Annotated in this window: 52 protein-coding genes and 2 pseudogenes (2 of these 54 only partly in view); 31 read left to right on the top strand and 23 right to left on the bottom strand. The window is 62.5% G+C overall.

From position 1 onward, the window contains the following. Positions 1 to 302: the 3' portion of an ArdC-like ssDNA-binding domain-containing protein gene (locus LI337_RS15920; RefSeq protein WP_227230871.1), read on the top strand. It extends 649 nt beyond the left edge of the window; only the last 302 of its 951 coding nucleotides appear in the window; the start codon falls outside the window, past its left edge; the stop codon is at positions 300 to 302. A 408-nt stretch (positions 303 to 710) separates the two neighbouring features. On the opposite strand, the gene LI337_RS15915 is transcribed toward LI337_RS15920, so the two are convergent. Then, on the bottom strand, positions 711 to 1,073 hold the full coding sequence (locus LI337_RS15915; protein WP_227230870.1) for a MarR family transcriptional regulator: 363 nt from the start codon (positions 1,071 to 1,073) through the stop codon (positions 711 to 713). A gap of 248 nt (positions 1,074 to 1,321) precedes the next feature. Here LI337_RS15915 and LI337_RS15910 point away from each other — a divergent pair, with 248 nt between their 5' ends. The 14 genes from LI337_RS15910 (at position 1,322) to LI337_RS15845 (ending at position 13,657) form a co-directional block, all read left to right on the top strand. Continuing rightward, positions 1,322 to 1,603 (top strand): helix-turn-helix domain-containing protein, encoded by a 282-nt coding sequence (locus tag LI337_RS15910; protein WP_227230869.1) that lies wholly within the window; start codon positions 1,322 to 1,324, stop codon positions 1,601 to 1,603. A gap of 49 nt (positions 1,604 to 1,652) precedes the next feature. Beyond that, complete coding sequence (locus tag LI337_RS15905) at positions 1,653 to 2,015, top strand: MarR family transcriptional regulator (RefSeq protein WP_227230868.1); 363 nt, start codon at positions 1,653 to 1,655, stop codon at positions 2,013 to 2,015. 211 nt (positions 2,016 to 2,226) lie between these two features. Beyond that, positions 2,227 to 6,879, top strand: a complete 4,653-nt coding sequence (locus LI337_RS15900) for a hypothetical protein (RefSeq protein ID WP_227230867.1) — start codon at positions 2,227 to 2,229, stop codon at positions 6,877 to 6,879. Position 6,880: 1 nt separating this feature from the next. Continuing rightward, a complete protein-coding gene (locus LI337_RS15895) occupies positions 6,881 to 7,345 on the top strand; it encodes a hypothetical protein (RefSeq protein ID WP_227230866.1) in 465 nt (154 codons plus the stop codon). Between the two features lie 331 nt (positions 7,346 to 7,676). After that, entirely contained in the window at positions 7,677 to 8,093 is a 417-nt protein-coding gene (locus LI337_RS15890; RefSeq protein WP_227230865.1) for a hypothetical protein, read from the top strand. Next, complete coding sequence (locus LI337_RS15885; RefSeq protein WP_227230864.1) at positions 8,086 to 9,498, top strand: hypothetical protein; 1,413 nt, start codon at positions 8,086 to 8,088, stop codon at positions 9,496 to 9,498. Before LI337_RS15890 ends, LI337_RS15885 begins: the two co-directional genes overlap by 8 nt. A gap of 127 nt (positions 9,499 to 9,625) precedes the next feature. Continuing rightward, on the top strand, positions 9,626 to 9,937 hold the full coding sequence (locus tag LI337_RS15880; RefSeq protein WP_227230863.1) for a hypothetical protein: 312 nt from the start codon (positions 9,626 to 9,628) through the stop codon (positions 9,935 to 9,937). Between the two features lie 77 nt (positions 9,938 to 10,014). Continuing rightward, a complete protein-coding gene (locus LI337_RS15875) occupies positions 10,015 to 10,311 on the top strand; it encodes a hypothetical protein (protein WP_227230862.1) in 297 nt (98 codons plus the stop codon). After that, entirely contained in the window at positions 10,304 to 10,627 is a 324-nt protein-coding gene (locus LI337_RS15870) for a hypothetical protein (RefSeq protein ID WP_227230861.1), read from the top strand. Before LI337_RS15875 ends, LI337_RS15870 begins: the two co-directional genes overlap by 8 nt. Positions 10,628 to 10,714: 87 nt before the next feature. Beyond that, on the top strand, positions 10,715 to 10,951 hold the full coding sequence (locus tag LI337_RS15865) for a HalOD1 output domain-containing protein (protein WP_227230860.1): 237 nt from the start codon (positions 10,715 to 10,717) through the stop codon (positions 10,949 to 10,951). A 527-nt stretch (positions 10,952 to 11,478) separates the two neighbouring features. After that, positions 11,479 to 11,868 carry a DUF6166 domain-containing protein gene (locus LI337_RS15860; protein WP_227230859.1) on the top strand — a complete coding sequence of 130 codons (390 nt, stop codon included), beginning with the start codon at positions 11,479 to 11,481 and terminating at the stop codon, positions 11,866 to 11,868. After that, complete coding sequence (locus LI337_RS15855) at positions 11,861 to 12,151, top strand: hypothetical protein (RefSeq protein WP_227230858.1); 291 nt, start codon at positions 11,861 to 11,863, stop codon at positions 12,149 to 12,151. The genes LI337_RS15860 and LI337_RS15855 overlap by 8 nt, the downstream gene beginning before the upstream one ends. 331 nt (positions 12,152 to 12,482) lie before the next feature. Next, a complete protein-coding gene (locus LI337_RS15850) occupies positions 12,483 to 12,674 on the top strand; it encodes a hypothetical protein (protein ID WP_227230857.1) in 192 nt (63 codons plus the stop codon). Positions 12,675 to 12,721: 47 nt separating this feature from the next. Beyond that, positions 12,722 to 13,657, top strand: a complete 936-nt coding sequence (locus LI337_RS15845; RefSeq protein WP_227230856.1) for a phage NrS-1 polymerase family protein — start codon at positions 12,722 to 12,724, stop codon at positions 13,655 to 13,657. Positions 13,658 to 13,713: 56 nt separating this feature from the next. Here the strand turns inward: LI337_RS15845 and LI337_RS20225 are convergent. Further along, positions 13,714 to 13,827: pseudogene (locus tag LI337_RS20225) on the bottom strand (UDP-glucose/GDP-mannose dehydrogenase family protein); the annotation flags it as partial. An 87-nt stretch (positions 13,828 to 13,914) separates the two neighbouring features. On the opposite strand from LI337_RS20225, the gene LI337_RS15840 reads away from it, so the two are divergent. Together LI337_RS15840 and LI337_RS15835 are read left to right on the top strand one after the other, a co-directional pair. Then, a complete protein-coding gene (locus LI337_RS15840) occupies positions 13,915 to 14,205 on the top strand; it encodes a ribbon-helix-helix domain-containing protein (protein WP_227230855.1) in 291 nt (96 codons plus the stop codon). Then, positions 14,195 to 14,479, top strand: a pseudogene (locus LI337_RS15835) (type II toxin-antitoxin system RelE family toxin). The gene LI337_RS15840 and the pseudogene LI337_RS15835 overlap by 11 nt, the downstream one beginning before the upstream one ends. A 33-nt stretch (positions 14,480 to 14,512) precedes the next feature. On the opposite strand, the gene aglM reads toward LI337_RS15835, so the two are convergent. Next, positions 14,513 to 15,823: a UDP-glucose 6-dehydrogenase AglM gene (gene aglM, locus LI337_RS15830; protein ID WP_227230854.1), complete on the bottom strand. Its 1,311-nt coding sequence runs from the start codon at positions 15,821 to 15,823 to the stop codon at positions 14,513 to 14,515. A gap of 276 nt (positions 15,824 to 16,099) precedes the next feature. Here aglM and LI337_RS15825 point away from each other — a divergent pair, with 276 nt between their 5' ends. Together LI337_RS15825 and LI337_RS15820 are read left to right on the top strand one after the other, a co-directional pair. Continuing rightward, positions 16,100 to 17,623: a lipopolysaccharide biosynthesis protein gene (locus LI337_RS15825; RefSeq protein WP_227230853.1), complete on the top strand. Its 1,524-nt coding sequence runs from the start codon at positions 16,100 to 16,102 to the stop codon at positions 17,621 to 17,623. Positions 17,624 to 17,720: 97 nt separating this feature from the next. Beyond that, complete coding sequence (locus LI337_RS15820; RefSeq protein WP_227230852.1) at positions 17,721 to 19,364, top strand: glycosyltransferase family 39 protein; 1,644 nt, start codon at positions 17,721 to 17,723, stop codon at positions 19,362 to 19,364. A 39-nt stretch (positions 19,365 to 19,403) separates the two neighbouring features. Here LI337_RS15820 and LI337_RS15815 read toward each other — a convergent pair whose 3' ends face one another. Beyond that, on the bottom strand, positions 19,404 to 20,516 hold the full coding sequence (locus tag LI337_RS15815; protein WP_227230851.1) for a glycosyltransferase family 4 protein: 1,113 nt from the start codon (positions 20,514 to 20,516) through the stop codon (positions 19,404 to 19,406). 2 nt (positions 20,517 to 20,518) lie between these two features. Further along, the gene (locus LI337_RS15810) at positions 20,519 to 22,093 is read right to left on the bottom strand and encodes a hypothetical protein (protein ID WP_227230850.1); all 1,575 of its coding nucleotides are present in this window, start codon (positions 22,091 to 22,093) and stop codon (positions 20,519 to 20,521) included. Between the two features lie 290 nt (positions 22,094 to 22,383). Here LI337_RS15810 and LI337_RS15805 point away from each other — a divergent pair, with 290 nt between their 5' ends. The 3 genes from LI337_RS15805 to LI337_RS20220 all read left to right on the top strand — a co-directional run bounded on the left by LI337_RS15805 (position 22,384) and on the right by LI337_RS20220 (position 25,925). Then, positions 22,384 to 23,820: a lipopolysaccharide biosynthesis protein gene (locus LI337_RS15805; protein WP_227230849.1), complete on the top strand. Its 1,437-nt coding sequence runs from the start codon at positions 22,384 to 22,386 to the stop codon at positions 23,818 to 23,820. A gap of 84 nt (positions 23,821 to 23,904) precedes the next feature. After that, the gene (locus LI337_RS15800; protein ID WP_227230848.1) at positions 23,905 to 24,711 is read left to right on the top strand and encodes an FkbM family methyltransferase; all 807 of its coding nucleotides are present in this window, start codon (positions 23,905 to 23,907) and stop codon (positions 24,709 to 24,711) included. A gap of 56 nt (positions 24,712 to 24,767) precedes the next feature. Then, positions 24,768 to 25,925 (top strand): glycosyltransferase family 4 protein, encoded by a 1,158-nt coding sequence (locus LI337_RS20220; protein ID WP_227230847.1) that lies wholly within the window; start codon positions 24,768 to 24,770, stop codon positions 25,923 to 25,925. 8 nt (positions 25,926 to 25,933) lie between these two features. On the opposite strand, the gene LI337_RS15790 is transcribed toward LI337_RS20220, so the two are convergent. The 3 genes from LI337_RS15790 to LI337_RS15780 are packed head-to-tail and all read right to left on the bottom strand — an operon-like array spanning position 25,934 to position 29,218. Next, positions 25,934 to 27,034, bottom strand: a complete 1,101-nt coding sequence (locus LI337_RS15790; protein ID WP_227230846.1) for a glycosyltransferase family 4 protein — start codon at positions 27,032 to 27,034, stop codon at positions 25,934 to 25,936. After that, complete coding sequence (locus LI337_RS15785) at positions 27,031 to 28,179, bottom strand: glycosyltransferase family 4 protein (protein WP_227230845.1); 1,149 nt, start codon at positions 28,177 to 28,179, stop codon at positions 27,031 to 27,033. Before LI337_RS15785 ends, LI337_RS15790 begins: the two co-directional genes overlap by 4 nt. Before the next feature lie 43 nt (positions 28,180 to 28,222). After that, positions 28,223 to 29,218: a glycosyltransferase family 2 protein gene (locus LI337_RS15780; protein ID WP_227230844.1), complete on the bottom strand. Its 996-nt coding sequence runs from the start codon at positions 29,216 to 29,218 to the stop codon at positions 28,223 to 28,225. A 306-nt stretch (positions 29,219 to 29,524) separates the two neighbouring features. On the opposite strand from LI337_RS15780, the gene LI337_RS15775 reads away from it, so the two are divergent. Both LI337_RS15775 and LI337_RS15770 read left to right on the top strand, forming a co-directional pair. Then, positions 29,525 to 30,211, top strand: coding sequence for a class I SAM-dependent methyltransferase (locus tag LI337_RS15775; RefSeq protein WP_227230843.1), 687 nt, complete (start codon positions 29,525 to 29,527; stop codon positions 30,209 to 30,211). Between the two features lie 102 nt (positions 30,212 to 30,313). Beyond that, complete coding sequence (locus LI337_RS15770) at positions 30,314 to 31,507, top strand: glycosyltransferase family 2 protein (protein ID WP_227230842.1); 1,194 nt, start codon at positions 30,314 to 30,316, stop codon at positions 31,505 to 31,507. 116 nt (positions 31,508 to 31,623) lie between these two features. Here the strand turns inward: LI337_RS15770 and LI337_RS15765 are convergent, their stop codons facing one another. Beyond that, positions 31,624 to 32,781 (bottom strand): glycosyltransferase family 4 protein, encoded by a 1,158-nt coding sequence (locus LI337_RS15765; protein ID WP_227230841.1) that lies wholly within the window; start codon positions 32,779 to 32,781, stop codon positions 31,624 to 31,626. Positions 32,782 to 32,806: 25 nt separating this feature from the next. Beyond that, complete coding sequence (locus tag LI337_RS15760; protein ID WP_227230840.1) at positions 32,807 to 33,919, bottom strand: glycosyltransferase; 1,113 nt, start codon at positions 33,917 to 33,919, stop codon at positions 32,807 to 32,809. A 95-nt stretch (positions 33,920 to 34,014) separates the two neighbouring features. Here LI337_RS15760 and LI337_RS15755 point away from each other — a divergent pair, with 95 nt between their 5' ends. Then, complete coding sequence (locus LI337_RS15755; protein ID WP_227230839.1) at positions 34,015 to 35,199, top strand: glycosyltransferase family 4 protein; 1,185 nt, start codon at positions 34,015 to 34,017, stop codon at positions 35,197 to 35,199. An 18-nt stretch (positions 35,200 to 35,217) separates the two neighbouring features. On the opposite strand, the gene LI337_RS15750 is transcribed toward LI337_RS15755, so the two are convergent. Further along, a complete protein-coding gene (locus tag LI337_RS15750; protein WP_227230838.1) occupies positions 35,218 to 37,650 on the bottom strand; it encodes an STT3 domain-containing protein in 2,433 nt (810 codons plus the stop codon). Positions 37,651 to 37,778: 128 nt separating this feature from the next. Between LI337_RS15750 and aglF the strand changes: the two genes are divergently transcribed. The 4 genes from aglF to LI337_RS15730 all read left to right on the top strand — a co-directional run bounded on the left by aglF (position 37,779) and on the right by LI337_RS15730 (position 41,978). Then, positions 37,779 to 38,552 carry a UTP--glucose-1-phosphate uridylyltransferase AglF gene (gene aglF / locus LI337_RS15745; protein WP_227230837.1) on the top strand — a complete coding sequence of 258 codons (774 nt, stop codon included), beginning with the start codon at positions 37,779 to 37,781 and terminating at the stop codon, positions 38,550 to 38,552. A 40-nt stretch (positions 38,553 to 38,592) separates the two neighbouring features. Further along, positions 38,593 to 39,579, top strand: a complete 987-nt coding sequence (locus LI337_RS15740) for an NAD-dependent epimerase/dehydratase family protein (RefSeq protein ID WP_227230836.1) — start codon at positions 38,593 to 38,595, stop codon at positions 39,577 to 39,579. A 68-nt stretch (positions 39,580 to 39,647) separates the two neighbouring features. Continuing rightward, positions 39,648 to 40,487 (top strand): DUF7847 domain-containing protein, encoded by an 840-nt coding sequence (locus LI337_RS15735; protein WP_227230835.1) that lies wholly within the window; start codon positions 39,648 to 39,650, stop codon positions 40,485 to 40,487. 237 nt (positions 40,488 to 40,724) lie between these two features. Beyond that, positions 40,725 to 41,978 (top strand): RNA-guided endonuclease InsQ/TnpB family protein, encoded by a 1,254-nt coding sequence (locus tag LI337_RS15730; RefSeq protein WP_227230834.1) that lies wholly within the window; start codon positions 40,725 to 40,727, stop codon positions 41,976 to 41,978. Here the strand turns inward: LI337_RS15730 and LI337_RS15725 are convergent. The 4 genes from LI337_RS15725 to LI337_RS15710 all read right to left on the bottom strand — a co-directional run bounded on the left by LI337_RS15725 (position 41,961) and on the right by LI337_RS15710 (position 47,586). Next, complete coding sequence (locus LI337_RS15725; RefSeq protein WP_227230833.1) at positions 41,961 to 42,575, bottom strand: hypothetical protein; 615 nt, start codon at positions 42,573 to 42,575, stop codon at positions 41,961 to 41,963. The genes LI337_RS15730 and LI337_RS15725 overlap by 18 nt on opposite strands. 47 nt (positions 42,576 to 42,622) lie before the next feature. Beyond that, positions 42,623 to 45,820, bottom strand: a complete 3,198-nt coding sequence (locus LI337_RS15720; protein ID WP_227230832.1) for a hybrid sensor histidine kinase/response regulator — start codon at positions 45,818 to 45,820, stop codon at positions 42,623 to 42,625. A gap of 172 nt (positions 45,821 to 45,992) precedes the next feature. Then, positions 45,993 to 46,871 (bottom strand): DUF7351 domain-containing protein, encoded by an 879-nt coding sequence (locus LI337_RS15715; protein WP_227230831.1) that lies wholly within the window; start codon positions 46,869 to 46,871, stop codon positions 45,993 to 45,995. 427 nt (positions 46,872 to 47,298) lie between these two features. Further along, positions 47,299 to 47,586 (bottom strand): hypothetical protein, encoded by a 288-nt coding sequence (locus tag LI337_RS15710; RefSeq protein ID WP_227230830.1) that lies wholly within the window; start codon positions 47,584 to 47,586, stop codon positions 47,299 to 47,301. Here LI337_RS15710 and LI337_RS20315 point away from each other — a divergent pair. After that, the gene (locus LI337_RS20315; RefSeq protein ID WP_425600778.1) at positions 47,573 to 47,830 is read left to right on the top strand and encodes a type II toxin-antitoxin system HicB family antitoxin; all 258 of its coding nucleotides are present in this window, start codon (positions 47,573 to 47,575) and stop codon (positions 47,828 to 47,830) included. The genes LI337_RS15710 and LI337_RS20315 overlap by 14 nt on opposite strands. A gap of 289 nt (positions 47,831 to 48,119) precedes the next feature. Here the strand turns inward: LI337_RS20315 and LI337_RS15705 are convergent, their stop codons facing one another. From LI337_RS15705 to LI337_RS15675, 7 genes are all read right to left on the bottom strand, one after another. Beyond that, entirely contained in the window at positions 48,120 to 48,506 is a 387-nt protein-coding gene (locus tag LI337_RS15705; protein WP_227230829.1) for a PIN domain-containing protein, read from the bottom strand. Continuing rightward, positions 48,503 to 48,799, bottom strand: a complete 297-nt coding sequence (locus LI337_RS15700; RefSeq protein ID WP_227230828.1) for an antitoxin VapB family protein — start codon at positions 48,797 to 48,799, stop codon at positions 48,503 to 48,505. Before LI337_RS15700 ends, LI337_RS15705 begins: the two co-directional genes overlap by 4 nt. A gap of 78 nt (positions 48,800 to 48,877) precedes the next feature. After that, positions 48,878 to 49,921: a siroheme decarboxylase subunit beta gene (ahbB, locus tag LI337_RS15695; RefSeq protein WP_227230827.1), complete on the bottom strand. Its 1,044-nt coding sequence runs from the start codon at positions 49,919 to 49,921 to the stop codon at positions 48,878 to 48,880. A gap of 108 nt (positions 49,922 to 50,029) precedes the next feature. Then, positions 50,030 to 51,448, bottom strand: coding sequence for a DUF6498-containing protein (locus LI337_RS15690; protein WP_227230826.1), 1,419 nt, complete (start codon positions 51,446 to 51,448; stop codon positions 50,030 to 50,032). A 171-nt stretch (positions 51,449 to 51,619) separates the two neighbouring features. Then, positions 51,620 to 52,378: a universal stress protein gene (locus tag LI337_RS15685; protein WP_227230825.1), complete on the bottom strand. Its 759-nt coding sequence runs from the start codon at positions 52,376 to 52,378 to the stop codon at positions 51,620 to 51,622. Position 52,379: 1 nt separating this feature from the next. Further along, on the bottom strand, positions 52,380 to 53,807 hold the full coding sequence (locus LI337_RS15680; protein WP_227230824.1) for an APC family permease: 1,428 nt from the start codon (positions 53,805 to 53,807) through the stop codon (positions 52,380 to 52,382). 77 nt (positions 53,808 to 53,884) lie between these two features. Beyond that, positions 53,885 to 54,370: an Lrp/AsnC family transcriptional regulator gene (locus LI337_RS15675; protein ID WP_227230823.1), complete on the bottom strand. Its 486-nt coding sequence runs from the start codon at positions 54,368 to 54,370 to the stop codon at positions 53,885 to 53,887. Positions 54,371 to 54,704: 334 nt separating this feature from the next. Here LI337_RS15675 and LI337_RS15670 point away from each other — a divergent pair, with 334 nt between their 5' ends. After that, the gene (locus LI337_RS15670) at positions 54,705 to 56,882 is read left to right on the top strand and encodes a universal stress protein (RefSeq protein ID WP_227230822.1); all 2,178 of its coding nucleotides are present in this window, start codon (positions 54,705 to 54,707) and stop codon (positions 56,880 to 56,882) included. 102 nt (positions 56,883 to 56,984) lie between these two features. Here the strand turns inward: LI337_RS15670 and LI337_RS20215 are convergent, their stop codons facing one another. Beyond that, on the bottom strand, positions 56,985 to 57,671 hold the 3' portion of the coding sequence (locus LI337_RS20215) for a CPBP family intramembrane glutamic endopeptidase (protein WP_227230821.1). The gene runs 96 nt beyond the window's last position; 687 of the gene's 783 nt are visible here — the last part of the coding sequence; its start codon lies off the right edge, out of view; it ends in the stop codon at positions 56,985 to 56,987.

Here is a 57,671-nt window from a genome sequence, read left to right as displayed (position 1 = left end):
ACATACGGGATCGAGAGAACACGGCCGACCTCGCCCGGACGTTCCTGCACGAACTCGCACACGCCCGGTTGCATCCCGAGACGCCTGCTGATTCGAAGCAAGCGGCCGCCTTCGAACTCGACGCCGAGGCAACGGCGGCTATCGTCGGGCGACACGTCGGTCTCGATACGAGTGGATCGCAGTGGTATCTCTCTGCGTGGGGTCACGAGGAGGACGTCTCACTCGCCGACCGCTGTGAGGCGATTGCTATGACGGCGCGGGAACTGATCGAACGGATCGACGAGAAGGCTGGCGGCCAGTAGAGGAGAGAAGTATGGCACCGAGACCAATCGTAATACTGACGCGACTGTATCAGCATCGACGCCGGTCCAGACGCTACGTATCGACCGGGGCGTAGCCAACGAATCGAGCGAGTCGTTCGGCCACGTCTCTCGCCAGTCGTTCGTCGGCGATTGCGACCGCCCGGTCGATATCGGACTGACGGAGCGAGACGACAGCCCATGGAGAGACGAATGATCGTTCCGAGAGACCGCCTTCGACGAACCGTCCGTCCAACGGAATCGACGGAGGCTATTCTTTTGTCGTAATCCCGGCGGCGATGTACTGTTCACCCGCAAACGGGTGCGACTCGTCGCTCAGTACGAGGTACGGTCGCCGGGGAGTATTCCCGTACGGATCAGCAGCGACGACGACACTTCCACGCTGGAGCATCACTCGTCACTCGCTTCTACATCGACATCCGAGAGCCCAGCATCCCAGTCGGGGTTCGTATCGTAATGGTCGCCTTCGAACTGCTCAGCAACTGCCCGAAGGCCGATCTCGCTGGCTGTCTGGGCATCGTACGCCTCGATGTTGATCGCCCAGTAGTCTCCTTTGTGTCGAACGAGTCCGCGCTCTTCGAGACGACCCAGTGTCGTTCCGACACTCCCTCGGGGAATCTCGAGTTCGTCGGCAAGTTCACTCGGCGTGAAGCCGAGTTCGGGATTCTGTGCGAGGTGTTCGAGGATCTGCCGTCCGTTCGTCCCTTCGTTCGGAAGGGTACTCGGATGGTAACTCTCGAAATCTACGGGCATTGTAATCTACTGTAACCGTATGCTAACTAGTGTAATCAGTCCTCCGCTCACGGAGTCAGTTCGTCACTCCGCCAAGCGTACCAGCTGTTTTTCGCCCCTTCTGGGGTGCGGGGGAACTCCCGTGAAACCATGCCGACGACACCACCAAGCAACGGACCAAGAGATGCAGTCCGAGCGACTGGACTCGACTCTACGGAGTCACGCACCGACCGAGCGCTGATCGAGCGGATGGACAGGGAGGTCAACGAATGACGACCGCGAAGACGCTCTCGGCGCTGTTCACCTCACGCGGGCGGTGTCGGGTGACGATTCTCGTCGTCGAGACCGCCGGTGAGACGTACACGCTGACCGAACTTGCTACCGAGGCAGGTGTGACGAAAGGGACGGTGTTCCGTGCCCTGCCGGGGTATCTCCAGTGTGGGTTGCTCGAACAGCTTCCCGACGAGAAGGTGTATCGAGCCGATCCGGATGCGCCACTCGTCGAGGCGTTAGGCCAGTTGATCGAGAGTATCGACTCCCGTGATCCGTGACCTACAAACGTACAAACGCGCCAAACAAAGGGACGAATACACAGAGCCGATGCCAATCGGCATCGATACCTTCGAGCGAGAATCGGCCTTCGAGTCAGGAGACACCTACGCAGAGCGTATCCTCCAGTTTCTCGGAGCCAACGACGAGCAGGCGTTCGAGCGCGGTGAGATCGCCGAGGCGACGGGGATCGATCCGAACGTCGTGTGCGCCGTCCTCTCCCGGCTGAAAGACAGAGCCCTCGTGCGACACAAAGCACCCTACTGGGCAATTGGCACTCAGGACCGACTCGCGTCGGCATCGAACCTCTCGGTAAGTCTCGAGAGTGTGAACGAGACGCTCGGGCCAGAACAGATGGACGACTGGGAACAGGCCGGCTCGGAGAATCCCCATCCGAGTGATCGCTCGAAGTGACGACCGACCAGCGTGGGGACAGCGTCGAAGCGAGCGGTCGGTTCAGGAATTCACCCCTCCGTGGGTCGATGGGTTCACCCCCCAACTTCTGCCTCCCGTCAGAGTGGTAGACTGGACTCTCTCGTGAGCCCAGATCACTCTCCGAATCTGTATTTATTCATCTAATTTACCTACCAAATACTTTTATAATATTGACTTAGTTGTATTGTCAATGCAGTCATCCCTCCGACAACTCACTGCGTTGACGTTCGCCGTCCTGCTCGTCGGGGCGTCCGTCGGTCCCGTCGCGTTCAGTGGTCCCGCACTCGCCGGTAACGACGCCGGTAATACCGGAACGAGTGTTGGCAATCAAGAGACGTTCGACCCACCCACGCGAGATGGCCCGAGTGCAGTCGAATTAAAATACGACGCAACCGTCGAACTGGCGACAGTCACAGCCGAGCAGAACGCGACGACCGATCCGGAAGAATCTCCTCGGGTGACAAGTATCTGCGCTGGTCTCTGGCGTGTCTCAAACCCGAACGGCCAACCGGTCTCGTTCTCGTGGGACATCTACGGAACAGCGGAGGGGGGAAGTGGTGTCGTGCCCGCGATCGGCGAGGCGTACTTCGAGAGTTCCGAGGACGTGACCGTGCGCCTGTTCGTCGGCGGTCAACAGGTGGACGTGAAAGCCTCGAACCCCGACGACTGCTCGGAGTCGGAGCGTGCGCTGTTGAACGACTCAAGCTCGGAGAGTGAGACGTCACTCGATCCGGATCGGGCACAGTCGCTTGCAGATCGGCTGAACGGGACGTTCAGCTCCTTCACCGGCCCGAACCGACTGACGAACGCGAGTGCTGTCGCCACCGAGCGGGAGATCGTCGAGACGACGAACACCTCTGCACGCGGTGTTGCAGAGTCGGTCACGCGCGCTGAGGGTGTACTCGCTAAAACTGCCGTTTCGGACGTGCGCCGGACACGGGCGGTCCTCCGAAACCGGAGTCTCGACTCGACGTACGACGCCGGAGCTGTCGATGCATCACTGACGAAGGCCGAAATCGCACTCCAAGCCGGTGATGCGGCGTTTCGTGCAGGTGAGTTCGACCAAGCCGTCGGGTCGTACGAGACTGCGTGGTCACACGCACGAGACGCGCTCAACCGGATGGACGCTGGTGTCGGCCCGCGAGTGACTCTCTCGACGCCTGCAGACCCCCGACTCGATGCGAACGAGACCCGGCAACTCGCCGTCGAAGGGGAGATCTTCGCGGTCGAACAGTCGGCTGTGAACGTCACCGCGAGCATCGACGGTGAGGCGGTTCCGGTTCGGATCGAACCGGTCCAGAAACCGGGTGTGGACAGACGCTTTGCGGTCGTGTTCAACCGGAGCGGTACGGACGCTCCCGAGACGGTAACTCTCACCGTCTCCTCCGCGAACCGGTCGGTGACGAAGCAGGTGCGATTCGACGGTGACCGCCTGCCGGATCGCACCGAACGACGCCTCGGGACCGATCCGCTCGATCCCGACTCTGATTCGGTGAACACGACCGTAGACGAGGCCGATGACGGCGTCCCGGACGATCAGACCGACCTCGACGGGGACGAACTCTCGACGTACGGTGAGTTCAGACTCGGCACCGACCCGCTCGTCACGGACACCGACGGCGACGGACTCGACGACGGCACCGAGGCGCGGAGCATGACCGACCCGCTCGTCGCCGATACGGACGGTGACGGCGTACTCGACGGGGCCGAAGACGAAGACGGCGACGGCCTGAACGCGTCTCAGGAGGCCGCGAACGGCACGCTTCCCGGACTCGCCGACTCGGACGCGGACGGACTCTCCGATCCCGTCGAGTTGCAAGGAGCGACCGATCCGGTCGTCGCGGACACGGACGCGGACGGGCTGTCGGACGGCGCAGAACGCGATCTCCCGACCGACCCGACCGATCCGGACACGGACGGTGACGGCACGCTCGACGGCAACGAGACGTTCACGACGAGTGCGGACAACGACTCGCTCGGCACGAGCGTCTCGGTGACGGGAGCCGGGGCAGTCGCCGAGTCGGTCGAGATCGAACGGGCGACACGCGCCGGCTTCGAATCCGGTGGGGTCGCTACGGCGACCGCGTCACCGGTCGTGGATATCACGGCCGACGCTGAGTTCGAGACGGCGACGCTTTCGTTCAGCTACGACGACACTGCACTGCCCGGCCGTTCGGAAGCGAACCTCACGGTCTACCGGTACAACGAATCGCTTGGTACGTTCGAGCCGCTCGACTCGACGGTCGATCCGACGAGTAACACGGTCACCGCCGAGACGGGCCACTTCTCCGTGTACACGGTGATGGACCAGTGGCTCTGGGAAGAGGCGATCTCGTACGATCAAGAGCTGATCGAGGCCTCCGACCGAACCGTTCGGGTTGAACAACCCAGGTTCAACCGGAGTGTCGTCCCACTAGCGACTACACAGACGGTTTCAGAGTTCTACGACTACGAGAACCTCCAGTCGGACAGTCTGACCGACTTAGAGCGGTCGGACACTTCCATCACGTTCCTGTACGAAGGTCCGGAACGGTTGAGCTTCGTGACGATCCACGACAAGGCCTCGGACGGCACCGACGGGAAAGTGAGCTTCGAGTTCACGGGACTGCCCGAGAACGGCGAGTGGGTCGTCCAAGACGGATCGGGAGATTTCGACTCGAAGACGGAGACGATTCCGAACTGGTCGTGGGCACCGAACAAGAACGACGGCGGGGCGTTCGGCCCGCTCGGGGAGAACTTCTCGGTGACGGTCACGCCGCGATTCAACGAGGATGCCTACCGAGACACGGACAAGACGGGTGAGATCAGCGAGTGGCAACTACTCTCCTCGAACGCGTCGGACCCGGACCGATACACGCTGGACATGGACGAACCGCTGGTGATTCGAAGTACGAACACGAGCAACGACCCGGACGGTGACGGCATCCCGACGACAATCGAGTTGACGGGCATCCCGGTCGGCAACGGCCAACAGATCGTCACCGATCCGAACAGCGCAGACACGGACGGTGACGGCCTCCTCGACAGCGAGGAAATTCTGTACAACGAGTCCGCGCAGGTGCACCCGCGAACCGGTGACGTGTTCTACGAGATGGTCGCCGATCCGACCGATCCGGACACCGACGGCGACGGTCTCCGTGACGACACGGAAGTCGAAGGGTGGACACTGAACGTGAGCGAGACGAGCGGAAAGCCCGACTCGTGGGACCCCGACGGCGAGCCGATAGCGGTCTCTTCGGACGCCCGAGTGCCCGACTCGGACGGTGACGGGCTGTCGGATGCAGTCGAGAAGAACCGGACCCACACCGATCCGACCCAGCAGGTGACGTATGCAGTGACCGAACGGCATCAAGAACGGATCGTCGAGACGGCAGAAAACCGGTGGGAGAGTACCGTGTTCAAATCCGGCGTGCAGAACTCCTTGCAGGCACTCGGTCTGCTCGGTCCCGAGGAGTCGCCTGCGAAGTTAGAGGAGATGGAACTCACGGATCGGACGGACGACTTCGACTTCGTGACCGCCGAACAGTCCACACGAAGTGGCATCTACGAGAACGTCTCCTTCACAGCACTGGACGGGACGACGCGGACGGACACGTGGGTAGCGAACGCCGAGGAAGCACGCGCCGAGACCGATCCGTGGGACCCTGATACGGACGACGACGGACTGACCGACGGACAAGAACTGAAGTGGGTGACGACCGCAGAGCAACCTGTGGGGAGTATTCAGCAGATCGAACGATCCTCACTGGGTGACCGTGGCACACTCGGAACGAGCCCGACGAGTCCGGACTCGGACGGTGATGGCTACTGGGACGGCTGGATCGGCGTCTACGGCGTCGAGCGGACCGAGAACGTCGTACTGTACCGGGAGCATCTCCGGGATGACGACGATGGTGACGGGCTAACGGTCGCCGATGGAGACGACGACGGCGGAATCAAGGCTGGGGAAATCGTTCAAGAGCAGACCGGCGTTCACGACGTGACTGAACGATCAGCCACTGGAACTGCTCTTCCTGCACTGTCCGGTTCGTATCACTCGAACACTCACATCGGAGAGCTTCACTGGAAGACCTACGACCCCAGCCAGCCCGGTGATCCAAGCGATCCTGACATCACGCCGTCTCCATCGCTTGACGTGGAGGTTGACTACTACGAATCGATCAACGAGGCGGAACTCGATTGGTTCGAGACGGTCGAAAGATCGTATGCCCTCTACGGCATCGATGTCGAATTCTCCATCGACGACGAACTTACTCGCTCCGAGCTTCGATGTAGATCGAGCACCTGCCTCGATGAAGACGACCTCCCGCCGACATCGCTTCAGGACGCACGAGCTATCGAGAGTCGATTCCATGATAATACGTCGAAACTCTATCTGTTCGTCTCTCCCGACGGAGACGACAATCCGGGGCCGATTCCGGACTACGCGCCTGATGTTGAGGGTGTTGCTTCTACTCAAGGTTCCGACGTTGCCGGTCTCGGATTCGGTACGATGGTGTTCCTCAACGACCACAATGCCTCGATCACGGGGAATTTTGAGGGACCACGACGGATTCACCTCGCAAAGACGACGACACACGAGGTCGGGCACATACTCGGTGCTGGCCGTGGAGATGACGAATCACAGTTCGTCATCCTCCCAGCAGAGGTCTACAGCGGTTCCGGTGCAGACAGCACTCCAGAAGAAGTCGGTTACTCCGGGGTAGGTAGTGATAGATGGAGCGTGATGAGTGCTGGATGGAACGATCCGGTGGATTCACCACCGATGGATGGTCGATACGTCGTGTTCAGTATCGAAGAGCTAAGCACAATCGAAGTCAACAATATAGCAACGGTGGAATAGTATGCGTCGTCTCACCACTGGAATACTCGCTGGTGTAATCGTACTCACGCTCATCGGAGGTGGGCTGGTGTACGCGGCAACGAGCTGTGCCACCACGATGTCGTGGGACTTGGAAGTCGGCGTAGACGAGACAACAGTCACTGAAAACGGCTCGGTAGCGTTTCGCGGTGAAGCCGGTATCACAGGCAGTACCGGACAGCCCCGTGTGCAGGGCGTCGAAGTCGTGTTCATCGGTGAGAACGGAACTGAACTCACTGCGATTCCGCTCGGAGATTTCGGTGTGAACGCACAGAAGACACGCAACATCACGGTGACGCTTCCTGAACGTCCTGTCCGTGTCGAACTCCGAGCAGAGCAAATCGACGCGGACCCCGACTCGGAGTGGTCTCTCCTCGGCCTCGAGTGGACCGGTGAGATGTACCGGAGCATCACAGTCCGGTCGTCTCCTGAACCGTGGTACTGCTGAAAGAGACGGCGGGAAGAGTGGACGTGAAGACGAACGGCGAGAGAGACGAATAGACATCTGCACACTCGGAACCAGGCATCGAAAACAGCCGAGGTGGACAGAGGTTTGCTTCTTCAGTGGGCGGGAGTCACGCTGGCGGGAACGACCGGTTGTGTCCCGACGGAACCCAGAACTGTTCGCTCGTCGTTCGGAGTCACATCTGGAGAACGGAACTCGTTTTTGGCATTTAATTGTCATTATTGTACGAGGTTATACACACCGGACACCTTTGTGTGAGGAGTGTGACAGAGAAACTGAGTGAATGACGAGTCGAACTGTGACTGCGGTGGCAATGGTCGAGCTCGTCGTTCTTTCGGGGTGTGCGACGTATCCATCGGCGCACGATCACGTGATCGTATTTAACGGTGAAATGACACGCACCGAGGGTGAGTTCAGAATGAACGGCACGCTGAATTTCTACCTTGGAACGGCAGGAAACCGGACGATTTCGAACCTCACAGTGACGCTCTACGATGAGAATCGACAGCAGATTTCGGGTTTCGATGTCGGGACCATCTCGGTGAACGGTACGCGAGGGCCGGTACAACAGCGTGTCACAATCGAGAGCGAGACTGCTCCGACGTACGTCGTCATCGAATCTCCCGACGTTTGGCGGGCACGGGACGTCCAGACCTCTGGGTATGTTTGGAACGGCGACAGATACGAGGAGTACACCGTCGCCTCGCTTGAGAATCGATTCGGTGAGTGAAGCATCAGCTCACCCCAGTTTGGAGTATAGCGGCGATGATCTGAAATATGAATCTGCAACAGAGATCAAACTGGTGACCGCCTCATTGGACGACTTCGACTTCGTGACGGCCGAGCAGTCCACACGAAGTGGAATCTACGAAAACGTCTCCTTTAGCGCGCTGGACGGAACCAATCGGACGGATACGTGGTTGGCGAACGCCGAGGAAGCACGCGCCGAGACCGACGTGTGGGACCCTGACACGGACGACGATGGATTGACGGACGGACAAGAGCTGAAGTGGATCACGACGGCAGAGCAACCTGTGAGATCGGTCCAGCAGATCAGGCGAGCCTCGGTCGGTGACCGTGGCGCAGTCGGAACCAGCGCGACGAGTCCCGATTCGGACGGTGACGGCTACTGGGACGGCTGGATCGGTGTCTACGGCGTTGAGCGGACCGACAACGTCGTGTTGTATCAAGAACATCTGCGGGATGATGACGACGGCGACGGTGATACGGCTGATGAGGGGGTCAAAGATGAGGAAACAGTCCCCGAACAAGCCGGTGTCCACCGGACAGATCAGTCGATTCCATCACCAGAAGGGGTGGTGTTTGAAGAGGGTGAACCGCCGGTCCACTCGAATCTTCATATCGGCGAACTACAGTGGGGTAGTGACCCTACCAGTTCAGACGACTCGCCAGCTCCTTCGCTCACCATCGAAGTGGACTACTACGAGGCAGACTCGACTGCCGCACTCAACACCGAAGCCTGGGAGCGCGGTATCGAGCGCAACTTCCGATTGTACGGGATAGATGTCGACATCGTGCGTGACGACGTGATCTCAGACGAGCAATTCATCCCCTGCCTTCCGCCGACTGCTGGTCCGCTGTGTGTCGACCCGGAGAACGGCTTCGGCATCCGGGAGATTATCGCAGCCGGAACCACGTTCTCATCGACCGGTTCGGATGAGTACGTGATCGTCGGGACGAAAGCGGGCGGAACTGTCCCAGGAGGTCAAGACCAGTCAGGCATCAATCTCTATGGGGTTCCGTATCAGGGAATCTTTGTGCAGGGGAATGCAGAAGATACCACAGACGTCAGTAACCGTGATCTTGAGCGGTCTCCGTATTCGACTAAGGTAGCGATGGTCTCTGCAAAAACTGAGATACACGAAATCGGCCACTCGTTCGGTGTTGGACGAGCCGACGACCGATACAGGCCTCGTACGGTATTCCGGAACGGTGAAATCTACAGCGGGAGCATCAGTCCAAATTCCAGAGATTGGACACCAGAGAATCTTGACGGGACAGCCACTTGGAGCATAATGTCCTCAGGCTATAATGAGGACCTCGCCAATACTCCGATGAATGGGCGGTTCTTTGCGTTCAGCATAGAAGAAACCTCCACAGCAGATGATGAGTAAGAGTACATTGGTAGCAAGCCTGATGGTAGTGTTCGTGGTTACTAGTGGGTGTGCGACGTATCCATCGGAGCCTAATCACTTAATCCACTTTGATGGAGAGTTCACGCGATCCGATGGTGATTTCAGCATGAACGGGACGGTGAACTTCTACTTGGGGTCGGCAGGGAACCGAACCGTCTCGAATCTCAGCGTGGTTCTCTACGACGCAGAGCAACAGCGGATTTCGAGTGTCGATCTCGGTAATATCTCGGTGAACGGCACACGAGGACCGTTCCGCCGGCCAGTCACTATCAAAACCGAAACGCTACCGAAGTACGTCATCATCGAATCACCCGACGCGTGGGAGATGGACGACGTTTATACCGCGGGGTACGCGTGGGACGGCACTAGTTACGCGGAATACGCAGTCACCTCGAGAGACAACCGCTTTCAGGACTGAGGACGACGGTGTGTGTCTCTCGACACTGACAGAGGTTTTTATGCCCCCATGGGGTGCGGGGCTCTTCCCGCGAGACCATGTCGACGACGACACCACACCGACGAGACAGAACGGATGCGGTTCGGGCGGTCGGCCTCGATCCGACCGATCCACGCACCGACCGTGCATTGACCGAACAGATGACCGTCCGGGCCTGCGGGCGGTTCGCCTACGAGGTGTACGCAGAGAGCGGTAACACCTACTTCGTGCATCTCGGTGCAGAGGCGTGTACCTGCCCGGACTGGCGACAGCGCCATCCCGAAGACGGCTGTAAACACCTGCGGCGCGTGCGACTCGAACGGGCACGTCTCGGGGTGGAGGCCGGCGATGAGTGAGGAGACTGACGAGGAGTCCGGATCGAAGCGGATCGAAATCCAACGACAGGCGACGTTCGGACAGACGGGTGAACTGGAAGTCTCTGAGGAGCCGGTCGAGACCTCACTCGTGGATTTCGGCGCGGAAGTGGACCACCGCGAGCGAACACCGCGTGTGGACCAGCCCGAAGCCGCGACCTTCGGCCGTGACGACAGGCCAGCAGTGCGCCGACGGCGGAAGGCAGAGCAGTTCCCACTGTTCGCCGACGTGGAGGCGGACCAGCAGACGCTCGACGGAGAGGTAGCGGCGTTCCGGAGTCTGTTCGGCGAGACGTGACCGCTCGGACCCGCAACGTTCGTTAAACAATCAGACAAGCAACCTGTCGGGGAAACGTATTTACCTCCGTGGTCCTGCCACCTCCACGTGAGTGAACTGGATTGGTCCGCAGACGACACCGAGTCGGTCGTCGACGAGATTACGGCCGGTGTCGCTTCACTCGAACGCACGACTCCCGACCAGCTTCGACCACTGTACGAGGTGATCGATACGGAAGCACTGGAGAGCCTGTTCCGCGAGACACGTGGGCAACTCACCTTCGAGTATCTGGACTACGAGGTGACCGTGTACCACGACTACTCCGTGGAGATCTCACCCCGATAACACTCGCTTCGACCACCAGCGAGACGCTCTCAGTGCGCTCTCCGACCCTTCGGTGCGTCTCCTCTCCTGGTCGATCCAGTGGCTAGTGCATCCGTTCTGGAGTCGAGCACAGGCCATCGTCGACTGCAGAATGTGGTGACGAGCGAGATCAGTCGAATAGTTTCAGTTTCACTCTCCGTCTGGCTGAACTTTTTTATTGGACACTCCCTCCAGAGAGTGAGTTTGTCTGGTTACCCCCATTGGACGAGCCGATCGAGTGTGCCTGTGGGCAGGTGTTTTCCGACACGAAACAGTGGCGTGACCATCGACGACGTCACTACGCCTGGAGCGACGAGGAGCCACCGGAGAGTCCTGCCGTGCGCGTTCAAAAGTACCGAGACCACGGCTTCTGGTGATAGCCACCAACGGGTCACGTTCGCTGTCTGAAAGCCAGACCGAGAGACCGACGCGTCGCGCCAGCCAGCGGTGTGGTTCCGACGACCGCTGTTTATCGAACCCCTCGCGGGTGCGGGGTATCCCGCACCACCATGTACGACGAGAACCCCACACACCGACCACCACTGACCGGCTACCGCGGCCGGTACGCACACAGACACGCCATCGTCGAACGACTCCCCGACCGGACGCGACTCTCCCCTGCGCGAAGTCGTACCCTCCGAACCCACTCCCGAGGGTTCGAGTGGGGATACGCAGGTTCCGGTCCCTCACAACTCGGGCTGGCCATTCTACTCGATTACACTCGTGACGAAGCGGTCGCACTTGACTACTACCAGGCGTTCACCCGCGAGGTGATCACTGGACTCGACGGGACGTGGGAACTCTCTACTGCAGAGATCGACACTGTATTGCGTGCACTCGGTGTGACGACTCCGAACCGTGTGACGTCTCGAACGGCACAGGAGCGACTCGATGGGTGATGACGCGTCGATCTGTGAGACGATCGAGCGTGCGCTCGACGACTGGCCACACTGCTGGGCCGTCGAAGAGATCACGACACATCCCGACAGAGCCGTCGTCGGTGTGCGCGTCGAATATCTCGACCGGCCGATCCGCTTCACCGAACTCGAAACCCGGTGTCGAGCACACGGAGTCGTCGCTCACATCACAGCCCTGGAGGCGGTCGACGATCTGGAGACGCCACGTCTGCGCCTCGATGCGCGACGACACGCTGGAGGCCCGACGACCATCGCTGGCCCGTGACACGCCACGGCAGTTTGTCTGCGCCCTGCAGGTGCGGCGCGCCCGCGCCGCGTGATCGAATGCAAAACGACTCACAGCGTATCGATGGAGAACCGCTTCGTGTACACATCCGACCCGACACCGGCGACCTCTCGGACGAGACAGCCCCCGAAGGCTCCGTCAGTCGAATCGTTCCGACGGAGGAGGTCTTCTGATGGCCCGCACACCACAGACAGACTCCGAGCAGATCGAAGTCGTCGCCGAACGACTCGCTGGCCGAACGTTGTGTGTTCGTCACCTCTGGGTGCCCGAACATCTCCGGACACACCGGGGTCGTGTTCACGTCGGGATCGTGCTCGCACTCCTCGCCGACGAGGACTGTCAAACGCTGATCGTCGCTGATGCTGGCACATGGCTCACTGACTTTCTTCGCACGCTCGGTTTCCGCGTCGTCGCCGGGCCTGACGAAAGAGGGGTGGTGATTCACGAACGACAACTAGACGATCTGAGCAGTCAGCGACCGGACGATCTGCTGTCGAACTGACGACAGTGAGCGACAGGCTCAAGCGGTCTACCGGTGACAAAGGGCCAATGCGGCCGAACGCACTCCCCGTCTCACTCAGGCAGTACGACCAGTGGGTCTGCTGGACGACGCAAGAGCGAGGTGGGAAAGTGACGAAGGTGCCGCTCGATCCGACTAGTGTCTCTGGAGCGTACGCTTCCACAGCCGATTCAGCGACGTGGGGGAGTTTCGATTCGGCACTCCAGCGTGCGACCGCCTCGGACGTCGACGGCATCGGCTTCGTGTTCACGAGCGATGACCCGTTCGTCGGTGTCGATCTCGACGACTGTCGGGACGAAACAGGGCTGTCGGACGACGCTGTGGAGATGGTGACACGCCTGCACTCGTACACCGAAATCTCCCCGTCAGGGAGTGGACTCCACGTCCTCGTTCGGGGCTCGCTTCCCGAGGGGCCACGTCGGAAAGGCGGTGTCGAAGCCTACGACGAGGCACGGTACTTCACGATGACCGGCGAGCGACTCGCCGGAACGCCACGGGAGATAGCAGCGCGTGCCGGACCGCTTCGGCGTGTCCACGACCGATTTCTCGCTGCCTCCACGAGTCGGGAGGAGATGGACGTGAGAGCACAGACGGCGGAGGACTTACCTACTGAGAGGGCCGGTCGTGTCGGTCTCGACCTCGACACGATCGGGACCGTGCGGCTCGACGACGAGACACTGCTCCGGAAAGCACACGACGCGCAGAACGGCGAGAAGTTCGCACGGCTCTGGCGGGGCGACACGACGGGCTACGACAGCCACTCCGAGGCGGATATGGCGCTGTGTTGCCTGCTCGCCTTCTGGACCGGCCGCGAGCCGAGTCGTGTTGATGGGCTGTTTCGCCAGTCCGGCTTGCTCCGGACGAAGTGGGACGAGGTCCACTACGGGGATGGGTCGACCTACGGCGAGGTGACCGTCGACCGGGCGTGCCGCCGGACCTCGGAGGTGTACCGAGTGGGGACGTAGTCTCCGAGAACAGCGACGTCTACTCGGTCGGCTCTCCCCTCAGCAGAGCGTGGGGATTACCACGTCAGGCCTTCGTAGGTAATCCCCGCACGACGCTCGACGATCCGACGACCATCGACCACCACAGGATCCGCCATCGCGGCGAACGCCTCGTCCAGCACGGCGAGGTCTCACGACGACCCTCGGCCACCACTGCGAACCCGTACCGGTCGGTGGCGAGAGAACGCTTATGTGTAGCCAGCGTAAAGCATCTGTATATGTCGACCGCTGGTGTCGAGGACGGCGACGACGCACCGGAGACGGTCCAGATCAACCTTCGGTTGAGCAAATCGTTCCTCGAAGACATCGACGCGACGTGGCAACGAGAGGGGTTCAACTCCCGAAGCGAGTTCCTTCGGTACGCGGCGCGTGACGCGATCAAACACCCCGAGTTCTCACGGGAGGGGTGGAAACAGATCGCCGCGAGTGAACACGACCTGCGATCCGGGGAGAGCGAACTCGTGTCGCGTGAGGAAGTCGTCAGGACGATGGACGACGATGGCGAGTAGCGAGGACTGGACCTGAAAGTTTACGCCGCGTGCTGTCGATCAGTTCGACGCGCTCGACCCACACGTCCGAGACCGCATCGTCTCGAAACTGGACGATATCACCGACTCGGAGTGGCGCGATCCGGACGACTTCCTCGAACCGTTGACCGGCGGTCCGTTCTCCAAGTGTCGTGTCGGGCAGTACCGACTCGCGTGTGTACTCGACAGGGAGTCGTCGGTTCTCGAAGTCCACCGCATCGAGCACCGAAGCGGCGCGTACACGGCCGACGATTGAGGCGGGAACACCGAGAGAGTTCGAACACGGGCGTCACCACGTCAGTCCTTCGTACGTGATCCCCGCACGTCGCTCGATGATCCGCCGACCGTCGACCACCACGGGCGTCGCCATCGCATCGAACGCCTCGTCCAGCACCGCGAACTCGTCCCAGTCGGTGACGACGATGGCGGCGTGTGCCCCGTCGAGCGCCTCGCTCGCCGAGTCGGTGTACTCGATGTCGGGGAAGTGCGCGCGCATATTCTCGGTCGCGACCGGATCGTAGGCGACGACCTCGGCACCGCGCGACTGGAGTCCCTCGATCACCGGGATCGCCCGACTCTCCCGGACGTCGTCGGTGCCGGGTTTGAACGCGAGGCCGAGGACCGCGACGCGTTTGCCGGACACGTCCACGTGTCGGTCGAGGAGCGAGAGCAGGCGCTCGGGTTGTGCGTCGTTGAGGTCGATCGCCGCCTGGAGCATCCGGGGGTCGTAGCCGCCGTCCCTGCTCGCGGCGACGATTGCCTTCGTGTCTTTGGGGAAGCAGCTTCCGCCCCAGCCGACGCCGCTTCGGAGGAACCGCTCGCCGATCCGGTCGTCCAGTCCGATCGCGTCGGCCACCTCGTAGGCGTCCACGCCGAACTCCTTGCAGACGTTCCCGATGTCGTTGATCAGCGAGACCTTGCTGGCGAGGAAGGCGTTATTCGCGTACTTGATCATCTCCGCCTCCTCGATGCCAGTCTCGACGACCGGAATCTCCGTCTCGGCGGCCTCACGCAGTGGGGTATAGAGGTCGTGCAGTCGGGCGAGTGCCCGGTCGTCGTCGGTCCCGAAGACGAGTTTGTCGGGGTTGAGGAAGTCCGCGACTGCGGAGCCTTCACGTTGGAACTCGGGGTTCGAGGCGACGAGGAAGTCCTCTCCCTGTGTCAGCCCTGCCTCGGCGATGGCGGGCCCGAGGACCTCGCGGGTCGTCGTCGGGATGACCGTGGATTTCGTGACGACGAGATGCGGGTCGGGAGAGTTGGATCGGTCGGCGGACGCGAGTGCTGCTCCGACGGAGCGTGCGCCGGCTTCCATCGCAGTGAGGTCGATACTCCCGTCCTCGCGAGAAGGCGTTGGGAGCGCGAGCATCGTGAGGTCGGTCTCGGGGACGACGCCGTAGTCGGTCGTCGCGCGGAGGCGGTCGCCGGCGTGGCGGGCGACGAGGTCGTCCAGTCCCGGTTCGTGGATCGCCGGGTCGCCCGCGTTGATCGCGTCGACGACCGACTCGTCGATGTCGACCGTGACGACCTCGTGGCCGAGGTCGGCGAGACAGGCGGCGACCGTCGTGCCGACGTAGCCGCTGCCGACGATACTGACATTCATCGGACAGGCGTACGTTGGGTAGTCGTATGAGCGTTCTGTATCACCCAAGTGAACCGGCCGGCAAAATGGAGGCAATAAAAGACCCAGAGATGAGGCTGTTTTTGGGTTTCTCGTTCCTTCCACCCATTTTTATTAGAAGGATGTCTGAGAGATTTTCTGACAGAATCGCCCAAGAGAGGCTCTCTTATTGTTCCGTGCACTAGCTAGCGACACCTAGGATAGTCCCGTACCGATACAGTTTGGTGACTCGGATAAGCAGCATCAAGAGAGACAGTAATGGCCGACTCTGATCGGGACATCACGGGAGGCTTCGCGTCGATTCTCTCAGGACGGGTTGGCGCACTTCTCCTCGGACTCATCATCACGCCGATCATCGTTCGGATCCTCGGAAGCGGTCGGTACGGGCAGTACGCCTTCTTGATGTCGGTACTCGGCATGGCAATGATCGTCGTTGACGCAGGGATCATGGACGGAATGCGAAAGTTCGTCGCCGAGCGGACGGAAGCAGAGCGAGGGTACGTGTTTGGGTTCTATGTTAGAGTTGCGCTCGGTACTGGAGTTGTTGTCGCAGGCGGCGGTGTTCTTCTCGTTGAGACAGGCGTCATCGCTCCACTCGTCGGAGAGACCATCGCATCGTTCGTGATCCTACTCGCGGGTATTCTCGTCGTGCGGCAACTGTTCAGAGCCTTCCGAAGTGCTCTCATGGGACTCGGGTTAGAGCGATACAGCGAACCACTGCAGGTCGGACAAAAAGCACTGTTCGGCCTCATTGGTATCGCACTCGCACTACTTGGATGGGGGATCACCGGACTCCTCGTCGGCCATCTGGTTGCGACTGCAGGAATGGCGATCATCGGGCTCTGGCTACTCTCTGGGCGGATGGACTTCCGTCAGGTCGTGCGACGAACACCAGACCGCTTTCCTCGAAACGAACTGCTGTCATTCAACGCACTCAGTGTCGGATTGACGCTACTGACGACGTCGTTGTATCACGTCGATATCCTCCTGCTCCAACCACTGGCTGGGAATCAGGCGACTGGCTATTATCGAGCGGCACTCGTCGTTGCGGAGTTCGTCTGGTTCATCCCGTTCGCACTTCAGATGGCGCTTCTACACTCGACTGCAGAACTGTGGGCGGATGGTCAACACGACCGTATCGAAGTCCTTGCAGGACGTATCACGCGATACACGGTGGCGCTAACACTGCTCGTCGCACTCGGCATCGGTGTCCTCGCCGGCGCATTCGTGCCACTGTACTTCGGCGACGAGTTCACCGCTGCAACGAGGTTCGTGTTGTTGTTGTTACCTGGCGCGGTCGGGTTTGCAGTTGCGCGTCCGATTCTCGCAATCGGACAAGGAAACGGCCAGCTCCGTCCGCTCGTTGTTGCAACGGCTGTGGCCGCACTCCTCAATCTCGTATTGAACCTCCTCTTGATTACAGAATATGGGCCGGATGGTGCAGCAGTCGCGACTAGTGTGAGTTACGGCTCGATGCTTCTCTTTCACGTAGTCGCGGCTCGGCGGATCGGCTTCGACCCGCTCACTGACCTACGACTTTGGCGGATTCTCGTCGCCTTCGCCGTGACTGCACCGATCCTCCTCGGAGTAGTCGCAGTACTCCCGTCGCCGCTCCTCGCGCTCGTCGTCGTGCCACTCACTGGTGGAGTAATCTATGGGAGCGTTTCCGTCGTGGTAGGTGTCGTCCGTTTCAGCGAAGTAGAAGGAGAACTCGGTCGACTTCCTGCGCCGATATCGACGGTCGTCAAACAGGCAGTGCGTACGCTCGATCCGACTGCCTGATCGCGAGTAGTCTTAGACGGAAGCAAACCCGATCGCGTGAAACGATCGCCCTACGAATCCTTTTTACTGAGACGGGACGTCAGACCTCGTACTATCGATGGTTTCGGAACCCACGGCCACGGATGGCAACGAGGAAACAGCTCGGTGGTGGAACCGGTGGGACCGCCATCAACAACTCTCGTACGGGTTGTTCTGTCTCGTTCTGCTCGTCGCTCTATATCTCCGATTCCGCCGGCTCGGGGTCGCGCCACTGTGGATCGACGAAGCGTACACGAGCTGGGCCGCCCGGAACTTCCTCGCCGGGAACGGCTTCTCCGACGCTGTTGGAGCCAGTTCGCCGTATCGGCGGGCGTGGTTGACGACGTCGTTGCCGATCGCCGTCTCGTTTCAGCTGCTCGGTCTGTCGGAGTTCGCTGCCCGCCTCCCGATAGTGGTGTACAGCCTCGGGACGGTGCTGATCGGTTGGTTGCTTGGAACCCGGTACAGCCGGATTACTGGCCTCTTCGTCGCCACGTTTCTCGCAGCCGATCCGTTCACACTCGTCTGGGCACGTGAAGCGCGGATGTACGCACCACTGGCGTTCTTCTATCTCGCGTCTGTCTTCGTGTTCATCCAGTGGTACGACGACGAGCTCCGATTGCGGAGTCCCTACCCGTACGTCCTCGCCGTTCTCGTCTTGCTCGGACAGAATACACACCAAGCGTACCTCGCGCTGGGGGCGGCCATCGTCTTCTTCCTCGCAGTCCAGTTCGCGGGGACGCTGCGCTCGCTCGACTCGATGGCGATCGACGCACTCGACCGACGGAGCCGGATGACTGGATTACTCTTGGTCGGTGGCCTCTGTGCTGCGATGGGGTACGTTCTGCTGAGTGGGCTCCCGGGTGTGCTCACTGCGTCGACACCCGGGACGTGGCCGGATCGAGGACCGTTCTACTACTGGACCCTGTTCGGCCAGGCGTATCCAATACTTCGACTCGTTGCACTCCCGGCAGGGGCGTATCTCTGGTGGCGGTACCCGAGCGGGAGACTTGTAGTGGTCGCACTCGTCGTGCCGTTCGTCGTCGCGTCCGTGACGCCACGAAAGGCACCACGGTACGTGTACCACCTCGTCCCGCTTCTCGGCGTGGTTGGATCACTCGGGATCGCTGCGACGCTGGAGCTACTGTGGCGAAAAGTCACTGAAGGTGAAGGAGACCAACTGTCCGTTCCATTCCGAGCGACGGTGTACGCCGTTCCCGTTATTGTCGCACTCGTCGTCGCGTCGCCGGTCGCAGGCTACGCCGTGACGGAATCCGTGTACGATCAGCCCTATCACCCAGGGAACTCCGACTGGGAGAAAGCGAGCGAGTGGGTCACAGACCGCGCGAGCGAGGACGCCATCATCGTTTCCACGCGTCCCGAGATGTCGATGTGGTACTACGGGGAGACGGACTACTTCTTCCGACAACACGGTATCGCGTACGTCGAGTACCAGAATGGCCAGTACGTGCATACACGGACTGGAACCGTCTATTTGAACGAAACTGCAGACGTGCGTCAGTTGCTCAACAGTGACAGGGAAGTGTGGTTGTTCGCTGGCAAGAAGTTCAGAGGGAGCTTCACCGATCCGGCTGCCCGACAGATCGTGGTCTCGAACTTCGAACGACGCGGAGAGTCCTCGTGGGTAAATATGCGCGTGTATCACTACGATCCAACTGACCAGAACCAGACGACGACGAACGCGAGTTCTCCCCCGGCGTGAATCGGAGTCACTGTCTGGAGTAGCAGCGTGTTCAGCGTCTCAGTTGTCGCCCGCGACGAGCGATTCGGCGACCGACTCGGTACGGCTGGCAACCTCACTCCACGGATGGGCCTCTGCGAGTCTGCGGCAAGTAGTCGAGTCGTACGCACGTGAATCGAACTGCTGGAGTGTCAGCTGGAGTTCTTCCGGGTCTGCAGGGTGAACCGTGGTTCCGACGCCGTCGTGCAGAAGTTCGGCGGCCCCACAGGCAGTCTCGTCGGTCGTGATTACCGGAGTGCCGCAGGCGAGTGCCTCGAGGACGACGTTGCCGAACGGTTCGTAGTGCGCAGGGTGGACGAGTGCCCGCGCGTTCCGGTAGAGATCTGGGAGGGCCGACTGCGGGACGTGACCGAGTGCAGTGACGTTCGGCGGGAGGTCCGGTGGCGGTGATCCTCCGGCTACGCGGACCGGGATCTCTGTCCCAGCGACGGCCGTCCGGAGTGTCTCGTACCCTTTCCGTCGCTGTGTTCCGCCGACGAAGAGGAAGTACTCGCCGTCGCGTTCGGGGGTGTCGTGCGGTGTGAATCGGTCGAGGTCGACGCCGTTGTGGACGACGTGATCGCCGTCGGTCGGGCGTGCGCCGTCGGTTCGGGCGTCGCGTGCCAGCCGACTGACGAAGAGACGAGCGTCCGCGCCGGCCAGCCCCTGCGATGCGAGGCGTCGTTCCAGCGGTTCGACGCCGTGATCCACGGCGAACCGGACCGCAGGGCGGACGACCGGGTGGTACGTCTCGAACGGGAAGAACTCGAACTTGCGGGCGAGGTTGAAGTGGACTTTGAGGATCGTCGGCGTGTCGGTGTCGAGCGCGTCGAACCGGACGTACTCGTGGCTGTGGATGACGTCCGCGTCGGCGAGCAGGTCGCTTCCCGCGAGGCGGCGTCGGACCGCGCGGTCGAACCAGCATCGGGGGCTTGCGACCGTCGGAGGGTCGAGTCGGTCGACCGTGATCTCGGTCGTGTCGAGGTCGGTGTCGGTGTAGTCGCCGGTGTCGGTTGTGAGGACTGTCACGTCGTGACCGCGGGCGGTGAGTTCCCGTGCGAGGTTGTACGAGTGGTACGCGACACCGCCGAGGACGTTCGGTGGGAACTCGCGGGTGAGGAGGAGATAGTGCACTACTAGGCGTCGGGGTAGTCGTTGATACGGTTCAGTGTCCGGGCTCTCCGATCCACGTGTTCAAGAGTACTCTGTTCACCAGCTTCGTATTTATACACCACAACGTTCTTCCATTCTGCGCTGACGAGTTGTGCGTTGGATTCTACCCACTGTTCGTTTTCTTCACCACGCCAGTAGAGGTCGTATATCACAAACCAGACGGTTCCGTTTTCGGCATCTTTCTTAACCTGTGTCTCCATCTCTTCGGCACTACCGATAGCGTACGATGCGTCTGCCCAACTATTGCCACCGGTGGCCTGCGGGCTCGATAGGTACCTGATTGTCGCCTCGCCATTTCGATCATGGCCGAGGTAGAACGCTACCGTGTTCAGCGGTGAGGTGTACACCGTATCTCCCTGATCAAGTCTTGGTTCAACGAATTCGCTTGCACCTCCCATGTCGTGGCTGACAACTCTATCCGTATGGGGTGGTGCATTTCCGTACTGGTTTTCACTCATGAACAGAACGGTACTCGGTGTGAAAAGTAAAGCGAGAATCAGGACGACGGTCACGACATATCGCGGAGTCCGGTTCAGATCAAACTCAGCAACACGGACAAGTAATGAGTGTAGCAACGAGGCGACTTCGTAGATCAAGAGAGGGGCGAGAGGAGAGAGGTATCGAATATCAACCGTTTCCCGTATAAGTGGCAAACCGATGGAGAGCAAGGAAAAGATACTAACCAGCGAGATTACACCGTATGTCTCTTTCAGTAGGGAGCCAATCTCGTTTTCGGACGAAAGATACAGTCGCACGAGTTTATACGTCACTCCAATTGCGGCCAGCACCACAAGTAACGCATTTATCCCTAACAGTTTTGCAGGAACTGCCAGAAAGTCCGCCGACTGCCACTGATTTATAGAAAATAACGCCAGAATATCACTTGGGATAACAAGGTAGGCTACGGTCACTGACACGGTGACAAGTATAACTCCGTATCCGATTTCGCGGGGTGAAACGTCCCTGTGGTCTAATTCTCGTTGTTTGATCGCCTGCGAGACAAAGACGAGGACGACAGGAATTGCCACGATACTTACCCAGTACCGATGGGTAAGACGAGAGAGTAGTACGGTCAGTACGTACGCTGACAGAGTTAGTAGCGAGGATTCACGGAGAGAGGGAATACTCGTCGGGAACTCGTAGTCGCACGAGCGATACCAGAGGAAAAATAACAACAACCCTATCATAAAGAGAGTCTGAAACTGTGCGTAAAATCTCGTGTACCTAGCCGTCGCAATTTGCCACGGGACGAAAGCGATCAGTACGGCAAAGATCAGTCCACGCTCTCTATCTGCAAACTCTGTTCCCCACCAGTACGATACCGGGATTAGGAGCGTGCCCCATACGATCCCAGGAAGTCGAACAGCGAGTTCAGACTTGCCCGCTATCAAAATACTGAGCGAGACGAAGATCGTATGCAGGATACCTCGCTGGTAGAACTTGTACCCCTCTCCCAGTCGTCTGATCGACGGTTCGCCCCGTTCGAGTAACGAAACAGCGGCCCTTGCGCTGATAGACTCGTCAACCCAGAGACTCATGACGTCGACGTTCCACAGACGCACTCCCAGACCAAGCAGGGATAAGACGAGGACTACCAGTTCGTATCTCCGGTGCGACATCAAAGTCCGAAGATTTCGCATCTAATCCTGCTACCAATTTCAGTTCTTTATCTCTGTTGGTTTGAGACTGGACCGCGAATCAGTGGCCATAGGCACCGCGATTCTCCTCCCAGAGAACAGGCCGATAGATTGAATTGTCTCAGGTATCAAGCGAAGTTGAAAAGTGTTGGTAGTCCTGCGGGGTCATAGAGAACTGGGGCAACAGATGAATGAATCCTAAGAAGATTCTTTCAGACACATCTGTTTCGCTGGTTCGTAGCGTCATAGTCCTTGTCAGAGGGCTAATACTGATCCCGATCATAACGAAGATTTCCGGCGCAGGCGCGTATGGAATTTGGACTGTGGTTCTGTCTATTGTGACAGTGATCGTTACTGTAGGCAGTGTCCATTCTCACGGAACTTTGGTAAGGTATGCCGACTCTTCAGAAAGTGCACGCGAAGTCGGCTCGGAAGTGTTGTTTATTTCATTAGGTGGTGTTGCTCTGGTAACTTTGTTGTACATTTTCACCGAAATATCGGTCGGCATCGCCTCGATTCAACCGACCTTCCAGTCACAGGGATTATTCTTGCTATCACTTTCATTCCTGATTTTGGGCGAATCACTGTTTTCAGTTCTCAAGAACATACCTCGTGCCCAAGGTCGGGTGAAGGTATACGAGTTGTTGTGGATTTCAAGGAAAGTTGTTGAAGTCACCGTACTTGGAGCTATTTTCTCAATAACTTCAGACATAGTTATTGCGATTGTGGCGATGGGAGTGGTAATATTTTTATTTGATGTTGCACTGTTTCTGAAATTCAAGATGTCGTTGCACGTGCCGAGCCGAGCCCGGTTCAAGAAATACCTACACTACGGCACACCAATGATTCCAAAGGAACTTTCAGGGACTCTCTTGTCACACGGTGATAAATTTATTATTCTGTACTTTCTATCTCCCACTGCTGTGGGTATTTACGCCGTTAGCTACAGTGTTTCGAAGACTATATACGCACTTTCCGGGGTGATGAACTCAACCCTGTATCCCTCTGTTACCTCGGCATGGGACGAAGACGATAGGAATTCAATTAGAAATCTATACACTCAGATTTTGAGAATATATACGATCATCGCGCTCCCAGCAATTGTGGGCATGACGTTACTCGCAGAGCCAGTATTGAAACTGATCTCAACAGAGTCGGTCGCTGGTACTGGTGGAGTTCTATTACCTTTGCTGGCGGTTGGGTTCTTGATCTATGGTTATTCTAGTCCCTTGATGTATATTCTACACGCGGCAGAACAGAATACCAAAGTAGGATTTATAACTACTATAGCAATGATAATGAATATCGCACTAAATCTGATTCTAGTCCCGAACTATGAACTATTGGGTGCAGTAGCCGCTACGATACTGTCATTCACAGCCATCACAACATACGTTGGTTACAGTTCATGGAGCAAAGTGAAGTTCTCTATCCCAATCAAAGCCGGAACCTACGCGGTCGTTGGCACGGTCGTTATGACTGTTATACTACTAGCAATTCCGGTGCAGGGGCCACTACAAGTGGTAGTATACCCTACTCTGGGCGCACCTGTGTACTTCGTTATCGTTTTTCTCGTAGGAGGAATCAAGAAGCAGGAACTGACATGGTTAAAAAAGACGATATTGTAAACTGGGTCTCTACACGAGGTCTGTTCTCGATACAGTATCATCCAAAGTGATATAATAGTCTGCACCACCAGTTACGCAGTGTATATGAACATCCTCTCTCGTACTAGACGGCGGTTCAAAGAGGACGGACTTTCCGGGTTACAGAGAGAAGCCGTGGATCGGTTGATCGCTCCGATTCATGTAAGGTGGTTCTCTCGGGACGGTACATATCTTGTAGAAGTGAACAACATATCAGTTAATATAAAAAATGTGAATCTGCCTCATCTGCTCAAGTACCGATTAAAGAAGAGAAAGCAGGGGTACGAGAGTGCCGAATTGGAAGCCATATCGAAGTTTCTGGACCCAGAATCGGATGTCATCGAATTGGGAGCGGGAATCGGGGTAGTTTCGTGTGCAATTAATGATAAACTACATTCCGATTCGAAGCACGTCGCGGTTGAGCCGAATTCAGAAATACTGGATAGTCTCAGGGAAAATAGAGAGATAAATGGTGCAAACTTCGATGTCGTGAATTCCGCATACTCAGCAAAGAATGAAGAAATTAGTATGAATATCTACAATAATTATCTAAGCTCAGGCGTGTACGACAAAGAAGGTGAAGATGGGAGGGAGGTAACTGTTGATGCAGTGAGCTTGGAGTCACTCTCTCAGCAGAATGGGATCAGCGAATTCACACTTATATCCGATATAGAGGGTTTGGAGTGTGAACTTATTCTTGAGGAATGGAATCTTGTCAGCAAGAAATGTAATCTGATGATTATCGAATTCCATGATAGAAGTCCGGATGTTACTGCCGCAAAGTCGAGGCTGGAAAGCTCGAAGTTCGAACGCATGTATCAAAACACAAACGTAGAGGTGTGGGCACCCGCCGGTTCGGAGCCAGACAATTGATTACTCAGATAGCGCAATCGTAACGCATATTTGGATTTGGGAGGCACCTATCTTCAGTGAAAGTAGGATTCATATCTGCTGAGTATCCCCCGCACGGAAAAGGAGGTGCGGCAAAAAGTAGCTCGTTGATAGTGAATTCCTTGCGAAGTCAGGGAAACGAGGTTGATGTGTTCTCCTTCTGTACTCCCGACACTCACTCTTCCTCGGCTTATCGGTGTGTGAAACTCCCTGAGGTCCGGTTTCTCCCGGACGTGTTGAACAAGAACCTCGCAGTCGGGCTATCTTCGATCCCGTTTCGTGAGTACGACGTTATCCACGTTTACGGTCCAGCGCATCTTCCCGGTGTCGTACTGAAGTCCCCGACGCCTGTCGTCGGTACTGTAGTAAACTACAATTGGGTGTGTACCGATGCGAGACGGTTCCTCCGAGACGGCTGTCCGTCGTACTCATTCATGACCTCGGTCAGGTACGCGAGATCGTACTACGACAGTGTCGTGTATCAGGCAGGACAGCCACTCGTCGAAGCAATTGGCAAGCAGGTTGCGAAGCGCGCATCCGCACTCACGGTACAGACCGAGGGCATGAAACAAAATCTGATAAAGTGTGGATACTCTCCCACCGATATTCGCGTCGTGCCGAACATTTTGGACCCGCAGTTCGAGAAGGGACACATTGACGAGGAGTATCTGCTGTTCGTCGGTAGGTTAGCAGAGGAGAAAGGACCGCTGACTCTCCTCAAAGCATATGCCGATCTACCTCAAGACCTCCGAGAAGAGTACCCGCTCCGTATCTATGGAAAAGGGCCGTTAGAAGCAGACGTCAGACGTTTCGTGGAGAATGAGAACCTCTCTTCTGTTTCACTTGAGTATCAGGAGTACGAGAACCTGCCGCGTACGTACCAGAGCGCCGTTTTAATGGTTCATCCTGCGACGTGGCCCGAGCCGTTCTCCCGGACGTGGCTTGAGGCGATGGCTACGGGAACGCCAGTCGTCTGTTCAAGGAATCCGAGTTCCGAATCCGTTCTTTCCGACGTCGCCGAACTGTACGATCCTTTCGACGCCGGTGAACTGAGAGACACCTTGGAGCGAGTTCTCCGAAGTCGGCAACGACGTGTAGAAATGTCCGAGAACGGAAAGGAAAGCGTGAATCAGTATCGGCCGGACAAAATAGCTGAAAAATACGTCGAAGTGTACGGGAACGTGACCAGCAGTTGAGACATTGGTTACAGTAGCTCACCATTGATAGCTGTTGCCAGCTTCTCGACCTGAGACTCCCACGAATAGCTTCGGATTTCGGTCCGGACTCGCTCGTCGAACAGTTCATCTCCGTCGTCGAAGACGGACTCGATCTCCTCGACGAAGTCGGCAACCCGTACAGTTCGGAGGGCCGGCCAATCTTCGGGCCACCCTTCGGCACCTTTCGGCGTCGAGACGACCGGAGTCCCGCAGGCCAGCGACTCGATGATCTTCAGTCTCGTTCCGCTTCCGGTCAGCAAGGGCACGATCACCACGCGCGACTCGCGGATGTACGAGGCGATGTCGTCCACAAGTCCCGCGACGACCACGTTGTCCAGTCCAGCGACTATCTCCGTGATCTCCTCACAGTCCGGTCCCGCGAGGTGAATCTCTAGCTCGGGATGCGTCTCTGCGAGTCGAGGAGCGATCTCATCGGCGATCACCTCCACAGCCTCTGCGTTCGGTTCGTAGCTCATGTTTCCGAAGAACAACACTCTGTCGTCGGGTTCCGTGTCGTCTCGGTAAAACATCTCGGCGTCGAAGCCGTTCGCTACGACGACCGACTTCTCACGAACCGAGGCCGGTAACTGAGCCATGTCGGTCTCTGAGGTCGGCGCGACGAGGCTCGCCCGCAGGAGTGCGAGCCGGCCGAAGACCCGACTGAACAGGAACCGCTGGTAGTCACCAATGGCGAGCGAGAGGTCGTCTTCTACATTGTGAACATCGACTATCAGTTCCCCACCCGTGTAGTAACTCGCCGCCACGCCGTACACCGAACTGCCGACCGATGACGAGACGATTAGATCGTACTCCCGGCCGAACGACCGCAGTGTCGACAACACGGTCGGGTTGAATGGGGCAAGCGCTCCCGAATCAGGATAGTCCAGACGAACGTGTCGTTCACCGTTCTCTATCGTTCTGGGTGGGGACTCAGGTCGACCGGGCCCGTCGGATTTATTATACGAGATTGAGTCGACGTGCCACTCGGCCGGGAGGTTGCCACAGAGTTGTGCCGAGCGTCTGTCACAACCCCGGATCGGATCGTAGATGTCGTTGGTCGTCACGAACAGGACACGAGTGGTACTCATGATCGGTGTGTGGTGGGCGGCTGAGTGGAGTTAGTAGTGGCTGTGACCAGTTGTTCATAGATACGACGGTACGCGTCGGTTCCGGTCGATCTACTCACAGACCGCGAATACCGCGTCCGATCTGCGAGTGCCTCCCGAATCGCCTCGGCGAACGCCGCCGGCGTCTCGTCGGCGAACGTCACGCCGTCCAGACCGTCGAGGACAGAAGTGTGGCAGGTCCGGTCGGTGACGACCATCGGTGCGTCGGTTCGCAGGTAGTAGAGAACCTTCATCGGTGGGAAGCCGTCGGTCTGGCGAGGGCTGACGAGCACGTCGGCACCGAACAACAGGTCCGCGAGTCGCTCCTCGTCGACGAAGCCGGTGTAGACGACGTCCCGGTTCGTCGTCTGGGGCGCTTCCGTGTCGTCGCCGGTCAGCACCAACTTGCGTTCGCCGTCTGTGTCGAGTCGGTCGAACGCCGCCAACAGGAGATCGACACCTTGGTACTCGGCGTAGTTGCCCGTGTAGAGGACATACTGCGTGTCGCCCCACGGGTTCGACGTCGGCGTAACCTCGCCAGATCGGAGTCGCTCCAGTCGATCACACACTGCCGGATCGGGTTCGTCCAGTATCAACGTCCGGGGCGTGTCGGTCTTCAACAGGTCTTCGATGTGCGGCCAGTTGACGACGAGGTGGTCCACAGCGTCGTGGAGGTACGACTGGAGACGGTCGGCGACACCCGGTGTGTCGACCACGTCGTACTGTTCGTTCAGTTCTTCGAAGGTCCCGTGCATGTCGTACACGAGCGGGACATCTCGCCGGGTTAGCAGACGGGCGACTTGGCCGATCAGCGCGCCGTCCACGTCGTGGGCGTGAATCACGTCGTAGCGGTGACGCCGGAGCTTTCGGATCGCGTGAACGAGGAGGGCCGCGTTCGACCCGAGTTGCCGGAGCGTGACGCCGGGGACCGACGGTGCCACCTGTGCGAACAACTCGGGCGCACGGGTAAGTGAAACCCCCTCGCGCTCCGGGTCGTCACCGACCGGGTAGGTCAACACGTCAATCTCGTAGCCGAGGTCGGCGAGGTGGGTGACGGTCTGTCTGATCCGGATCGACTTCCCCCGGTCGTACTCGAACGGGGCCGGAGCGATCATCAACACACGCATCGGACTGTCCTCGTCGGTAGTGTCGGGCAGAACGCGAACACGGCTATCGGTCGTGGTCCAGCACGTCGCGGACTCGGTACGGTTCTTCGTTCTTCGCGTGCTGGTAGCCCTTGATGCTGATGTCTGCCAGAATCCCCGAGAGGAAGAACTGGACGCCGATCATCACCATGAAGACTGCAAACAGCGGCAGGGCTGTCTCCGAGAGGTTCGCACTCGCGGTGAGCTTCAGCCACGCCGCGTAGAGACCGGCGAGTGAACCGATGCCCATCGAGAGAATCCCCAATCCACCGAAGACGTGGAGTGGTCGCCCGGAGAACTTCTGCCAGAACCAGACGTTGATCAGGTCGAGAAAGCCCTTCGGGAGCCGTTGCCACGAGTACTTCGTCTCGCCGGCAGTGCGCGGCCGGTGGTTGACCTCGACCTCGGCGATACGATACCCGTGCCAACTCAACAGTGCGGGGATGTACCGGTGCATCTCGCCGGTCAGGTCCATATCCTTCGCGGCAGGGCGACGATACGCCTTCAGTGTACAGCCGTAGTCGTGGAGTTCGGTGCCGAGAAACGCCTGTCGGAGACCGGAGGCGAATCGCGACGAGATGCGTTTCCCGAGTGGGTCGTCCCGGTCGCTCCGCCAACCCGAGACACAGTCGTACCCCTCTTCGAGTTTGTCGACCAACCGGGGGATGTCTGCAGGGTCGTTCTGCCCGTCGGAATCCATCGTGACGACGACTTCGCCGAGCGCGTAGTCGAGTCCAGCGTCGAGTGCCGGACTCTGGCCGAAGTTGCCACGGAATCGGATCACCTTGATCCGGTCGTCTTCCTCGTGGAGTTCCCTGAGAACGCCGTAGCTCCCGTCCGTCGAGCCGTCGTCGACGAACAGTGCTTCCCAGTGGTCGTACTCCGACTCCAGTACCTCCCGGAGTTCCTCGGCGAGCGGCCGGAGGTTCCCCTTCTCGTTGTAGACCGGCAGGACGACGGACAGCTGTATCTGCTCCGGATGCACGTCGTCCTGAACGTCGGAGGCGGTGAGGCTGTCCACGCTTACAGGAAATTGGATAAGACCTAACTTATCTCTACTGATACCGCCGTGTATCGACCGAGTATCCACCACACGAACCATCGCCATGTTGATGAAACTGACGCGGCGAGTAATCTGGTAATTAATAATATACCTCTGATAATTTAATACTAATAAAACTGAGATACTTTAAAATATTTATAATATTATTTTATTTAAACTAATAGTTTTGAATGGAATTGTATAGTTTCGACGTTGTCCTGATTCTTACTCCAATAAAAGGGGGAGTATCGGTAAGCATTTTTTGTCCCGTTTGATACTTAGACCGTGACCGTCACAGACGCCGACCCCAACAGCCTCAATTCTCATGAGAACGTGGTGTTTGACCGCTCTCTCAAGACATGTCCGAAGTGGCTCCGGGAACGAATCATTTCTGATTTGTCTAAGGAAACTCGACTCCTTGATATAGGCTGTGGAGCGGCAACACTCACTACGCATCTCAAAAAAGAGACCGGAGCGGAGGTCATCGGCGTAGACGTTGACCGACCGAGTCTGGTCGCTGGTCGGTCAGACAATGCTTCAGATCTCCTGCTTGGGGAGGGTGCACATCTACCCATTGCCGACGGTGCGGTAGATGTAATAATCGCTATCGAGAGCATAGAGCACATACCCGACGCTAAAGAGTTCGTCATCGAAGCGCGTCGAGTGCTCAGCGAAGGGGGCGTTCTATGGATAAAGACTCCGAACCGAAGGGCACATGATCTGTTCCAACTGGCAAAACGAAACTGGAGCCTGAACCGTCACTTCCACGTCAGTCTCTTTACCCCCGGCGAACTTCAAAACACGCTATCTGAATGGGCACAAAGTTGGGTCCGACCGGGACTGGCAGAGTACCAGCGAGAGAAGCTGGCCGGTATTCACCCAGTCATCGGTTGGATTGCCGATAGAGTGCCATTCGAATCGCTCCCGCTCGCTACACAGCCATCTCTCGTGGTACGCGCCGAGCGACAGTAGAGATGGACTCGAGCGGAGAATAGCTCCCACGAACAAAGATCAACGACGACTGAACAGAACGCCTAAACGGGCAAGAATCGATATCTCCAACAGAACGACCAGATGGCACTGGACCCACATCGGTCGGACCGGCCGACGTTCCTCCCACCCGACAGTGACAAGACGCCCACGCTCAGCTTCGTCCTCCCGACGATGAACGAGGCCAAGGGCATCGGCGAGTGTCTCGACGCCATCACCGACGCGGTCCAGTCGCTCGGCGTCAGCGCCGAAGTCATCGTCAGCGACAGTTCGACCGACGAGACGCCCGACATCGCCCGTGAGTACGGCGCGACGGTCGTCGAACCCGACGAACCGGGCTACGGCTACGCCTACCGCTACGCCTTCGAGCGTGCTCGCGGTGAGTTCGTCGTGATGGGCGACGCGGACACGACCTACGACTTCCGGGAACTGCCGAAACTACTCGACAGGGCCCGCGAGACGAACGCCGACCTCGTGCTCGGCAGTCGCTTCGCCGGGACAATCAAGTCGGACGCGATGCCCGCACTCCACCAGTACGTCGGCAATCCGGCACTCACCGCGTTCCTCAACCGGTTCTACGGCGCGGACGTCACCGACGCGCACAGTGGGTTCCGTGTCTTCAGACGCGAGATGCTCGACGACCTCGCCCTGGAGACCGACGGGATGGAGTTCGCCAGCGAGATGATCATGGCCGCGAGCGCGCGGGGGTACCGGATCGCGGAGGTGCCGATCACCTACCACGAACGCGAAGGCGAGGCGACCCTCGACAGCCTGCGTGACGGCTGGGAACATCTCCGCTTCATGCTGGTGAACGCGCCGGGCTACCTGTTCTCGGTCCCCGGCGCGGCGCTGACGGTACTCGGGATGTTCGTGATGTCGCTCGCACTGTTCGACGTGGAACTGTCGGGGCCGGGCGGGCCGATCTGGTTCGGCGTCCGGTCGATGGTCGCCGGGAGTCTGTTGACCATCGTCGGCTATCAGATCGCCAGTCTCGGCGTCTTCGCCACGGTGACGACCGACCCGATCAGACGCCCGAACGATCCGACGACCGAGTGGATTGTCGAGACGCTGACACTGGAACGCGGGTTGGCGGTCGGCGGTGGACTCGTCCTCGCCGGCGCGGTGGGGGCGGGCTGGATCGTCACTCGCTGGCTCACGGCCGGCTACGACGCACTCCCACCGCTGACGACCGACATCCTCGCCTTTACCGTGGTCGTCGTCGGCATCCAGACCGTCTTCGGCTCCTTCTTCCTGAGTTCGGTGCGCGGTCGGCGGTGATCGGCGGTCGGTCGTCGACTGTCGCCGACGGTCGGCACCGACACCGCACGCCGGTCGGCCGCAGACGCACGACTCGTGGTCGGCGATCACGTCACGACCGATGCTCGGCGATCACGTCACGACCGATGCTCGGCGATCACGTCGCGGTAGACCGACTCGGCCCGGTCGGCGATCACGTGCCAGTCGAACTCGCGGGCACGGTCCAGTGGCGGCGTCGGCGGGCGCTCGCCGGCCAGTGCGCGGTCGAGACCGTCGGCCAGCGACTCGACTGTCGGTTCGACGAGGAAGCCGGCGTCGTCCACGACCTCGCTCCCAGCCGAGTTCGGATGGTCGACCGCGACCACGGTGCAGTCGGCCGCCAGTGCCTCGACCAAGGTGATGCCGAACCCCTCGCGGACAGACGCGCTGGCGACGACCGCCGTTCCGCGCAGGTGAGCCAGCACGTCGTCGTAGTCGTCCAGAAACCCGAGGAAGTCCACCCTGTCTGCGATCCCGAGGTCGTCGGACAGCGATTCGAGTCGCTCGCGCTCGGGACCGTCGCCGATCACCCCGAGTCGGACGCCCGCCGGTCGACTGCTGTCGCCCTCGCCGTCGCCGAGACGAGCGACCGCCCTGAGGAGCGTCTCGACGCGCTTGGCTTCCACGAGCCGACCGACTGCCAGCACGTCGTAGGGTGTCTCGACCGGTTCGATCGACTGGATGTGGTCCACGTCGACGCCGTTGTGGACGACCGCAATGTCGTCGCGTGCGGGACCGATCTCCGCGAGTCGGTCGGCGGTCACACCCGAAACAGCGACCGCGTGCTGGGGGAGTTTCGCGGTCAGACGCTCGACCGCCATCCCGCCGGGCGCGAGGTGCCCGAGGTAGTCGCGCCAGTAGTCGCGCCAGCACTCGTGCCACGTCGTGACGATCGGTACGTCGTGTCGCCAGCCGGCGAGGACGGTCGGAAAGACGGGGAAGTACGGGAAGACGGACGCGACCAGCAGGTCGTGTTCGCCTGCGTCACGGAGCAGACGCGGGGTGAGTCGCCCGGCGAAGCCGAGCGCTTCCGGAATCGACCGCCGGTCGTCGGTGTAGAGGTCGGTCTCGGGGGCGACCGCTTCGAGGTGAAGCCCGTCGTGTGTCGTCGACTCGGGACCGTTCCAGAAGTGGCGGCCGTAGACGGTGACGGTGTGGCCGCGATCCGCGAGACGGGTGCCGATCTCGTAGATGCGCTTCTCCGCACCACCGACGACGAAGGGGTAGACGACGTTCGAGACGAACGCGACGTTCACGGTCCCGTCCCCCGTAGCGGTGCGATCACCGTCGAACCTCCCGGTAGAGCGTCCGGTGGTCGTCGGCGACCGCGTCCATCGAGTGAGCCTCAGCATAGGCGCTGGCCGATTCTGCGAGGATACCGCGAGCCGAGTTGTCGGCGAGCAGTGTCCGAACCGTCTCGGCGATCGAATCGGGATCGGACGGATCGACGAGTCGGACCACGTCCCACTCCGCACTGATCGACCGGAAGTGCGCACAGTCGCCCGCGAGCACCGGAAGCCCATAACCGGCACACCAGTTGAAGACGCCGCTCTGGTTGACCGCGTTGACGACGCCGGTCTGTTCGATCTCGCGGTACGGGAGCAGTGCGAGATCACCCGCGAGGAAAGCGGCGTGAAAGTCGGACTCCGAGAGTCGGCCGGTGACGGTGAGGTTCTCGGGCGCGTCGGCGACGATGCTGTCGAAGAAGTCGCTGTGACGCTCGCGTGGCGGGCCACCGGCCAGCAGGAACTCGACCTCGGGGCAGGCGTCGGCGACCGCACGCACCACGTCGCTCCCCTTTCTGGGGCTGACGTAGCCCGGTGCGACGACCACGTCGGCGTCCGGCGAGAGATCGAAGGTCGCTCGCGCCTCGGCCTGCTGGACGGACCGTCGAGCCGACAGATCGACGCCGTGGGCGAGTCGCGTCCGAGAGACGTCGCCGACCGAGGCGACGAACCGTGACTCGGCCTCCGCCGAGAGGAAGACGACCTCGCTCGTCGTCCGCGCGACGACCTCGTTCAACAGTCGGACGTACAGTCGCTTGAGTGGAACCAGCGGCGGGCCGACGAGGTCGGCGTTCAGTACCTCGTGGATCGTCGTCACGACAGCGAAGCCGTGTCGCTTCGACTGGAACCAGAGGAGTGGGAAGAAGCAGAGGACGTACAGCCCAAGCGGGCCGAAGACCACGTAGTCGAACTGGACGTGGACCACGTCGGTCTCGCCGTCACCAGCGCGGAGTGCGCCCGCGAGAAACGGCCGCGGATCGGTCGCGTCGGTCGGGAGCGACAGGCGGGTGAGTCGCATTCCCTCGGCGAGGTGGCTCGCCAGTCGCTCGGCGTACTGCCCGGTGCCCGACGCCGTGTCCGGCAGCGTCGAGACGAGCGTGACGTTCATTCGTCGCGGCCTACACCGCCGGCCGGGAAAACCGTGTCGTCGTTCTGGCGCCGAGTTCGGCGACGACCGATGGGCACTCTCAGCACGAAAGAGCAATGAGGCCCATCCGCCAAGCACGGGCGATGGCCGACTTCGGCGTCCTCCACGAGGGCATCAACGCTGGCGGCGGAGCCGAAGCCGTGGGGCTTCACACCGTTTCGGCACTCGCGGACGCCGGCCACGAGGTGACACTCTACACCACCGGCGAACCCGACCTTCGGACACTCGCGGACGACTACGACCTCGACTTCCCGGCCGAGGTCCGCGTCCGCTCGGTCCGGACGCCAGCGATTTCGGCGGTGAACCACGCCGCGACACTCGCCCGGCCACTCGGCGTCACCGACTTCCCGTTACTCCGGACTGCGGTCTTCGAGCGCGTCGTCGCTCGACGCTATCGACCCGATCACGACCGACTCGTCTGCACCCACGGCGAATTCCAGGTCGACGGTGCCGTCGAGTACGTCCACTTTCCGTACTTCTCGGCCGACGCGATGCGCCGGTACGACACCCGTTTCGCGGAGTCGCTGTACCCGGCGTACCACCGGGTCTGTCGCACAGTGAAGCGCCGAGAGTCGGACGCAGAGACGCTGACGCTGACGAACTCCGCGTGGACCGCCGACGTGCTCCACGAGACGCTCGGCACCGACGCGACCGTCGTCCACCCACCGGTCGCCGTCGACGCCTTCGACCCGCCGACGTGGACCGAACAGGAGTCGGGATTCGTCGCGGTCGGCCGACTCCACCCGCTGAAGCGCCAGGACGAACTCGTCGAAGTCGTCGCCGGACTCCGAGAGCGTGGGATCGACACGCACCTCCACCTCGTCGGCAGTGACGGCTCGGCCGAGTACGCCGATCGACTCCGGGCGCAGGCCCGCGAGTTCGACTGGCTCCACGTCGAGGGCCGGGTCGCCCGCGACCGACTCGTCTCTCTGCTCGAACGGCACCGGTACGCGATTCACGGTCGGCGGTACGAACACTTCGGCATCGCAGTCGCCGAGGCACTCGCGGCCGGGTGTCTGCCCTTCGTCCACGCATCGGGTGGCCAGCAAGAGGTCGTTGCCGGGATCGACGCCCTCCGGTACGAGGACGTGCCGAGCGCGGTAACGACGACTGCTAGCGTCCTCGACTCATCCGAGACGCAGGCCAGTCTTCGGGATCGACTCGACGGGCGAGCAGCACAGTACAGTCGTGACCGGTTCGAGCGAGCGATGCGCGAGGCGGTGGAGTCGACGCTTCGGTGAGAGCAGTCGACAGCTTCGTCAACCCAGTTCGACCGTCTCACCGTCAAAGACGGCCGACTCCGGGACCGTCACGGTCTCACCGGCGACGGTGTACTCGCCGGGATAGGGCACCGTGAGCGAGAACGTCCCCCCGTCGGCGGTGGTCGCGGTCTCGTAGGTCACCTCGCGGTCGGTCGGCGCGAGCGTCACGGTCGTCTCGGCGACGACCTCGCTCCCGGCTTCGACACTCCCGGTGATCGTTGCACCGGACACGACCTCGAAGGCACGGTAGCCACCGTCGGCATACAGTGCTCGGTAGTGTGAGAGTGCCGGGGCGCTCGCTGTTCGACTGCCGAACTGCTCGTGGAGACGTCGGTAGAGCGTCTCCTCGGACAGCGAGATGCCCTCACGCGTGAGGACGAAGCCCACGTCATCTGCGGCGAACTGCTCGTACCAGCCATCGGCGTCGGTCGCCGTGACGAACGCCTCGTAGTTGTTCAGCGCGTAGCCGTACGACTCCGAGTAGCCCGAGACGAGGTAGTTGTCGGCGCGATTCCGGCCCCAGTTGCTGAGCACGTAGCTCTCCGGGTAGGACAGTCCTCGCTGGTCGGCGTACTCACCGAGCCAGACACCCATCCGGTAGCGACCGTCGGCGAGCGTCGTCTGCCCGATCTTGATGCCCGACTGGATCGCGCCGAGACCGCCAACGAGCGTGAACAGGACGCCGGAGAGGAGCACGTTGCGACGGTCGAGATCGACGCCGACGGCCGGGGGTTCGGAGGATGAGACACCGTCCCGTCGTCGGGTGCCTCCCGGCCCGCCGTCGGTCGACGCCAGTGTCCCGGCCGACGTTTCGAAGGGGGCGACCGGTCGGGCGATCTCGATCCACGCGGCGACGTGGACGAAGCCGACCCCGGCGAGGACCGCGACGAACAGCGACAGTTCCCCGCTGAACCGGTTCTGGACGACGGCCAAGAGCAGCAACCACCACGTGTACGCCACGAACACCAGCCACGCCTCGTCGGTCTCGTCGACTGCGTGTTTCGTCGCCCACGCGAGGTACGGGAGCGCGAGAAACAGCGCGAAGCCGAACAGGAAGATCGGCCCGACCACGGTCCCGAGTTCACCGCTGAACAGCGAGTACGTCTCCGCGATCCCGCTCCCGCCGTAGGTGCCGAGGTACGCCACGAAGTCGTCGAGTGCGCCCGCGATCGACGGGACCAGCGCCGGGAGCGCGACGAAGCCGAGAACCGCGAGGATCGCCTCGCCGGCCAGCGTCGACCACGCGGGCAGCTCGAGTCGGCGGACGACCGTCGTCAGCACGATCACGCCGAGCGTGCCGAGCAGAAGGAGTGTCGGCGCGAGCGCCCGGTACGACTCCAGCCAGCCGAACCCGGCGTGGAGTGCGTAGGTCGTCACACTGGCGACCACGAGTAGCCCGACGAGTGGCGCGAGATCGCGCGCCGGTGCGGTGTCGTCCCGCACCGAGAGGTAGGTCCGGGCGATGACGTAGCCAGCGATGGGGAGCGTCAGGAGGGGGCCGCCGCGCCACGCGGCCGTCTGTGCCGTGACCGCGAGCCCACCACCGACGACTGCGAGCCACGCGGTCGGCGAGAGGCCAGCCAACCGTTCTCCCGGATCGACGCGCGCCGACACGACCGCGAGCAGGGCGAGCAGTGTCACGCCGAGCCAGAGGAAGTCGAAGGCGTGGTGGTCGCCGAAGCCGAGCGCGGTCCGGTAGGCGTGTGCCGGGATCACCGCGAGCAGGGCGACGGCCGCGAGGCCACAGCGTACGTCGTCGGTGAGTCGGACGGTCGCGGAGTAGGCGATCACCGCCGTTAGCAGCGCGACGACGACCGGGTACCACGCGACGACCAGCCCGACGGCGCTCTCGCCACCCAACGCGGCGGTGAGCCACCACAGCGTGACGACGAACAGCGTGTCGTGAGTCCGGACCTCCGAGGCGAGGAAGTCGACGTCGAGCTGTGAGAGCCCGCCGAGATCGAACGCTGGCGGCCCTTCAGTGAGCAGGTACTCGACGATGTGGTGGTACATGTACGGGTCGTTGCCCGAGAGGACGACCCCGGTCTCGCGGAACACCGAGGAGTAGGGGAGTCCGACACGGACGAGGAGAACGAACAGGAGGCCGCTGGCGAGGAGAAGTGCCCGACTGGAGTCGACCGAGGGGACGAGCGCATCGAGAGTGAGACTACCGCCGGCGTCACCGGGTGGGTCGTCCGGTCGTCGGAGCGCGGCGTCGGTCGCCTCGCGGTCGACAAGTCGGTAGCCGTCGTCGGTCTCGGTGACGAACTCGGTCCCGACGATCTCGCCGAACGTCCCTGAGTCGAGCGGTACGTCGTCGAACGTCCACGGTCCCTCGGCGTCGCTGTCGACGACCGCAGCGAGGGCCGATTCGAGGTCGGGACGGTCGTCGAGGAACCGTCGCGTCGCGGTCCACACCTGCTCGTCCATCTGTCGGTGGGACGTTCCGAACCCGAGGCTATTAGCCGTGTGGTTTGCGTGTCCGTTGCACGTCAGGTGACAGTCGCATTACCGACAAGTGAGAAGGGTTTTAACGAGTGTTCAGCTAACAAGAGTCTATGAAGGCAGTGGTACTTGCTGCGGGGGAGGGCACCCGCCTCCGGCCGTTGACGGCGGAGAAGCCCAAGGGGATGGTGGAGGTCGCCGGAAAACCGATTCTCACCCACTGTTTCGAGCAACTCGTCGGATTGGGGGCCGACGAACTGCTCGTCGTCGTGGGGTACAAGAAACAGGCGATTATCGAACACTTCGAAGACGAGTTCCAGGGCGTGCCGATCACGTACACGCACCAGCGGGAACAACAGGGACTGGCTCACGCACTGCTCACCGTCGAGGAGCACATCGACGAGGAGTTCATGTTGATGCTCGGCGACAACGTCTTCGACGCGAACCTCGGTGACGTGGTGAGCAGACAACAGAGCGAGCGTGCCGATGCCGCGTTCCTCGTGGAGGGAGTCCCGATGGAGGAGGCCGGGCGGTACGGAGTCTGTGTCACCAATGGCGACGGGGAGATCACGAATGTTGTCGAGAAACCCGACGACCCGCCGTCGAACCTCGTGATGACCGGGTTCTACACGTTCTCGCCGGCGATCTTCCACGCCTGTCACATGGTGAGTCCGTCCGACAGAGGCGAGTACGAACTCTCCGACGCGGTCGATCTCCTGTTGTACTCGGGCCACACTATCGACGCGGTTCGGATGGACGGCTGGCGGATCGACGTGGGGTACCCCGAGGACAGAGAGCGAGCGGAACAGCGACTCGATCCGTCGACGGTGTCACCCACGGATGCGGACACCGCCGACGGTCCAGTCGAACCGATGAACACCGAATGACCCGACGCCCCGTCGGGCACCACACGACACCAACTCACTGATGCGCATACTCGTCACTGGCGGCGCTGGATTCGTCGGCGGCCACCTCGCGGAACGGTTCACCGCCGACGGCCACGATGTCGTCGTCCTAGACAACCTGAACGACTTCTACAGCCCGGAGATCAAACGCCACACCGTCGAGCAGTGCCGTGCGGTCGCAGACGCCGGCGACGGTAGCTACGAGTTCGTCGGCGGCGACGTGCGGGACGCGGACCTCGTCGCCGACCTCGTCACCGACGCCGACTACGTCTACCACCAGGCGGGACAGGCCGGCGTCCGCCCGAGCGTCCAGAACCCCCGCGAGTACGACGAGGTGAACGTCGACGGGACGCTCAACGTCCTCGACGCCTGTCGGGACGAGGGCATCGAGCGCTTCGTCATGGCCTCCTCGTCGTCGGTGTACGGGACGCTGAACTACCTCCCGTACGACGAGGAACACCCGACGGAACCCGTCTCACCGTACGGTGCCTCGAAACTCGCCGCCGAACGCTACGCCTGTTCGTACAGCGAAGTGTACGACCTGCCGGTCGTCGCGCTCCGGTACTTCACGGTCTACGGGCCACGGATGCGCCCGAACATGGCCATCTCGAACTTCGTCTCGCGCTGTGTCAACGGCGACCCGCCGGTCATCTACGGCGACGGAACACAGACCCGCGACTTCACCTACATCGATGACGTGATCGACGCGAACGTCCGACTGCTGAGCGAGGACGCCGCCGACGGCGAAGCGGTAAACATCGGCTCGACCGACAACATCTCGATCACCACGCTCGCCGAACACGTCCGCGACCGGATCGCCCCCGACCTCGAACTCGTGTACGACGATCCGAAGGACGCCGACGCCGAACACACCCACGCCGACACCAGCAAAGCCGAGGCGTTGCTCGACTACGAACCCGAGTACACGATCCGTGAGGGAGTGGACGCGTTCGTCGACTGGTACGACGAGAACCGCGACTGGTACGAACCGCTCGTCCTGTCCTCCTGATCGAGAGACGAGGACGCGTCCGTCTCGATCAGAATGCTTATTTTCTGACCGGAACGAACAGGAATCGCATGCGCCCCCTGAATGCCCTCCAACGAGCCCTCCGCACCGCGATCCGCGAACCGGTCGTCCTCGTGGTCGCGGCGCTGCTCGCACTGCTCCAGGTTCCAGTACTGCTCTCACAACTCCTCCCCCCGCTGCTCGCGGCGGTCGCCTCGCTCGGGATCAACCTCCTCGTGCTGGTGTTGGTCCCGTTCACGCAGGGCGGCCTCCTCGGGCTCGCAGACGGCGCACTCGACGGCCGGGCCGACGTGCGGACGTTCCTCGCGGAAGGCCGCGAACACTACGTCTCGATGCTCGGCGCGTACCTCCTGTTGCTGGCCGTGAGTATCGTCGCCGGCATCGCCACGCTCGTCCTGCTGTTCGTCTTCGGGGCCGGGTTCGGTGCCGTAGCGGCCGGTCTCGGCGGGAGCGGCGCGGGTGGGAGTTCGGCGGTCGGTGCCGTCGGCCTCGCCTTCGCAGGCCTGTTCGCACTGGTCGGCCTCGTCTTCCTGGTCGTGTTCCTGTTCGTCCAGTTCTACGGGCAGGCCATCGTAATCGAGGACTACGGCGCGGTCGACAGCTTCAAACGGAGCGTCGGGCTCGTCCGGAACAACTTCGTCTCGACGCTCGGCTACTCGCTCCTCGCGTTCCTGATCAGCGGGACCATCGGGGCGGTCACGGGCGTCGGGTCGGTGCTCCTCACCGGTGACGCGATGTCGTCGGTCGGTATCGACGCCTCGTCGCTCCCGCTGATCGCGGGGCTCGTCGTCGCCATCGTCCTCTTGAACACGCTGTCGGGTGCGGTCTACTCGCTGTACTCGGTGTCGTTCTACCGCGACATCAGCGGCGCGCAGAGCGGCGGTCTCTGAGCCGGCGATACGGCTCTCTGCGTCGAGACCACACCGTGGCGGTACGGGACTGTCAGTCAAGTCGGGTCACGACACCGTCGCGACTCGTCAGTTCACATAGATGCAAGGAGGAAGCCCACGGCTGTAGCCGTGGGAGAAATCCGACAATCCCCTCAACTAAACACGAGCGATAGAAGTCCGACTCCCCCACGCCAGTCGCAGAGTTCATAAAATACCGCTCCGTGTGTGAAGTTACAGATGGAGGTTAAACGAACCATCCCGGTCAAACTCTCGGTTCCTGACGATCGAGAAGACGACCTCCATCAGACTATCAAGCAGTTCAACCACGCCTGCAACTACACCGTCCAGCACGGCAGAAACGACGACGGCTACCTCATCCTCAACAAGTCCACCATACACGACGAAGTGTACCACGACTTGCGAGACGAGACAGACCTCCCCGCAAACCTCTGCGTCCGGGCGTACTCGAAAGCCGTCGAAGCGATGAAATCTACCGTTGCCGACTGGAAGAAAGGTACCAGCCGACCACTCCCTCAATTCAACGAACTGTCCGCTGTCTACGACAAACGGACGTTGACCATCAAGGACAGGTTGGCCACTCTTTCGACCATCAACGGGCGGGTCGCCGTAGACTACGTTCTCGGAGACTACCAGAAGTCCTACCTCGATGATGACGACTACGAGAAACGGATGGGAACGCTCCACTACCGCGAGGACGAGGAAGCGTTCTACCTTCACATCGTCATCAAGAAAGAAGTCGAAGAACGCGACGGTGACAAGGTACTGGGTGTGGACTTGAACCTGAAAAACGTCGCCGTGACAAGTACGGGGTCGTTCTACGATGGTGGCGAACTGTTGTGGGGGCAGAACCACTACTTCCGGGTGCGTCGAAGCCTTCAGCACAAAGGCACTCGCTCCGCGAAGCAGGTACTCCGGCGACTGTCGGGGCGAGAAAACCGCTTCGTGCTGAACCGCCTGCACACTATTTCTCGACGCATCGTGGAAGAGGCAGGCGCCAACGACTGTTCGTACATCGCTGTCGAGCGGCTAACCCACATCCGCGAGCGGATGGACAGTCGGAACGACCAAGTGAAGCGTCAGATGCACAACTGGGCGTTCCACGAACTCCAAGAGATGCTCGCGTACAAGGCCAGTGAGTACGGGATTCGCGTCGAGCAGATTCCGCCTGCGTTTACCAGTCAGACCTGCTCGAAGTGCGACCATCAGTCCAGCACGAATCGTAGCTCAGACGGCTGGTTCGAGTGCACCGACTGTGGGTACTCGGTTGATGGTGACTACAACGCGGCGAAGAACATTGGCCTGAAACTGCTAACTTTACCAGAGGGCAAACGCCCCTCTGGGTTGGGCGACGGTCATCTCGCCCTCAAGTCTGGGATGCTGAACGGGAACGGCGATTACACCGCCTACGACGATTCGTCGTCAGACCGGGAGTCCACGGACAAGCCCACGACTTCAGTCGTGGGTCGATGACGACACCGTCACGACCGTCCCTTCCGGTTCGGCCGAGATGCCGGTCACCAGATCTCTGATCTGTGCGACTGCGCTGTACTGGCCCGGCGGAAGGCTCGAGGTGTCGAGTTCGAGGACCGACTCCGCGAGTCGCTGGTCCGGATCCAGAAACAGTTCGATGAGCCGTCGTTCCCGGGCGACCGTCTCGCCGTCGAGGTTCGTCAGTTCGATCGTCTCCGCGACCTCGGCGCGTCCGGACCCACCGCGCCGGTGGACCGGGTAGAAGTAGTTGACGGCGAGTTCGGCGTCCTCGCCCGCAGGCAGTTCGTCGACGCTCCGGTGGACCACGTCGCCCAACTGCTCCCACCCGTCGACGAGGCTCACGCGGTTGATGCGCGGACCGCGCTGTTGGCGGCGGAGGCGTCTGATCTCGGCTTCGAGGTCGGCGATGCGGTCGTCCATCGACACGATCTGTTCGTCTCTGCGGTCGAGTTTCGCCTCCAGTTCCGCGATCCGGACCTTCCGCTGGGTGGTCTGTTCGGACTCGACCACGTCGTAGCCGAGACAGCCACTCAGTCCCGTGAGTCCCGCCAGCGCGAGGAGTTCCCGCCGTTCCATACCAGTCGGTGGGCCCGGAACGGGTTGAATGTGCGGGGCGACTACCCTCACGACGAGTCCGGCGGCGACTCGCCGACGAACGTGACGCCGTCGAACGCGACGCACAGCCCACCCGCCTCGCTGTCGCGCATCTCGACCTCCCAGCCGTGTGCGGCCGCGACCTCCTCGACGATGGTCAGGCCCAGTCCGGTCCCCTCTGCCCGGTCGGGGTACTCGATGCCGGTCGCCGTCCCGCCGTCGTCGGTCGACATTCCGGGGCCGTCGTCGGCCACGTAGAAGCCGTGCGGCGTCGTCCCGACCGTCACGGACACGTCGGGACCGGCGTGTTCGACCGCGTTGCGGAACAGGTTCTCGAACACCTGTGCCAGTCGGCTCCGGTCGGCCCGGACCGTCGCGTCGGTCTCGACGGTGAGGCTGGCCGCGGAGGTATCCACGACCGACCAGCACTCGTGGCTCACCACATCGAGGGCGACCGGTTCGAGCGTGTCGAGGTCCTGTCCCTGTCTGGCGAGACGGAGCAGGTCGTCGATCAACTCGCCCATCCGGGTGGCCGCCCGCATCGCCGGGTCGAGGTGTGCCGTGTCGCCGTCCTCGAGCGCCAACTGGAGTCGCCCCTGCACGACGTTGAGCGGGTTCCGGAGGTCGTGGCTCACCATCGACGCGAAACTCTCGAGGCGGTCGTTCTGCCGTTCGAGTCGGCGCTCGTACTCCTTCTGGGTCGTGATCTCCGTCGCGACGCCCATGATCCCCTTGCAGGTGCCGTCCTCGTCGTACCACGGCACCTTCGAGGTCAGGAACCACTCGTCGACGATCGAGTCGTACTCCTCGACGTCGAGCAGTGGCTCGCCCGTCTCGATCACGCGCAGGTCGGCCGCGTACGACTCGCGGTAGCGTTCGGTGTCCCGGTACAGTTCGACGTCGGTCTTCCCCTCGACGGCCTCCGGGGAGAAGTCGTCGACGGCGAGGGCGTCGGTGTCGACGTCCGCGTCCTCGAACAGGTGCGTGCTCACCCGCAGGTGACGCGCCTCGGTGTCCTTCACGAACAGGTGGACGGGGATCTGCTCGAAGATGTTCGAGAGCAGGGTCCGCTCGGCCCTGAGGTCGGCCCGACTCTCCAACTGGTCGAGTACTGCGGTGACGACGGCGGCGAACAGTTCGACGAGCGCCGCGTCGGTCTCGGTGAGTGCGCCCGGCGTCGCGGCCGTCGAGACGAAGATGCCGTGATCGCCGAGGGGGTAGACGATGCCGCTCCGGGAGGGCGTCTCGCTGGCGTCGAGGCCCGCGACCGCCTCGGTGTCGTCGATGACGGCCGGTTCGCCGGACTCGAAGACCCCCCAGTTGAACCGGTCTGCCGACCGCGCCGGGTCGTTACGCGAGTACGTCGGCGCTTCGCCGAGGTGGTCGACGACCGCCTGACTCACGGCGACCGGTTCGAGCGTCTCGCCCGCCTCGTCGACGAGGTGGATCCCGTTGAACGGCACGTCGAGCACCGTCTCTGCGGTCTCGATGGCGACCTCGGCGACCGCCTCGACCGAGTCCGCGCGGACGATCTCGTCGGTCGACTCGTGGAGTCGCTGGATCTTGCGGTTGCGCGTCGTCACCTCGGCGTAGCTCTCGGTCCGGTCGAGGACGGTCTCGACGGTGTTCGCCAGCAGGCGGGCGAGCCGAACCGTCCCCTCGTCGAAGGCCGCCGGCTTCGTCGATCCGGCGACGAACACGCCGTGGTCACCGAGTGGCAGGAGCATCTCGGCGCGGATGTCGGTCTCCTCGTTGTGGCGGTCGGGGTCGGTACTGACGTCCTCGTAGATGCGGTCCTCGCCGCTCTCGTACACCGACCACGCGATCGACTCGCCCGGTTCGAACACGGGCTGGTCGTCGAACAGCGCGTCAGCCGTCTCGCTCGTCGCCAGCGGGACCAGTCTGTCGCCCGCGTCGGTCGGCGCGTACACCGAGTTGACGTCCAACCCGAGAACGTCCGTCGCCGCGCGGACGACGATCTCGGCGACTGCGGTCCGGTCGGTCGCGGTGAGCAACTCCTGTGTCGTCCGGTAGAGCGCGTCGAGTCGCGACTCGCGGGACTGCCAGTCGCTCACGTCCCTGATCGTCGCGAGGTACTGCTGGTCGTCGCCGGTCGACAGCGGCGTCACCCACACCTCGACGGGGACGGTGGTCCCGTCCGCGTGCCGGTATCTGGACTCGAAAGAGACCGTCGCGTCGGCGTCGAGGTCCGTCGCCCACCGCTCGGCGATCGAGGACTCCCCGTCGGCGTCGAGGTCGTCCATCGTCATCGAGCGGACCGTCTCCCGGTCGTAGCCACAGCCGTCGACGAACGTCTGGTTCACCTGCACGATCCGGCCGGTGTCGTCCGCGACGACGATGCCGTCCGGCGACTCCTCGAACAGCGCCCGGAAGCGTTCCCGACTCCGTTCGATCTCGCTGCGACGTTCCCGCTGATCGGTGACGTCGCGGGCCGACCCGACGATGCGCGTCACCTCGCCGTCCTCGATCACGGGCCTGGCCTCGACCGCGACCCAGCGACCGTAGTCTTCGGCGGCGTTCACGCGGTACTCCATCGACACCGACTCGCCGTCGACGAGTCGCGCCATCCCCGACGAGACGTGCTCTCTGTCGTCGGGGTGGATACACTCCATGAACGCCTGTGGGTCGGCCTCGACGCGGTCGACCGACTGCCCGTACACCGACTCGTAGGCGGCGTTGACGAAGAGCAGTTCCGAGAACTCGCCGTCGAACATGTAGAGGACGTCGTTGGTGTGCTCTGTCACCTCCTCGAGGCGACGCTGTGTCTCCGTGGCGATCTGTTCGGCGCGGCGCTGCCGGACGGCGTTCTCGAGTCGGTTCGCCAGCAACGCGTACCGGTCCTCGCCGCTGCCCTTCTGGAGGTAGTCGGTCACGCCAGCAGAGATGGCTTCACTCGCGATCTCCTCGCTCCCCCTGCCGGTGAACAGCACGAACGGGAGGCTGGGCCGTCGGTCGCGGACCGCCCGGAGCAGTTCGATGCCGTCCATCGCCGGCATCTCGTAGTCGGAGACGACACAGTCGACGGACTCCCTGTCGAGCGTCTCGAGTGCGTCGTCGCCGGACGATGCGGTCAGGACGTCGAAGGAGTCGCGCTGGCGGCCCAGGAACGCGGCGGTCAACGAGGCCATCGACTCGTCGTCGTCCACGACCAGAACGCGTACCTCTCCGAGCGGTTCGCCAGCGGACATGATGGCGTACGAGAACATCTACAGCTAGATAAAGACAGCGGGCGCTCTGCGGAAACGTGCCGGAACGCCGACGGTCGAGTCCTGGCGTCGGCGGCGTGGACGCCCGCGTTCGGGGTCTACTCCCCGTCTCCGGACGCCGACCCCTGCCCCGGAGTGTCGGGTCGCCAACGAGTCGACAGCGGGTGTCGAGTCACGGCCCGGTCGCCCGTGTCAGGTCGCGGTCGATCACGTCCAGCGACCCGTCGAGGACGATCCGGAGCGTCTCGTCGTCGGGCGCGACGAGCGTCGTCACCAGTCGCCACGGCTCGGTCGACTCGACGTCGACGCTCACCTCGAACGTCTCGGTCAGGCTGTCGAAAAACGGATCGAAGTCGTGCCGGTAGTAGAAGGGCAGGAGTGCCGGATGTCCGATGAGCAGGCCGACGACGTTCGCGTGGAGATACCAGTGACACCACTCACAGGAGACGGTGGCGACCGCCTGCGTGTACGGCACGTCGGGGTCGGCGAGTCGCTCGCGGGCGGTCGAGAGTTCGGTGTAGACCGACCCCGAGCAGTACGGACAGAACCCCCGCAGGAAGCTGAGTTTGTCGAAGGCGAGGCGTTCGAACAGCAGTCGCTCCAGGTCGACGTCCGGGAGGCGGGCGAGTGCGCCGGCCGGGAGGGGGTACTGGTTGTCGATCACGCCACAGTCCAGACAGCCGCGTGTCGCCCGACCCGACTCGATCCAGACCTCACGCGGCGTGCCACACTCCTCGCAGGGGTCGTCCGTCTCCTGTACCACGTCGGGGTCGCGCTCCTCGTAGAGCCCGGACTTCAGCGTCCGGTAGACGAAGATACCCGGCAACGAGAGGTGGTAGCCGTCGTCGCTCGCGGTCACGAACTGCGGGACGAGTTGCTGGAGGTGGTAGTTGAAGTTCCCGCTGTCGCGGACGCCGACCGCCGCCCGGAGGTCACCGAACGAGACCGTCGAGAACTCCCCCGGTGCGGAGAGTTCCCCGAGCGCCTCGACGGTTCGCAGGCGGGTCTCGTTGCCCAGCAGTTCGAACGCGGCCGTGACCTCCGAGTCCATCGCTCCCTCGTACGGAACCGACCGACGAAGTAGTATCGCTTCGGGCGACAGGTTCGACGCGGCGGGAACGACGCCCGGGCCACCCCGCACAAGTGTCTGATATGTTACTGTAGCGGCCTGCTGGAAACGTTTTACCGTGTCCGACCGTTCCGTACAGATGCAACCGCTTCGGCCCTCCCCACTCGTTTCCGTCGCGGCTTTCGCTCGTCCGTCGTTCCGACGCCGTCGTCTCCTCGAAGAATCACCCGTTTCGCGACAGGTACGCCACGAACCGGGGCCGGATCGCCACTCGGGTGTGTCCCGCGTCTCGCCCGGTCGACTCGGTCGTCGGGCGTGCGAGACCGGACCGTCGCTTCGTGTCGGCGCTGTGTCGATCGTCTGCTCACGCGAGCGGTCAGCCTCGAGATGTCGATTTCGATTCGCTCCGTCAGGAGTCGGCGTCGAGTCGACGCCCGACGACGAGGGCGAGCAGTCCGGCGAGCAGGAGCCACAGGACGAGCGAGAGCGTGTCGTACGTCGGCCCGCGAACGGGCAGTGCGTCGAGGCGGGCCAGCGACGAGAGTCCGTAGGCCACCCCGACCAGTCCGGCGAACAGGTCGAGAGCGACCCGCGAGCGCCCGGTGTCCCGCGTCACGGCGCGGTAGCAGGCGACGCCGAGTGCGACGACCGACGCGGCACAGACGACGTAGTACGTCGCCGGGGTGTCCACGATCATCCTACCCACGGGTTCTGTCGTGATCCATATAAATTGGCAGAGATGTCGTGCGACTCGCGACGAGGGCGATAGCGGCGGCGAGTCCGTCTACGAGGGTGCTGGACGAGTCACGGCCACGGACGTCGAGACGGGTGTCGCCTCCGTCGGCGACGACCGTGCAGAGACACTGTGGCTGCTCGCCGACGCACTCGATGCCCACCACGGAACGGGCGAGTCTGTCGATACGATCGACGAGCACTGCTAGGGGTCACCGCCCGAACCGTATCATATCTCTCCGGGACTCCTCCCGAGTTCGTACGACGCACGCAGATACTGTCAGAAGGGTCCTGACCGACCAGAGAGTGTGTCGGTCACGGAATTAGTTCGGGTAACTATCACGTTCAGAAGAACGACGTGACAAGCGGAAAAACAGCGAGAAAATGGCTGAAGGTATACAGGGTCGGTTAACGAATCCGTGGCTCTACATTCCGATGAACGTTGTCGTGTGGGTACTGCTGTGGGTTTCGATAGGTGTGCTTCTCTCGGACGGCAGTTCAGTAGTCCTCGACTTCGACGTCGTACCGTTCGAAGTCGTCCACGTTCCGAGTGACGACGGGTTCGCCCTCGACGGCGGCCGTCGCCGCGACGACTGCGTCTCCCTTCTTTCGTTTGTACGTCGACGGGTCCAGTGCTCCGATCATGCGACCGGTTCGCTCGGCGATTCGAGAATCCATGTCGACGCGGGGGACACCACGCAGAATCCGACGGATCTCCTTCTCCTCTTCCGGGCCAGTGTGGGCCTCGATGCCGATATACAACTCCAGTAGGACCATCGTCGGGAGTTTCAGAACGGCCCCGTTACTCTCTAACTCGTCAAGCTTCTCGTGTGCTTCCGGTAGGTCGTCGATGAGGTCGAGGATAAACGCCGTGTCGAGAATCATCTGAACCGCTCGGCAACCTCCTCGACCTCCGCTGCGTCCTCCTCGTCGGCGTCTTCGATCGTCTTCCGCATCTCGTCGACGTGGTCGCCGTCGAGAATCCCTCCGAGTTCGTGCAGCGACGGGCTGCCGATGAGTCGGTCGATCGCCTCCGAGATCGTTTCATCCGCTCGCTTGTGCGCGATCACCCGCTCGTAGACGTCGTCGTCGAGTCGGACCGATTTCGTCCCCATGTGTATACAGACGTATACAGATAGTATCAGTCTTGCCCACCTCAGCGCGGCCGACTCGCGCACCGTATCCAACACGGCCGCAGACCGCTAGCAGCGACAGAGGAGTTCGACAGCGCCGACGCGCTCGTCGAGAGCCGTCGGTCACTCCTCGGCCAGCAGGTCGTCGTACTGCGCGCCGGTCTGTTTCAGCGTCGCGGTCGAGTAGAGGCGTTCGTGCTCGAAGGGCAGATACTCGGTGGCCAGTTCGTCGATCTTCGCGTCCACCGCCTCGGCTTCCCGGCCGTGGATCATCGTGAACATGTTGTACTCCCAGTCCTGGTCGGGTCGCCGTGGTCGGTGGTAACAGAGCGTGACGTACGGGAGACTGCCGACTTCCAGCCCCCGGTCGTCCAGTTCGTCGTCCGGGACGTTCCAGACGACCATACAGTTGTTGTCGAAGCCGGTGACGACATGGTTGACGATACAGCCGATGCGCTTGATACAGCCGTCTGCCAGCAGGCGCTCGACGGCCGAGAGCACGTCGGCCACGTCGGCGTCGATTGCGGCCGCGATGTCGCGGTACGGCGTCTGTGAGAGCGGGAAGCCGGACTGGATTTCGAGGAGGAGATCCGCTTCGAGTCGCGTCAGGTCGCCGCGTGCGTCCTCGGAGATGCGGGTCGCGTCCACGTCGGTCTCGGTCAGACTCTCGCGGGCGAACCGGTCGCCGTTGACGACCGGGAACTCGAGGTCGATGTAGTAGTCCGTCAGCATCGGGAGGTTCAGCACGGCACACCCGGTGCGGTCCTCGATTTCGGCGAGAATCTCGTCGCGCGTCTCGCGCGAACCAGCGGTGACGACGAACCACATGTTCCACTCGTGGTCCCGGCGGTAGTTGTGGTTCACCTGTCGGTAGCCGTTGATGATCCCGGCCACCTCGTCGAACCGCTCCTCGGGTGCGCTCACGGCCGCGAGCGTCGAGGAGCCGATGACCGGCGGGTTGAGGACGGCACCGAACCGCCGGAACACCTTCAACTCTTCTCGCAGACGGCGGACGCGCTCGAACGTCTCCTCCTCGGTGATGCCGAGGTCGTCGGCCACCTGTCGGAAGGGTCGTTCCGCGACCGGGAAGTCGGACTGGTACTCGTCGATCAGTCGGGCGTCGACCGCGTCGATCCGACTCCGCCAGTCCTCGGCCAGCGAACTCATTGTCGGGTCGTAGGACCGGGCGAAGGTACCAGTTTCGGGTCGTCGGCTCCGGTGGCCACGTCGGTCGCGGACGGTACGGGAAGGGTCCGGCGTCCGGCGCGCGGTCGGTCAGGGGTGTGCCAGTTTCCAGAGCCCCACCGGGACGACGCCGAGAAGCGGCAGCGTCATCGGGAGAACCACCCACGAGACGGACGGACCGATCGGTGTGGCGACCACGACGACGGCACCGGCGACGAGGAGGACGAGCGATCCGACTGCAGCCCCGACGAACCGACGGTCGAGCGGCGAGAGGTCGGTCGAGTGGACGGGGAGATCGAACGCCTCGACGAAGGTCTCCGGATCACCGACCGGACCGAGTGTCCGCTCGGTCGCGTCCTCGCCCCAGCCAGTCGTCGCGGTGAACGTCCGCGTCCCGAAGTACCGGTCGGCGGGTCGCGTCTCCACGACGGTGACGTCGCGAAGTTCGCCGAGCGGCGTCGTCCACTGTGGCTCGCCGGTCAGGCGATCGTACGCGACGAGTCGGTCGCCCACGCGAGCGTACGTCTCCCACCCGTCCGCGAGAACGACCTCGAGGACGTCGCCGGCGAGCATGAGTCCCAGGAGGGCGAGACCGGCGAGACCGCTCGCGAACCAGAGTGTCGGTGTGGGCTCACCCCCGCCGAGAAACGCGGGGACGCCGAGCCAGACGAACGTCGCCAACACGACGGAGAACGGCCCCGTCTCGGAGACGACACGCCAGACTGCGGCCGCGACGACCGACCGCTGATCGACGTCGACGGTGGCCGACGGGTCCCCAGGGGGCACGTCGACCGGGTCGGCCGTGGTGTCGCTGTCGGGACCGGAGAGCCACCCGGTGAGTCGGCCGCCGACGCCGCGTTCTGCACGGGCCCCGGACCACTCGAAGAGCACCTTCGCGATCACGAACACGACGAGGACCGGCGTCGCTCCCCCCAGCGTGACGACGAACAGGAAGACAGAGAGGAGAAGGCCCGTGCGGGCCGGACGCTCGACGACCGCGTACGGGGAGACCGTCGCGTACCGGCCGCGCCCGAAGTAGGTGGTGGCCGTCTCGACGACCTGCCCGGCGACCAGCGTGACGACACCGAGCAGTACCGCCGGCCGGCCGAGTACCTCGCGGACTGCTACGACCGCCGAGACCGGGGCGAGGACGAAGAAGCCGACCCACACGCCCCCGCTGACGACCGCGACGGCGAACGGGACGTTCCGGGGAGAGATCGGCGGTAATCGCTCGTGGACGGTGACACTGCCTCGTTTCGCCGTGAGGTCGCTCCCGGCGACGTCGAAGACGCCGTTCTCACGGTCGGCGGCGGGCGGTGTCCCGGCGAACAGCGCCTTCACCCCCGCGAGCGGTAACGCCACCAGGAGTTCGAGCGCGTAGACGGCGACGAGCGTCTCGGGGTCCCAGCCGAACCAGATCACCCCCGCGAGGGGGAGCACGTTGGCGACGAGGACGGGGAGAAACCCGATCCCAGTCTGCTGGGCGTCGCCGTCTCGGGTGGGAGCCATCGGTCGAACTCACCGTCAGTGACAGATACGTCTGGTGGAACGTGACAGATACGTCTGGTAGAACAGGTCTCGCGCGTCTGTCTGGTGGAGGAGGTCTCATCGCACCGGGAGAAGGCGAGCGCGGCGCATCCTGACGACCGGGACGCCCTCGCGACCGACCGGTCCCGTGACCTACGCGAGGTCGTCCTGGGCGTCGTCGTCCCCGTCCGCCTCCGGCGGTCGCTCGCGCTGGACCACCAGCACCGGGCCGAGGAACCGCTCGGCGACCTGCTCGGTCGGCATCCCGAAGAGGAGCGTCGTCAGCGACGGGTCCGTCTCGCCCATGACGACGGCGTCGTACGACTCGGCGGCCTCGACGATGGCGTCGAGTGCCGTCTGCTCGCGACCCACTTCGGTAGTGATCGCGGACGCGGCCATCCCGAGTTCGACGAGGCGGTCGCCGACGCTGTCCAAGAGGAGGGTCACGTCGTCGTCGGACTCGTCGCCGCCGGCGACGTGGTACAGCGTCACGTCGGTCTCCGTGTCGGCGAAGAGGCCGGCGACGAGACGGGCGGTGCGGTCGGCACCCACCGTCCCCCGGAGCGCGACGAGGACGTCCTCGGGCGGGCCGGTCGCGTTCGGGACGAGGACAGCCAGACAGTCGTGTTCGTACACGAGTCGGTCGATCGTCGTCTGGCCGTCGCGGGTGAACACGAGGCGACGTTCGACGGTCGCGCCCGCCTCCGTGAAGATCGCCTCGAGTTCGTCGAGTCGGGCGCGCGCCCGCTCCTCGAACTGGAGTCGGGCCTGTCCCGGCGCGGTCTGTTCGGGCACGACGTGGTAGCCCAGGAGAACCACGTTGGCGTTCGCCAGCAGTTGCGGGACGCCCTCCGGGATCGACTCACCCTGCAGGACCCGAACCGGGACGAGGACGGACGGTCTGGCTGTCATCTCAGATATCCCCCTTCAGGCTCACGTCGCCAGCGTAATAGCGGTACCAGGCGTACGACGCGACCATCACCGCGACGCCGACGCCGATCGAGGCGAGGTTCATGAACGCGACGAGCGCGAAACTGGCGAGCGCCCCGAGCACCGGGACGACGGGGTGGCCGGGCACCCGGAAACTCGGGTCGTACCACGCGGGCGAGCGGCGGCGCAGTCCGAGCATCGCCACGCAGATCAGCCCGTACATCACCAGGTGGAGAAAGGAGGCGACCTCCGCGAGCAGTTCGACCCGGCCGGTCGAGACCAACACGAGGATCGGCCCACCGGCCGCGAGCAGCGCGACGTGGGGCGTGCCGTACCGGAGGTTCACCTCGCTCGCTCGCCGGGGGAGCAGGGCGTCCCGGCTCAGCGCGTACACCGCACGGGAGGCGCTGAGGATCGACGCGTTCGCACTGGAGAACGTCGCCAGCAGGCCGGCGAAGAGGATGGCGACCGCGCCCGGCAGGCCGAGGAACTCCCGTGCCACCTCGACCATCGCCGTCTCGCCGAACGTCCCCAGCCGTGCCGCGCCGAACGCGCTCGTCGCGACGAAGATCGTCGCCACGTAGAACACCGTGACGACGAGCACCGACCCGACCATCGCCAGCGGGAGGTTCCGACCCGGCTGTTTGATCTCGCCGGCGACGGTCGCCACCTGCGCGAAGCCGAGATAGGATGTGAACACCAGCGCCGCCGTGGTGAACACGGGGAACGCGCCCTGCGAGAAGAACGTCTCGGGGGCAGTCGTGCGCCCGAAGACGCCGAGTGCGTCGAGGATACCGTAGGAGAGAAAGAGCGTCAACACGACGAGCAGGACGGCGACGACGCCGTTCTGGAGGGCGGCGGTGTTCTCGGTCCCCCCGATGCTCAGTGCCGTCAACGCGACGCCGAAGAGGAGACCGACCGCGACGACGGGGTCAACGCCGAGGCCGATCCCGAGTTCGGCGAACACCGCAGCCACGTAGTGGCCGAGCCCGACGAGGTAGAACGCCGAGGCGAAGACGAGGCCGAGCCACAGACCGAGTCCCACGACGGCCCCGTAGGCCGTCCCCATCCCACGGGAGATGAAGTAGTAGCCGCCCCCGCTCCGGGGCATCGCGGTCGCCAGTTCGGAGGTCGGCAACGCCACCAGAAGCGCGATGCCGCCGCCGATGGCAAAGGAGAGTGTCGCCGCGAGACCGGCGTTCTCGGCTGCCAGTCCCGGAAACACGAAGATGCCCGCGCCGATCATCGTCCCGATGCCGATGGCGAGTCCGCCGACGAGACCGATCGTCCGTTCGAGTTCGGCGTCGCCGTGGACCGTCGTCTCGTCGGTGACGCCCGTGGGCTCCGGTGCGGGGCGCTCGCCCGCGACGTTCTCGCCTGCCGCCTCGGTGTCGAGGTCCGGCCCGACCATGGCGAAAGCGTTCTCGAAGACGATGAAAAAACCTCGCGTCGGCGCGACCGGGGCGGAACTGGCGGTCGAGTCGGCGGTCAGTCCGGCGTGTCCGTCGCCGCGTCGTCGAGGAAGCCGTGATACGGACAGACGTACTCGTCTCTGATGATCTGTTCGTCGACGATGTCGAGACCGAGCGAGTCGAGTTCCTCGGCGATCCGGTTGAGGTCGTCGTGACTCTCGCCGATGGCGTTGACGTAGACGTTGCGCTTGCCGGTCATGATCTCGCGGACCGCCGTGACGCCGTGGACCTCCCGCGCCCGACTCGCGAGGTCGCCTCGCTGCGTGACCGGCGCGGTACAGATGATCTTGGTGTACAGCGGATAGCCCGCCAGATCGTAGTCCACGTCGACGTAGTAGCCCCGGATGACACCGCTCGCTTCGAGTTTGTTGAGCCGTGTCCGGACGGTGCTCGGAGACAGATCGAGGTGGTCTGCGATGTCACTGGACGACGTTCGACGAGCGTCCTGCTGCAGGTAGTAGAGGATCGACCGGTCGATCGCGTCCAGTTCGCCGTCTCTCATGTCCTGAGTCGTTCGACTGTCGTCTGTTTAGTACCCCCGCTTCCGCGACCCCTCGAGCGAGGCGACCGACGACGCCGGACGGGTCGCACCACTCACAGAGCGTGAAGACAGCTCGTCGAATTATCCATGATCTTTTGACGATCCGTCATCGGAATCGCTCCTTTTATCCCGAACTGTCTTCAACGGAGAGACAACTGGGACACAGACAGATGTCTACGACTATCGGTCAGATACCGCACGTATCGACACAGAACTCCACGAACGACGCCACGGTGCTGGCGGCGGCCGCCACGGCGGGGCTGCCCGACCGACGCCCGGACGGAGCTCCGACCGGATGAAGGAGCTCCAGCGCGACCTCGGACTCCCGTCGGTCCTGGCGATCAGTATCGGGGCGATGATCGGGAGTGGTATCTTCATCCTCCCGGCGCTCGCACTCGAGATCGCCGGACCCGCGGTGATCCTCGCGTACCTGCTCGCCGGGCTACTCGTCGTCCCGGCGGCGCTGTCGAAGTCCGAGATGGCGACCGCGATGCCGGAGGCCGGCGGGACGTACATCTACATCGAGCGTGCGATGGGCCCGCTCCTCGGGACGATCGCGGGTGTCGGGACGTGGTTCTCGCTGTCGTTCAAGGGCGCACTCGCGCTCGTCGGCGGTGTGCCGTATCTCCTCTTACTGTTCGACCTCCCGTTACAGCCGGTCGCGCTCGGCCTGGCCGCGGTGCTGATCCTGGTGAACCTCGTCGGGGCGAAACAGACGGGGCGGCTCCAGTTGGCCATCGTCGTCGTGATGCTGGCGGCGCTCGGCTGGTTCGCCGCCGGGAGCGCACCGAGCGTGCAGTCGGGCAACTACGCCGGCTTCTTCGACTCGGGCGTCGGCGGTCTGCTGGCGGCGACCGGCCTGGTGTTCGTCTCCTACGCCGGCGTCACCAAGGTCGCCAGCGTCGCCGAGGAGGTCGAGAACCCCGACCGGAACATCCCGCTCGGCATCCTCGGCTCGCTGGTCTTCACGACGCTGCTGTACGTGGGGATCGTGGCGGTGCTCGTCGGTGTCACCGACCCGGGGAGCGTCGCCGGGTCGCTGACGCCGGTGGCCGTCGCCGCCGAGGCGACGCTCGGACAACTCGGCGTGATCGCAGTGATCCTCGCGGCGATTCTCGCACTGATCTCGACGGCGAACGCGGGTATCCTCTCGTCGTCCCGGTACCCCTTCGCGATGAGCCGCGACAAACTCGCCCCGCCGTCGCTGTCGACGATCAGCGACCGGTTCGGGACGCCTACCGCCTCGATCACGCTCACGGGCGCGGTGCTCCTCGTGCTCATCGCGTTCGTCCCGATCCTGGAGATCGCCAAACTCGCCAGCGCGTTCCAGATCATGGTGTTCGCGCTGATCAACGTCGCCGTCGTCGCCTTCCGTGAGGGGAGCACCGAGTACGACCCGGCCTTCCGCTCCCCGCTGTACCCGTACGTCCAGATCTTCGGGGTTGTGACCGGCGTCCTGCTCCTCACACAGATGGGGACCGTCGCGCTCGCCGGCGCTGTACTCATCGTCGTCGGGAGCGTCGTCTGGTACCTCGGCTACGTCCGCCCGCGGGTCGACCGCGAGGGGGCGGCCACGGACGCCATCCGCCGGCAGGTCGGCCGTGACGCGTTGACCGACGTCGAGTCGACGATCGACACGGCGACGCGCGAGGTGCTCGTCGCGTTCACGAAGGACGTCGACGAGGGACGCGAGCGCGCACTCGTCTCGCTGGCGGCCGACCTCGTCCGGGGTGACGGCGGCCGCGTGGTCGCCGTCCGGTTCGACGAGATTCCCGACCAGGCACCGCTCACGGCGGACGCGACGGTCCAGTCGTCGGCGGACGTCTCCTTCGAGTCCCGGATGACGGCGCTCTCGACGGACTTGGGTGTCGATATCGAGGGCGACGAGGTCGTGAGCCACGACACGAAACACGCGGTCGTCAACTTCGCCGACGAGCGCGGCGTCGACACCGTCGTCGCCGAACACGAACCGCTGCGCCTCCGGTCGCGGCTCGTCGGCGACCCCGTGGACTGGGTCGTCCGACACGCCCCGTGTGACGTGCTCCTCGTCGACAACCTCGGCTACGAGGCCCCGACCAGCGTCGCCCTCTCCGGGGTGAACGCGCCCTACCCGCCGCTCGCGGTGACCGTCGCCGAGGCCGTCGCCGCCGCGAACGACGGCACGATCTCGCTGTGGCACCCGGTCGGCGGCGACAGTTCCGACCAGCGCCGGCGCACGATCGACGAGTATCAGGCCGAACTGTCGGCGATGCTCGACGTGCCGGTGGAGTCCGAGTCGATCCGGACCGACGGCGGCCGACCGCCCCGTCCGGACCTCCTGGTGCGCCGTGGTACGGCTACCGGCCCCTTCGACGCGCTGTTGGACGACCGCCCGGCCTTCCCGACGCCGGGGTGTACGACGGTCACCGTCTACCCCCACGAGTCTACACGGCCGTCGCTCACGCGCCGACTCGGCGAGCGACTCACCTTCTGAGCGGGAGTCGGCGGGACACGTCTCTCGCCGTACTCACTCGGGACACCGGGAGCCGGGTCGATCGGTGTCCACGCGGAACACCGACACCTCGCCGACCGACACTCACCCACCCACGACACCGACGACCAGCAGTCCCAACCACAGCGCGTTGCCGAGGCCGTGGACGACGATCCCGGCCCACGTCGACTCGTACCGCTGGACGAGATACGGCGTCACCAGGCCGGTCGGCAGCAGTCCGACGAGGGTCCACCACATGAACGCGTGGACCGCGACGACCCACAGCAGGCCGTTGACGAGCCACGCCCACCGACCGAAGACGGCCTCCTGTCGCGGCAGGAGGTAGCCCCGCCAGAGCAGTTCCTCGCCGCCGACGTTGATCACGAACGCCACCGTCCAGACCGCGACGACCCACCAGGCACCCGCCAGCGTGACGCCCATGAACTCGGTCGGTGGGACCGCGAGGCTCACGCGCGGGTCGAACAGCGCCGGCAGCACCGGCGGGACGGGAAGCGGGAGCGTCGCGACCAGCACCCCCGCGACCGGTTCGAGCAGACCTTCGAGCAGGAGCACGCCGACCGCCGCCCCGACGAAGATCAGCCACTCGCGGCGACTCGGCCGGGCGAGACGGAATCGGGCGACGAGTGCCGCGCGTCGCCAGCGACCGCCGGCGCGTCGGTAGGCCCCGAGTGCGACGAGCAGGCCGGCGAGGATCGGCAGAAAGAGCGCGCCGGAGAAGGCGAACAGGAGCGGGACACCCTGGGCGACCAGCCACGGAACCACGAAGTGGAT

Origin of the sequence: Salinirubrum litoreum, assembly GCF_020567425.1 — an archaeon.
Taxonomy (GTDB): Archaea; Halobacteriota; Halobacteria; order Halobacteriales; family Haloferacaceae; genus Salinirubrum; species Salinirubrum litoreum.
This window is presented reverse-complemented; position numbering and strand designations above follow the sequence as displayed.

Coding starts and splice junctions, on each gene's coding strand:
- LI337_RS15915 (WP_227230870.1), bottom strand. CDS start 1,073: ATGCCCGTAGATTTCGAGAGTTACCATCCGAGTACCCTTCCGAACGAA.
- LI337_RS15910 (WP_227230869.1), top strand. CDS start 1,322: ATGACGACCGCGAAGACGCTCTCGGCGCTGTTCACCTCACGCGGGCGG.
- LI337_RS15905 (WP_227230868.1), top strand. CDS start 1,653: ATGCCAATCGGCATCGATACCTTCGAGCGAGAATCGGCCTTCGAGTCA.
- LI337_RS15900 (WP_227230867.1), top strand. CDS start 2,227: ATGCAGTCATCCCTCCGACAACTCACTGCGTTGACGTTCGCCGTCCTG.
- LI337_RS15895 (WP_227230866.1), top strand. CDS start 6,881: ATGCGTCGTCTCACCACTGGAATACTCGCTGGTGTAATCGTACTCACG.
- LI337_RS15890 (WP_227230865.1), top strand. CDS start 7,677: ATGGTCGAGCTCGTCGTTCTTTCGGGGTGTGCGACGTATCCATCGGCG.
- LI337_RS15880 (WP_227230863.1), top strand. CDS start 9,626: ATGAACGGGACGGTGAACTTCTACTTGGGGTCGGCAGGGAACCGAACC.
- LI337_RS15875 (WP_227230862.1), top strand. CDS start 10,015: ATGTCGACGACGACACCACACCGACGAGACAGAACGGATGCGGTTCGG.
- LI337_RS15870 (WP_227230861.1), top strand. CDS start 10,304: ATGAGTGAGGAGACTGACGAGGAGTCCGGATCGAAGCGGATCGAAATC.
- LI337_RS15860 (WP_227230859.1), top strand. CDS start 11,479: ATGTACGACGAGAACCCCACACACCGACCACCACTGACCGGCTACCGC.
- LI337_RS15855 (WP_227230858.1), top strand. CDS start 11,861: ATGGGTGATGACGCGTCGATCTGTGAGACGATCGAGCGTGCGCTCGAC.
- LI337_RS15845 (WP_227230856.1), top strand. CDS start 12,722: ATGCGGCCGAACGCACTCCCCGTCTCACTCAGGCAGTACGACCAGTGG.
- LI337_RS15840 (WP_227230855.1), top strand. CDS start 13,915: ATGTCGACCGCTGGTGTCGAGGACGGCGACGACGCACCGGAGACGGTC.
- aglM (WP_227230854.1), bottom strand. CDS start 15,823: ATGAATGTCAGTATCGTCGGCAGCGGCTACGTCGGCACGACGGTCGCC.
- LI337_RS15825 (WP_227230853.1), top strand. CDS start 16,100: ATGGCCGACTCTGATCGGGACATCACGGGAGGCTTCGCGTCGATTCTC.
- LI337_RS15820 (WP_227230852.1), top strand. CDS start 17,721: ATGGTTTCGGAACCCACGGCCACGGATGGCAACGAGGAAACAGCTCGG.
- LI337_RS15810 (WP_227230850.1), bottom strand. CDS start 22,093: ATGAGTCTCTGGGTTGACGAGTCTATCAGCGCAAGGGCCGCTGTTTCG.
- LI337_RS15805 (WP_227230849.1), top strand. CDS start 22,384: ATGAATCCTAAGAAGATTCTTTCAGACACATCTGTTTCGCTGGTTCGT.
- LI337_RS15800 (WP_227230848.1), top strand. CDS start 23,905: ATGAACATCCTCTCTCGTACTAGACGGCGGTTCAAAGAGGACGGACTT.
- LI337_RS15790 (WP_227230846.1), bottom strand. CDS start 27,034: ATGAGTACCACTCGTGTCCTGTTCGTGACGACCAACGACATCTACGAT.
- LI337_RS15785 (WP_227230845.1), bottom strand. CDS start 28,179: ATGCGTGTGTTGATGATCGCTCCGGCCCCGTTCGAGTACGACCGGGGG.
- LI337_RS15770 (WP_227230842.1), top strand. CDS start 30,314: ATGGCACTGGACCCACATCGGTCGGACCGGCCGACGTTCCTCCCACCC.
- LI337_RS15760 (WP_227230840.1), bottom strand. CDS start 33,919: ATGAACGTCACGCTCGTCTCGACGCTGCCGGACACGGCGTCGGGCACC.
- LI337_RS15755 (WP_227230839.1), top strand. CDS start 34,015: ATGAGGCCCATCCGCCAAGCACGGGCGATGGCCGACTTCGGCGTCCTC.
- LI337_RS15750 (WP_227230838.1), bottom strand. CDS start 37,650: ATGGACGAGCAGGTGTGGACCGCGACGCGACGGTTCCTCGACGACCGT.
- aglF (WP_227230837.1), top strand. CDS start 37,779: ATGAAGGCAGTGGTACTTGCTGCGGGGGAGGGCACCCGCCTCCGGCCG.
- LI337_RS15740 (WP_227230836.1), top strand. CDS start 38,593: ATGCGCATACTCGTCACTGGCGGCGCTGGATTCGTCGGCGGCCACCTC.
- LI337_RS15735 (WP_227230835.1), top strand. CDS start 39,648: ATGCGCCCCCTGAATGCCCTCCAACGAGCCCTCCGCACCGCGATCCGC.
- LI337_RS15730 (WP_227230834.1), top strand. CDS start 40,725: ATGGAGGTTAAACGAACCATCCCGGTCAAACTCTCGGTTCCTGACGAT.
- LI337_RS15725 (WP_227230833.1), bottom strand. CDS start 42,575: ATGGAACGGCGGGAACTCCTCGCGCTGGCGGGACTCACGGGACTGAGT.
- LI337_RS15720 (WP_227230832.1), bottom strand. CDS start 45,820: ATGTTCTCGTACGCCATCATGTCCGCTGGCGAACCGCTCGGAGAGGTA.
- LI337_RS15715 (WP_227230831.1), bottom strand. CDS start 46,871: ATGGACTCGGAGGTCACGGCCGCGTTCGAACTGCTGGGCAACGAGACC.
- LI337_RS15710 (WP_227230830.1), bottom strand. CDS start 47,586: ATGATCGTGGACACCCCGGCGACGTACTACGTCGTCTGTGCCGCGTCG.
- LI337_RS15705 (WP_227230829.1), bottom strand. CDS start 48,506: ATGATTCTCGACACGGCGTTTATCCTCGACCTCATCGACGACCTACCG.
- ahbB (WP_227230827.1), bottom strand. CDS start 49,921: ATGAGTTCGCTGGCCGAGGACTGGCGGAGTCGGATCGACGCGGTCGAC.
- LI337_RS15690 (WP_227230826.1), bottom strand. CDS start 51,448: ATGGCTCCCACCCGAGACGGCGACGCCCAGCAGACTGGGATCGGGTTT.
- LI337_RS15685 (WP_227230825.1), bottom strand. CDS start 52,378: ATGACAGCCAGACCGTCCGTCCTCGTCCCGGTTCGGGTCCTGCAGGGT.
- LI337_RS15680 (WP_227230824.1), bottom strand. CDS start 53,807: ATGGTCGGGCCGGACCTCGACACCGAGGCGGCAGGCGAGAACGTCGCG.
- LI337_RS15675 (WP_227230823.1), bottom strand. CDS start 54,370: ATGAGAGACGGCGAACTGGACGCGATCGACCGGTCGATCCTCTACTAC.
- LI337_RS15670 (WP_227230822.1), top strand. CDS start 54,705: ATGAAGGAGCTCCAGCGCGACCTCGGACTCCCGTCGGTCCTGGCGATC.